The organism is Streptomyces olivoverticillatus (assembly GCF_014203555.1).
Classification (GTDB): Bacteria; Actinomycetota; Actinomycetes; order Streptomycetales; family Streptomycetaceae; genus Streptomyces; species Streptomyces olivoverticillatus.
This window is the reverse complement of record NZ_JACHJH010000002.1, coordinates 57,672-112,664: the sequence shown is the minus strand read 5'-3', so window position 1 is coordinate 112,664 and position 54,993 is coordinate 57,672. Positions and strand designations below refer to the sequence as shown.

General features: G+C 70.2%; 54 protein-coding genes, 2 tRNA genes and 2 pseudogenes (1 of these 58 cut by a window edge). 17 read left to right on the top strand and 41 right to left on the bottom strand.

Annotated features, from left to right (window positions below):
- Window positions 1–63 (top strand): annotated as a pseudogene (locus tag FHS39_RS05945) (HNH endonuclease); it begins 571 nt to the left of the window's first position.
- A 70-nt stretch (window positions 64–133) separates the two neighbouring features.
- Window positions 134–217, top strand: a tRNA-Leu gene (locus tag FHS39_RS05940).
- A 57-nt stretch (window positions 218–274) separates the two neighbouring features.
- On the opposite strand, the gene rdgB is transcribed toward FHS39_RS05940, so the two are convergent.
- The 3 genes from rdgB to FHS39_RS05925 all read right to left on the bottom strand — a co-directional run bounded on the left by rdgB (window position 275) and on the right by FHS39_RS05925 (window position 1,985).
- A complete protein-coding gene (rdgB, locus tag FHS39_RS05935; protein ID WP_184346983.1) occupies window positions 275–877 on the bottom strand; it encodes an RdgB/HAM1 family non-canonical purine NTP pyrophosphatase in 603 nt (200 codons plus the stop codon).
- Window positions 878–929: 52 nt separating this feature from the next.
- The gene (gene rph, locus FHS39_RS05930) at window positions 930–1,661 is read right to left on the bottom strand and encodes a ribonuclease PH (RefSeq protein ID WP_184346981.1); all 732 of its coding nucleotides are present in this window, start codon (window positions 1,659–1,661) and stop codon (window positions 930–932) included.
- Window positions 1,662–1,751: 90 nt separating this feature from the next.
- Window positions 1,752–1,985 (bottom strand): PTS sugar transporter subunit IIB, encoded by a 234-nt coding sequence (locus tag FHS39_RS05925; RefSeq protein ID WP_184346979.1) that lies wholly within the window; start codon window positions 1,983–1,985, stop codon window positions 1,752–1,754.
- 169 nt (window positions 1,986–2,154) lie between these two features.
- On the opposite strand from FHS39_RS05925, the gene FHS39_RS05920 reads away from it, so the two are divergent.
- Both FHS39_RS05920 and FHS39_RS05915 read left to right on the top strand, forming a co-directional pair.
- Entirely contained in the window at window positions 2,155–3,468 is a 1,314-nt protein-coding gene (locus FHS39_RS05920) for a PTS transporter subunit EIIC (protein WP_184346977.1), read from the top strand.
- Between the two features lie 368 nt (window positions 3,469–3,836).
- Window positions 3,837–5,036: a PTS transporter subunit EIIC gene (locus FHS39_RS05915; RefSeq protein WP_184348665.1), complete on the top strand. Its 1,200-nt coding sequence runs from the start codon at window positions 3,837–3,839 to the stop codon at window positions 5,034–5,036.
- A gap of 80 nt (window positions 5,037–5,116) precedes the next feature.
- Here the strand turns inward: FHS39_RS05915 and FHS39_RS05910 are convergent, their stop codons facing one another.
- The 8 genes from FHS39_RS05910 to clpS form a co-directional block, all read right to left on the bottom strand.
- Window positions 5,117–5,869 (bottom strand): MBL fold metallo-hydrolase, encoded by a 753-nt coding sequence (locus tag FHS39_RS05910; RefSeq protein WP_184346975.1) that lies wholly within the window; start codon window positions 5,867–5,869, stop codon window positions 5,117–5,119.
- A 377-nt stretch (window positions 5,870–6,246) separates the two neighbouring features.
- Window positions 6,247–6,339 carry a transposase gene (locus FHS39_RS25990; protein ID WP_107430956.1) on the bottom strand — a complete coding sequence of 31 codons (93 nt, stop codon included), beginning with the start codon at window positions 6,337–6,339 and terminating at the stop codon, window positions 6,247–6,249.
- Window positions 6,340–6,447: 108 nt separating this feature from the next.
- Window positions 6,448–7,398: a cysteine synthase gene (locus tag FHS39_RS05900; protein ID WP_184346973.1), complete on the bottom strand. Its 951-nt coding sequence runs from the start codon at window positions 7,396–7,398 to the stop codon at window positions 6,448–6,450.
- A gap of 14 nt (window positions 7,399–7,412) precedes the next feature.
- Entirely contained in the window at window positions 7,413–7,694 is a 282-nt protein-coding gene (locus FHS39_RS05895; RefSeq protein WP_184346971.1) for a MoaD/ThiS family protein, read from the bottom strand.
- 178 nt (window positions 7,695–7,872) lie between these two features.
- On the bottom strand, window positions 7,873–8,295 hold the full coding sequence (locus FHS39_RS05890; RefSeq protein ID WP_184346969.1) for a M67 family metallopeptidase: 423 nt from the start codon (window positions 8,293–8,295) through the stop codon (window positions 7,873–7,875).
- A 97-nt stretch (window positions 8,296–8,392) separates the two neighbouring features.
- Window positions 8,393–9,862, bottom strand: a complete 1,470-nt coding sequence (locus FHS39_RS05885; protein ID WP_184346966.1) for an amino acid permease — start codon at window positions 9,860–9,862, stop codon at window positions 8,393–8,395.
- Between the two features lie 296 nt (window positions 9,863–10,158).
- On the bottom strand, window positions 10,159–10,752 hold the full coding sequence (locus FHS39_RS05880) for a DUF2017 domain-containing protein (protein ID WP_184346963.1): 594 nt from the start codon (window positions 10,750–10,752) through the stop codon (window positions 10,159–10,161).
- Window positions 10,752–11,063 carry an ATP-dependent Clp protease adapter ClpS gene (gene clpS / locus FHS39_RS05875; protein WP_184346961.1) on the bottom strand — a complete coding sequence of 104 codons (312 nt, stop codon included), beginning with the start codon at window positions 11,061–11,063 and terminating at the stop codon, window positions 10,752–10,754. Before clpS ends, FHS39_RS05880 begins: the two co-directional genes overlap by 1 nt.
- Before the next feature lie 136 nt (window positions 11,064–11,199).
- Here clpS and FHS39_RS05870 point away from each other — a divergent pair, with 136 nt between their 5' ends.
- Window positions 11,200–12,528 (top strand): nicotinate phosphoribosyltransferase, encoded by a 1,329-nt coding sequence (locus FHS39_RS05870; RefSeq protein WP_184346959.1) that lies wholly within the window; start codon window positions 11,200–11,202, stop codon window positions 12,526–12,528.
- Window positions 12,529–12,633: 105 nt separating this feature from the next.
- Entirely contained in the window at window positions 12,634–13,227 is a 594-nt protein-coding gene (locus FHS39_RS05865; RefSeq protein WP_184346957.1) for an isochorismatase family protein, read from the top strand.
- A gap of 18 nt (window positions 13,228–13,245) precedes the next feature.
- On the opposite strand, the gene FHS39_RS05860 is transcribed toward FHS39_RS05865, so the two are convergent.
- Window positions 13,246–13,575 carry a hypothetical protein gene (locus FHS39_RS05860; protein ID WP_184346955.1) on the bottom strand — a complete coding sequence of 110 codons (330 nt, stop codon included), beginning with the start codon at window positions 13,573–13,575 and terminating at the stop codon, window positions 13,246–13,248.
- A 122-nt stretch (window positions 13,576–13,697) separates the two neighbouring features.
- Window positions 13,698–16,097 carry an immune inhibitor A domain-containing protein gene (locus FHS39_RS05855; RefSeq protein WP_184346953.1) on the bottom strand — a complete coding sequence of 800 codons (2,400 nt, stop codon included), beginning with the start codon at window positions 16,095–16,097 and terminating at the stop codon, window positions 13,698–13,700.
- A 325-nt stretch (window positions 16,098–16,422) separates the two neighbouring features.
- Here FHS39_RS05855 and FHS39_RS05850 point away from each other — a divergent pair, with 325 nt between their 5' ends.
- The gene (locus FHS39_RS05850; RefSeq protein ID WP_184346941.1) at window positions 16,423–16,686 is read left to right on the top strand and encodes a hypothetical protein; all 264 of its coding nucleotides are present in this window, start codon (window positions 16,423–16,425) and stop codon (window positions 16,684–16,686) included.
- On the opposite strand, the gene FHS39_RS05845 is transcribed toward FHS39_RS05850, so the two are convergent.
- Window positions 16,672–17,322, bottom strand: coding sequence for an RDD family protein (locus FHS39_RS05845; protein WP_184346939.1), 651 nt, complete (start codon window positions 17,320–17,322; stop codon window positions 16,672–16,674). The two genes, FHS39_RS05850 and FHS39_RS05845, sit on opposite strands and share 15 nt — an antisense overlap.
- Window positions 17,323–17,377: 55 nt before the next feature.
- Window positions 17,378–18,727 (bottom strand): RDD family protein, encoded by a 1,350-nt coding sequence (locus FHS39_RS05840; RefSeq protein WP_184346937.1) that lies wholly within the window; start codon window positions 18,725–18,727, stop codon window positions 17,378–17,380.
- A gap of 246 nt (window positions 18,728–18,973) precedes the next feature.
- Between FHS39_RS05840 and FHS39_RS05835 the strand changes: the two genes are divergently transcribed.
- Window positions 18,974–19,393 carry an SsgA family sporulation/cell division regulator gene (locus tag FHS39_RS05835; protein WP_184346935.1) on the top strand — a complete coding sequence of 140 codons (420 nt, stop codon included), beginning with the start codon at window positions 18,974–18,976 and terminating at the stop codon, window positions 19,391–19,393.
- A gap of 94 nt (window positions 19,394–19,487) precedes the next feature.
- Here FHS39_RS05835 and FHS39_RS05830 read toward each other — a convergent pair.
- A pseudogene (locus FHS39_RS05830) lies at window positions 19,488–20,849 on the bottom strand (FAD-binding oxidoreductase); the annotation flags it as partial.
- A 93-nt stretch (window positions 20,850–20,942) separates the two neighbouring features.
- On the bottom strand, window positions 20,943–22,085 hold the full coding sequence (gene hppD, locus FHS39_RS05825) for a 4-hydroxyphenylpyruvate dioxygenase (protein WP_184346930.1): 1,143 nt from the start codon (window positions 22,083–22,085) through the stop codon (window positions 20,943–20,945).
- Window positions 22,086–22,209: 124 nt separating this feature from the next.
- Here hppD and FHS39_RS05820 point away from each other — a divergent pair, with 124 nt between their 5' ends.
- Complete coding sequence (locus FHS39_RS05820; protein ID WP_184346927.1) at window positions 22,210–22,674, top strand: Lrp/AsnC ligand binding domain-containing protein; 465 nt, start codon at window positions 22,210–22,212, stop codon at window positions 22,672–22,674.
- A gap of 28 nt (window positions 22,675–22,702) precedes the next feature.
- Here the strand turns inward: FHS39_RS05820 and FHS39_RS05815 are convergent, their stop codons facing one another.
- From FHS39_RS05815 to FHS39_RS05805, 3 genes are all read right to left on the bottom strand, one after another.
- Complete coding sequence (locus FHS39_RS05815; RefSeq protein WP_184346925.1) at window positions 22,703–23,530, bottom strand: S16 family serine protease; 828 nt, start codon at window positions 23,528–23,530, stop codon at window positions 22,703–22,705.
- Between the two features lie 108 nt (window positions 23,531–23,638).
- Window positions 23,639–24,280 carry an IclR family transcriptional regulator gene (locus FHS39_RS05810; RefSeq protein ID WP_184346923.1) on the bottom strand — a complete coding sequence of 214 codons (642 nt, stop codon included), beginning with the start codon at window positions 24,278–24,280 and terminating at the stop codon, window positions 23,639–23,641.
- Between the two features lie 293 nt (window positions 24,281–24,573).
- Complete coding sequence (locus FHS39_RS05805) at window positions 24,574–26,361, bottom strand: DEAD/DEAH box helicase family protein (RefSeq protein WP_184346921.1); 1,788 nt, start codon at window positions 26,359–26,361, stop codon at window positions 24,574–24,576.
- A 260-nt stretch (window positions 26,362–26,621) separates the two neighbouring features.
- On the opposite strand from FHS39_RS05805, the gene FHS39_RS05800 reads away from it, so the two are divergent.
- Window positions 26,622–27,341: a hypothetical protein gene (locus FHS39_RS05800; RefSeq protein WP_184346919.1), complete on the top strand. Its 720-nt coding sequence runs from the start codon at window positions 26,622–26,624 to the stop codon at window positions 27,339–27,341.
- Window positions 27,342–27,461: 120 nt separating this feature from the next.
- On the opposite strand, the gene FHS39_RS05795 is transcribed toward FHS39_RS05800, so the two are convergent.
- The 3 genes from FHS39_RS05795 to FHS39_RS05785 form a co-directional block, all read right to left on the bottom strand.
- Entirely contained in the window at window positions 27,462–28,508 is a 1,047-nt protein-coding gene (locus FHS39_RS05795) for a YeiH family protein (protein ID WP_184346917.1), read from the bottom strand.
- A complete protein-coding gene (locus tag FHS39_RS05790; RefSeq protein ID WP_184346915.1) occupies window positions 28,508–29,062 on the bottom strand; it encodes a cysteine dioxygenase family protein in 555 nt (184 codons plus the stop codon). The genes FHS39_RS05795 and FHS39_RS05790 overlap by 1 nt, the downstream gene beginning before the upstream one ends.
- Window positions 29,063–29,162: 100 nt before the next feature.
- The gene (locus tag FHS39_RS05785; RefSeq protein WP_184346912.1) at window positions 29,163–30,068 is read right to left on the bottom strand and encodes a LysR substrate-binding domain-containing protein; all 906 of its coding nucleotides are present in this window, start codon (window positions 30,066–30,068) and stop codon (window positions 29,163–29,165) included.
- An 89-nt stretch (window positions 30,069–30,157) separates the two neighbouring features.
- Between FHS39_RS05785 and FHS39_RS05780 the strand changes: the two genes are divergently transcribed.
- Both FHS39_RS05780 and FHS39_RS05775 read left to right on the top strand, forming a co-directional pair.
- Entirely contained in the window at window positions 30,158–31,021 is an 864-nt protein-coding gene (locus FHS39_RS05780; RefSeq protein WP_184346910.1) for an alpha/beta fold hydrolase, read from the top strand.
- A 98-nt stretch (window positions 31,022–31,119) separates the two neighbouring features.
- Window positions 31,120–31,191 (top strand) — tRNA-Cys (locus tag FHS39_RS05775).
- A gap of 14 nt (window positions 31,192–31,205) precedes the next feature.
- Here FHS39_RS05775 and FHS39_RS05770 read toward each other — a convergent pair.
- Window positions 31,206–31,544, bottom strand: a complete 339-nt coding sequence (locus FHS39_RS05770; RefSeq protein ID WP_184346907.1) for a hypothetical protein — start codon at window positions 31,542–31,544, stop codon at window positions 31,206–31,208.
- Window positions 31,545–31,668: 124 nt separating this feature from the next.
- Here FHS39_RS05770 and FHS39_RS05765 point away from each other — a divergent pair, with 124 nt between their 5' ends.
- A complete protein-coding gene (locus FHS39_RS05765; RefSeq protein ID WP_184346905.1) occupies window positions 31,669–32,004 on the top strand; it encodes a hypothetical protein in 336 nt (111 codons plus the stop codon).
- On the opposite strand, the gene FHS39_RS25985 is transcribed toward FHS39_RS05765, so the two are convergent.
- A complete protein-coding gene (locus tag FHS39_RS25985; protein ID WP_221462457.1) occupies window positions 31,940–32,143 on the bottom strand; it encodes a DUF6255 family natural product biosynthesis protein in 204 nt (67 codons plus the stop codon). The two genes, FHS39_RS05765 and FHS39_RS25985, sit on opposite strands and share 65 nt — an antisense overlap.
- Window positions 32,130–32,618, bottom strand: a complete 489-nt coding sequence (locus FHS39_RS05760; RefSeq protein WP_184346903.1) for an ATP-binding protein — start codon at window positions 32,616–32,618, stop codon at window positions 32,130–32,132. The genes FHS39_RS25985 and FHS39_RS05760 overlap by 14 nt, the downstream gene beginning before the upstream one ends.
- Window positions 32,619–32,769: 151 nt before the next feature.
- Here FHS39_RS05760 and FHS39_RS05755 point away from each other — a divergent pair, with 151 nt between their 5' ends.
- Genes FHS39_RS05755 through FHS39_RS05745 form a run of 3 tightly spaced genes read left to right on the top strand, consistent with a single transcriptional unit; the run spans window position 32,770 to window position 34,204 of the window.
- Entirely contained in the window at window positions 32,770–33,690 is a 921-nt protein-coding gene (locus FHS39_RS05755; protein WP_343069386.1) for a helix-turn-helix domain-containing protein, read from the top strand.
- Between the two features lie 10 nt (window positions 33,691–33,700).
- A complete protein-coding gene (locus FHS39_RS05750) occupies window positions 33,701–33,895 on the top strand; it encodes a DUF397 domain-containing protein (RefSeq protein ID WP_184346901.1) in 195 nt (64 codons plus the stop codon).
- Between the two features lie 27 nt (window positions 33,896–33,922).
- The gene (locus FHS39_RS05745) at window positions 33,923–34,204 is read left to right on the top strand and encodes a ribosomal protein L7/L12 (protein ID WP_184346899.1); all 282 of its coding nucleotides are present in this window, start codon (window positions 33,923–33,925) and stop codon (window positions 34,202–34,204) included.
- A 73-nt stretch (window positions 34,205–34,277) separates the two neighbouring features.
- On the opposite strand, the gene FHS39_RS05740 is transcribed toward FHS39_RS05745, so the two are convergent.
- The 12 genes from FHS39_RS05740 to FHS39_RS05685 all read right to left on the bottom strand — a co-directional run bounded on the left by FHS39_RS05740 (window position 34,278) and on the right by FHS39_RS05685 (window position 48,483).
- On the bottom strand, window positions 34,278–34,730 hold the full coding sequence (locus FHS39_RS05740; RefSeq protein ID WP_184346896.1) for a MarR family winged helix-turn-helix transcriptional regulator: 453 nt from the start codon (window positions 34,728–34,730) through the stop codon (window positions 34,278–34,280).
- A 930-nt stretch (window positions 34,731–35,660) separates the two neighbouring features.
- Window positions 35,661–36,452, bottom strand: coding sequence for a hypothetical protein (locus FHS39_RS05735; RefSeq protein WP_184346894.1), 792 nt, complete (start codon window positions 36,450–36,452; stop codon window positions 35,661–35,663).
- A gap of 6 nt (window positions 36,453–36,458) precedes the next feature.
- Window positions 36,459–36,725 carry a hypothetical protein gene (locus FHS39_RS05730; RefSeq protein WP_184346892.1) on the bottom strand — a complete coding sequence of 89 codons (267 nt, stop codon included), beginning with the start codon at window positions 36,723–36,725 and terminating at the stop codon, window positions 36,459–36,461.
- Between the two features lie 274 nt (window positions 36,726–36,999).
- Entirely contained in the window at window positions 37,000–38,205 is a 1,206-nt protein-coding gene (mycP, locus tag FHS39_RS05725) for a type VII secretion-associated serine protease mycosin (protein ID WP_184346890.1), read from the bottom strand.
- 30 nt (window positions 38,206–38,235) lie between these two features.
- Window positions 38,236–39,846 (bottom strand): hypothetical protein, encoded by a 1,611-nt coding sequence (locus FHS39_RS05720; protein ID WP_184346888.1) that lies wholly within the window; start codon window positions 39,844–39,846, stop codon window positions 38,236–38,238.
- Window positions 39,846–40,256, bottom strand: coding sequence for a hypothetical protein (locus FHS39_RS05715; RefSeq protein WP_184346886.1), 411 nt, complete (start codon window positions 40,254–40,256; stop codon window positions 39,846–39,848). The genes FHS39_RS05720 and FHS39_RS05715 overlap by 1 nt, the downstream gene beginning before the upstream one ends.
- A 96-nt stretch (window positions 40,257–40,352) precedes the next feature.
- Complete coding sequence (locus tag FHS39_RS05710) at window positions 40,353–42,674, bottom strand: xanthine dehydrogenase family protein molybdopterin-binding subunit (protein ID WP_184346884.1); 2,322 nt, start codon at window positions 42,672–42,674, stop codon at window positions 40,353–40,355.
- Between the two features lie 41 nt (window positions 42,675–42,715).
- Window positions 42,716–44,521 (bottom strand): 2Fe-2S iron-sulfur cluster-binding protein, encoded by a 1,806-nt coding sequence (locus FHS39_RS05705; protein ID WP_343069385.1) that lies wholly within the window; start codon window positions 44,519–44,521, stop codon window positions 42,716–42,718.
- On the bottom strand, window positions 44,518–45,420 hold the full coding sequence (locus FHS39_RS05700; RefSeq protein ID WP_184346882.1) for an FAD binding domain-containing protein: 903 nt from the start codon (window positions 45,418–45,420) through the stop codon (window positions 44,518–44,520). Before FHS39_RS05700 ends, FHS39_RS05705 begins: the two co-directional genes overlap by 4 nt.
- Window positions 45,421–45,732: 312 nt before the next feature.
- Window positions 45,733–47,403 carry a beta-N-acetylhexosaminidase gene (locus FHS39_RS05695; protein ID WP_184346880.1) on the bottom strand — a complete coding sequence of 557 codons (1,671 nt, stop codon included), beginning with the start codon at window positions 47,401–47,403 and terminating at the stop codon, window positions 45,733–45,735.
- A 156-nt stretch (window positions 47,404–47,559) separates the two neighbouring features.
- Complete coding sequence (locus FHS39_RS05690) at window positions 47,560–47,859, bottom strand: DUF3039 domain-containing protein (protein WP_071961972.1); 300 nt, start codon at window positions 47,857–47,859, stop codon at window positions 47,560–47,562.
- A 30-nt stretch (window positions 47,860–47,889) separates the two neighbouring features.
- Window positions 47,890–48,483, bottom strand: coding sequence for a YqgE/AlgH family protein (locus FHS39_RS05685; protein WP_184346878.1), 594 nt, complete (start codon window positions 48,481–48,483; stop codon window positions 47,890–47,892).
- 262 nt (window positions 48,484–48,745) lie between these two features.
- Between FHS39_RS05685 and murA the strand changes: the two genes are divergently transcribed.
- Window positions 48,746–50,086 carry a UDP-N-acetylglucosamine 1-carboxyvinyltransferase gene (murA, locus tag FHS39_RS05680; RefSeq protein WP_184346876.1) on the top strand — a complete coding sequence of 447 codons (1,341 nt, stop codon included), beginning with the start codon at window positions 48,746–48,748 and terminating at the stop codon, window positions 50,084–50,086.
- Between the two features lie 168 nt (window positions 50,087–50,254).
- Here the strand turns inward: murA and FHS39_RS05675 are convergent, their stop codons facing one another.
- The 3 genes from FHS39_RS05675 to FHS39_RS05665 all read right to left on the bottom strand — a co-directional run bounded on the left by FHS39_RS05675 (window position 50,255) and on the right by FHS39_RS05665 (window position 54,986).
- Window positions 50,255–50,536 carry an HU family DNA-binding protein gene (locus tag FHS39_RS05675; RefSeq protein WP_004951951.1) on the bottom strand — a complete coding sequence of 94 codons (282 nt, stop codon included), beginning with the start codon at window positions 50,534–50,536 and terminating at the stop codon, window positions 50,255–50,257.
- Between the two features lie 275 nt (window positions 50,537–50,811).
- The gene (locus tag FHS39_RS05670) at window positions 50,812–52,245 is read right to left on the bottom strand and encodes an NAD-dependent malic enzyme (protein WP_184346873.1); all 1,434 of its coding nucleotides are present in this window, start codon (window positions 52,243–52,245) and stop codon (window positions 50,812–50,814) included.
- 431 nt (window positions 52,246–52,676) lie between these two features.
- Complete coding sequence (locus FHS39_RS05665; protein ID WP_184348659.1) at window positions 52,677–54,986, bottom strand: HelD family protein; 2,310 nt, start codon at window positions 54,984–54,986, stop codon at window positions 52,677–52,679.
- Window positions 54,987–54,993 lie beyond the last annotated feature (7 nt).

Genomic DNA, 54,993 nt, shown 5'->3' with positions numbered 1-54,993 from the left:
CTCTGCCCTAACTGCCATGCCGTTACGGATACCTGGTGCAGGGGCCGACGAGGCTGCCGGTAGGCCCGTCGTCAGGTATAGCCGGGCCCCGGTGCCGCGGAGGTCGGCAGACCGCTACGATGGCTGGCGGCTAGCGGTCGTTGCTGAATTGGTATAAGCGAGGGTTTTAGGTGCCCTTGGGAGCAATCCCATGTGGGTTCGAGTCCCACCGGCCGCACAGACCTGGAAATCGAAGGGGCGCCCTGTTGGACAACGGGGCGCCCTTTCGGCTTCCTCAGCCCAGAAGCTCCCGCACCACCGGCACCAACCCCCGGAACGCCTCGCCGCGGTGGCTGATCGCGTTCTTCTCCTCCGCCGTCAGCTGGGCGCAGGTGCGCGTCTCCCCCAGCGGCTGGAGGATCGGGTCGTAGCCGAAGCCCCCCGCGCCCGCCGGCTCGTGGCGGAGGGTGCCGCGCAGGCGGCCCTCGACGACGCGCTCCGTGCCGTCCGGCAGGGCCAGGGCCGCCGCGCAGGCGAAGTGGGCGCCGCGGTGTTCGTCGGCGATGTCGGCGAGCTGGGCCAGCAACAGGTCCAGGTTGGCCTTGTCGTCGCCGTGGCGGCCGGCCCAGCGTGCGGAGAAGATGCCGGGGGCGCCGTTCAGGACGTCGACGCAGAGGCCGGAGTCGTCGGCCACGGCCGGGTGGCCGGTGGCGCGGGCCAGGGCGTGCGCCTTGAGGAGGGCGTTCTCGGCGAAGGTGACGCCCGTTTCCTTCACGTCGGGGATCTCGGGATAGGCGTCGGCACCGACGAGTTCGACGTCGAGCCCCGCCGCGGCGAGGATCGCGCGCAGTTCGGTGACCTTGTTGGCGTTGCGGGTGGCGAGGATCAGGCGCTTCATGTTCCCGATTATCCCGGGGGCCACGCCCGTGGCCCCCGGGAGCGGGGTGGCGCTACAGCGTGCGGGCCAGGGCCTCGCGCTGGGCCGCGTCCAGCGAGGCGCAGCCGGCGACGGCGAGGTCGAGCAGGCTGTTGAGCTCGTCGCGGGCGAAGGGCTCGGCCTCCGCGGTGCCCTGGACCTCGACGAAGCGGCCGTCGCCGGTGCAGACGACGTTCATGTCGGTCTCGGCGCGGACGTCCTCCTCGTAGCAGAGGTCGAGGAGCGGGATGCCGCCGACGATGCCGACGCTGACGGCGCTGACGGTGCCGGTGAGCGGCTGGCGGCCGTGCTTGACGAGCTTCTTCTGCTGGGCCCAGGTGATGGCGTCGGCCAGGGCCACGTAGGCGCCGGTGATCGCCGCGGTGCGGGTGCCGCCGTCGGCCTGGAGGACGTCGCAGTCGAGGACGATGGTGTTCTCGCCGAGGGCCTTGAAGTCGATGACGGCGCGCAGGGAGCGGCCGATGAGGCGGGAGATTTCGTGGGTGCGGCCGCCGATCTTGCCGCGGACGGACTCGCGGTCGCCGCGGGTGTTGGTGGAGCGGGGCAGCATCGAGTATTCAGCGGTGACCCAGCCTTCGCCGCTGCCCTTGCGCCAGCGGGGTACGCCTTCGGTGACGCTGGCGGTGCAGAAGACCTTGGTGTCGCCGAAGGAGATGAGGACGGAGCCCTCTGCGTGCTTGCTCCAGCCGCGCTGGATGGTCACGGGGCGGAGCTGGTCGGGGGTGCGGCCGTCGATGCGAGACATGGTGATGAGCCTATAGGGGATGACGAAGGGCCCCGTTCCGGTTGCGTCGGCAATCCGGGAACGGGGCCCTCGTGCGAGCCGGGGCTCAGCTCACAGCATGTCTTCGATCTCGGCGGCGACCGGGTCGGCGTCGGTGCCGATGACGACCTGGATGGCAGTGCCCATCTTCACGACGCCGTGCGCACCGGCGGCCTTGAGGGCGGCGTCGTCGACGAGCGAGGGGTCCACGACCTCGGTGCGGAGGCGGGTGATGCAACCCTCGATCTCTTCGATGTTGTCGAGCCCGCCGAGCCCGGCGACGATCTTCTCAGCCTTGGTGGCCATCTGCACTCCTGATTGTCTCGGCCCTTCGGCGGTACCGCCGACCGGCTTTCCCACGGTAAACCACGTTCAGACCAACTATGCGGGCGTTTGTCCGCCACCTGACGAAGGATGGCGATCAAGCCTGCGGGCTCAAGTGGTCTACACCAGTATGCCAGCCGGGAGGACGCTGATGAGTTCGATCGCCGCGGCGGCCCCGCAGCGGAAGCGGTGGCGGCACTCCCTCTTCCAGGGCCTGCAGAAGATGGGCCGGAGCCTGCAGTTGCCGATCGCGGTGCTGCCCGCCGCGGGCATCCTCAACCGGCTGGGGCAGCCGGACGTCTTCGGCAAGGACGGTCTGGGCTGGACGGACGTCGCCAAGGTGATGGCGGGCGCGGGCGGCGCGCTGCTGGATTCCTCGCTGGGGCTGCCGTTGCTGTTCGCGGTGGGTGTGGCCATCGGGATGGCGAAGAAGTCGGACGGTTCGACGGCGCTGGCGGCGGTGGCCGGTTTCCTCGTCTATTACGCGGTGCTGCACCAGTTCCCGGACGTCTGTCCGAGCGGGGCGACGTTCACAGGGGTGGGTCTGCTGGGCGGGGTGTGCGCGGCCCCGGGCGGGGCGCCCGCGGCCGCCTCGTACCAGAACCCGGGGGTGTTCGGCGGGATCGTGATGGGGCTGCTGGCCGCGTGGTTCTGGCAGCGCTTCCACCGGGTGCGGCTGGTGGACTGGCTGGGCTTCTTCAACGGCCGGCGGCTGGTGCCGATCATCATGGCGTTCGTGGCGATCGTGTTCGCGTCGCTGTGCCTGTGGGTGTGGCCGCCGGTGGGCCGGGGCCTGACGAGCTTCAGCAAGTGGCTGGTGGACCTGGGCGCCACGGGTTCGGGCGTCTTCGGCGTGGCGAACCGCGCGCTACTGGTGGTGGGCCTGCACCAGTTCCTGAACGTCTTCGTGTGGTTCCAGTTCGGCGACTACACCAAGCCGGACGGCACGGTGGTGCACGGCGACATCAACCGATTCCTGGCGGGCGACCCGACCGCGGGCCAGTTCACCTCGGGCTTCTTCCCGATCATGATGTTCGCGCTGCCGGCCGCGGCGCTGGCGATCGCGCACTGCGCACGGCCGAACCACCGGAAGGTGGTGAGCGGCATGATGCTCTCGGTGGGGCTGACGTCCCTCGTCACGGGGATCACGGAGCCGATCGAGTACTCGTTCCTCTTCATCGCGCCGCTGCTGTACGTGATCCATGCGCTGCTGACGGGCCTGTCGATGTTCATCACGTGGCAGCTGGGCTGTCACGACGGGTTCAGCTTCTCGGCAGGTTTGATCGATTACGTCATCAACTGGGGGCTGGCCACGAAGCCGTGGCTGATCCTTCCGATCGGCTTCTGCTTCGCGGTCGTCTATTACGTCGTCTTCCGGGTGGCGATCACGGTGTTCGACATCGCGACGCCGGGGCGGGAGCCGGAGGAAGTGGCGGAGGCGATCGAGGAGGAGAACGTCAAGTAATTCAACGGGACGTAAGGGCCGCATGACGCAGCGCCGCTGCCTCACGCGGTCTTTACGTGTGTGGCTCATGCCACTCGGAAGCGTGGATTCCTTTATGCCCGACTCACGTGCTACAACAGGTCTAAACCAGTAGTGGTGTAGACCAAAAGCGGGCCGTCCCCCTTCCCCCGAGCGCCCGCCTCACCTGGAGGAATCCGATGAGTACGGCCGCGAAGGCGACGAAGAAGTCGCCCAAGCCGAAGAAGGCTGGCACGGCAGCCGGCAAGGCGGCTCCCGCGAAGAAGGCCGAGCCGGCGAAGACGGCGCCCGAACAGAAGGCGCAGCCCGAGCAGAAGGCTCAGCCGGAGAAGAAGCGCGGCGCCGGTGCCATGGCAGTGGCCCAGCGTATCGGCCGCAGCCTGATGCTGCCCGTCGCGGTGCTCCCCGCCGCCGCCCTGCTGGTCCGCCTGGGCAACCACGACATGCTCGGCCGGGACTCCTTCCCCACCGTCATCACGAAGATAGCCGGTTACATGTCGGCCGGCGGCAATGCGCTGCTGAGCAACATGGCGCTGCTCTTCGCCGTGGGCGTGGCGATCGGTTTCGCCAAGAAGTCGGACGGCTCCACGGCGCTCGCCGCCGTGGCCGGTTACCTGGTCTTCAAGGAGGTGCTCGGCACCTTCACCGACAGCAACCTGCCGAAGGTGGCCTCGGTCGTCGACGGCAAGATCGTCATGAACGCGGCGCCGGTCAACGCCGGAGTCCTCGGCGGCGTCGTGATGGGCATCGTCGTGGCGCTGCTCTACCAGCGCTACCACCGCAAGAAGCTGCCCGAGTGGCTGGGCTTCTTCGGCGGCCGCCGGCTCGTCCCGATCATCTCGGCCTTCGCCGGCCTGATCATCGGCATCCTCTTCGGTCTCATCTGGCCGGTCCTGGGCGCGGGTCTGCACAACTTCGGCGAGTGGCTCGTCGGCTCCGGCGCCGTGGGCGCGGGCATCTTCGGTGTCGCCAACCGTGCGCTGATCCCGGTCGGCATGCACCACCTGCTGAACTCCTTCCCGTGGCTGCAGGCCGGTGAGTACCACGGCAAGAACGGCGACATCGCGCGCTTCCTCGCCGGCGACCCGAACGCCGGCCAGTTCATGACCGGCTTCTTCCCGATCATGATGTTCGCGCTGCCCGCCGCCTGCCTGGCGATCGTGCACTGCGCCCGCCCGGAGAACCGCAAGGTCGTCGGCGGCATGATGCTCTCGCTCGCGCTCACCGCGTTCGTCACGGGCGTCACCGAGCCGATCGAGTTCACCTTCATGTTCGTCGCCCCGGTGCTGTACGCGATCCACGCGGTGCTCACCGGTGTGTCGCTGGCCCTGACCTGGGCGCTCGGCATGAAGGACGGCTTCGGCTTCTCCGCCGGTGCCATCGACTTCGTGCTCAACCTGGGCATCGCCACCAAGCCGTGGCTGCTGGTCCTGGTGGGTCTGTGCTTCGCGGCGGTGTACTACACCGTGTTCCGCTTCGCCATCCTGAAGTTCAACCTTCCGACCCCGGGCCGCGAGCCCGAGGAGGAGACCGAGTCGGTCAAGGCGTAACCCCGCAACGGACGAAGGCCCCCGGAACACACCGTTCCGGGGGCCTTCGCCGTTTCCGAGGCGCGTACCGGGGCGCGTACCTACACCTCGTACACCGCCCCCACATGCGCCAGTTCCGCCGGCCCGTCGTAGACCGAGCGCGCGTCGCGGAGGTTGGTCAGCGGGTCCGTCCACGGCGGGATGTGGGTGAGGATCAGGCGGCCGGCCCCTGCGCGGGCCGCGCATTCGCCCGCCTGGAGGCCATTGAGGTGCAGGTCCGGGATGTCTTCCTTGCCGTGCGTGAAGGACGCCTCGCACAGCAGCAGGTCCGTGCCCTTGGACAGCTCGTCGAGCGCCTCGCAGGGGCCCGTGTCGCCGGAGTAGACCAATGACGAGCCGTTGTGCTCGACCCGGAAGGCGTACGCCTCGACGGGGTGCCGCACCCGGGCCGACGTCACCCTGAAGGGGCCCAGCGTGACACTGCCCGCGTTCAGCGTGCGGAAGTCGAAGACCTCGCCCATGCAGGCGTCGTCGGGGGCGTCGCCGTACGCGGTGACCAGTCGCTTCTCGGTGCCCTCCGGCCCGAGGACGGGGATCGCGTCCGCCCTGCCGCCGTCGTGCCGGTAGTAGCGGGCCACGAAGTAGCCGCACATGTCGATGCAGTGGTCGGGGTGCAGATGGGACAGCAGTACGGCGTCGAGGTCGTACAGCCCGATGTGGCGCTGGAGCTCGCCCAGGGCACCGTTGCCCATGTCGAGGAGGAGCCGGTAGCCGTCGGCCTCCACCAGATAACTCGAACAGGCCGATTCCGTGGACGGGAACGAGCCCGAGCATCCGATGACGGTGAGCTTCATACGGGCCTGAACCTCCGTGGGCTGGTAACCGGGGGGCCATGCGGTGCAGTCGAGGGTAAGGCGAGAAACGAGTGGTGGCCCCTTCGCGGGGTTGCGTGTGGGCGGAATCACCAGGACGGACGCGGCCTTGACGCGGGCCGGGAGCGCGGAAGGCCCCGATCGCGCCTCGGCGAAGCGCGATCGGGGCCTTGAGCAGGGCTTGGCGGAGCGGCGCGGCCTACAGCGGCTTGTGGCGCTCGGCGCGGTCCAGCGTGTCCATGAAGCGCTGGAAACGCTCGGCCGACTCCTTGCTGCCGGCGGTCACCGTGAACACCTCCGGCGACATGAACGCCGACAACCGCTCACGCGTTTCAGGGGCGAGCGCATCCCACGCCGCTCTATCCAGCCGTGACTGCGCCGCAGCTTCCGCACTGCCAGTTTCCATTGTTGAGTTGCCTCGTGTCCGAAGATCCACATGCGGGACAGTTCATGTGCGTCTCCTACGTGATGATGTCAGCCGGGTGCCAACATCGGTAGTAGCAGTTCACCCGTGCACAGTTCTGTTTTTTACGGACCGGCGCAGACAGGTAGTGCGGGATCTACGCCCATAGCTGGCCGTGCAGCGTCTCGGCGGCCTCTTCGGTAGTGGCCGCGGTGTAGACGCCGGTGGACAAGTACTTCCAGCCGCCGTCGGCGACGATGAAGGCGATGTCGGCGCGTTCGCCGGCGCGTACGGCCTTGCGCGCCACCCCCAGTGCGGCGTGCAGCACGGCGCCGGTGGAGATGCCCGCGAAGATGCCCTCCTCGGCGAGGAGTTCGCGGGTGCGGCGGACCGCGTCCTCGGAGCCGACCGAGTAGCGCGTGGTGAGCACGGAGGCGTCGTACAGCTCGGGCACGAACCCCTCGTCGAGGTTGCGCAGGCCGTAGACGAGGTCGTCGTAGCGGGGCTCGGCGGCGACGATCTGCACGCCGGGCACCTGCTCGCGCAGGTAGCGGCCGACGCCCATCAGGGTGCCGGTGGTGCCGAGCCCGGCCACGAAGTGGGTGATCTCGGGGAGGTCCGCGAGGATTTCGGGGCCGGTGGTCGCGTAGTGGGCTCCGGCGTTGGCCGGGTTGCCGTACTGATAGAGCATCACCCAGTCCGGGTGCTGCCCGGCCAGCTCCTTGGCGACCCGTACGGCCGTGTTGGAGCCGCCCGCCGCGGGCGAGGGGATGATCTCGGCGCCCCACATGGCGAGCAGCTGCCGCCGCTCCTCGCTGGTGTTCTCCGGCATCACACACACCATGCGGTAGCCCTTGAGCTTGGCGGCCATGGCGAGGGAGATGCCGGTGTTGCCCGAGGTGGGCTCGAGGATGGTGCAGCCGGGGGTGAGCCGGCCGTCCCGCTCCGCCTGCTCGATCATGTACAGGGCGGGGCGGTCCTTGACGGAGCCGGTGGGGTTGCGGTCCTCCAGCTTGGCCCAGATCCGCACCGAGTCGGAGGGCGAGAGCCGCGGCAGGCGGACGAGCGGGGTGTTGCCCACCGCGGCCAGGGGGTTTTCGTAGCGCACGGGACCGGCGCCGCTCAGGCCGCTCCCCCGGCGACCGCCGGGAGGATGGTGACGCTGTCGCCGTCGCCGAGCTCGGTGGCGATACCGCCGAGGAAGCGGACGTCCTCGTCGTTGAGGTAGACGTTGACGAAGCGGCGCAGCTCGCCGGCCTCGTCGACGAGGCGCTCGCGGATGCCCGGGTGGCGCGTCTCGAGGTCCTTGAAGAGCTCGTCGATCGTGGCGCCGCCGCCCTCGACGGCCTTCTGACCGTCGGTGTAGGTGCGGAGGATGGTCGGGATGCGGACCTCGATGGCCATGTCTGGTGTGCTCCTGTCGGAGTGCGAAGTCGGTTCGCGCGGAACGCGGGGGCTCACGTCGTGAGAACCATGGGCGCATCGTACCGATTCCCCGTGCGCCCCTCGGAAGTTCGTCCCGGTATCCGGACCGGTCGGTCTCAGTGGCCGATATGCGGCGGATACCCGATGGAGGTGCCCGTCAGGAGGACGGGACGACGCGGACGTCCTCTTCGGTGATCTCGCCGTCGACGATCCGGAACGAGCGGAACTGGAAGGGGCCGCCGCCGTCGGTGTCGGCGGTGGAGACCAGGACGTAGTGCGCGCCGGGCTCGCCCGCGTAGGAGACGTCGGTGCGCGAGGGGTAGGCCTCGGTGGCGGTGTGGGAGTGGTAGATGACCACGGGCTCCTCGTCGCGGTCGTCCATCTCGCGGTAGAGCGCCAGCAGGTCCGTGGAGTCGAACTCGTAGAACGTGGGCGAGCGGGCCGCGTTGAGCATGGGGACGAACCGCTCCGGGCGGCCGCTGCCGGCCGGGCCCGCGATCACGCCGCACGCCTCGTCGGGGTGGTCGGCCCGGGCGTGCGCGACGATCCGGTCGTACAGGGCCTGTGTGATGGTCAGCATGCGCGCCAGGATAAGCACAGACCCGCACAACACAGAGGGCCCTCCCGTACCGAGGGGGCGGTACGGGAGGGCCCGGCTGTGATCAAGAGGGGCGAGGTCAGACGGCCTCGCTGACCTCCTCGGCGGCGAGCGAGTAGTCCTTGCGCTCGAACGCCTGCGGGTTGCGCTTCTTCAGGACGAGGTAGGAGACCCACATGATCGCGGCCCAGCCGGGCGCGCAGTACAGGGAGATCCGGGCGTCCTTGTCGATGCCCATGAGCACGATCACCATGAAGATGAAGCCGAGCGCGAAGAGGCTGGTCCAGGGCGCACCCGGGGCCTTGAGCTCGGACTGCGGCAGCTCGCCCCGGTCCGCCTTGCGGCGGTAGCGGAGCTGGCAGACCAGGATCATGATCCAGGCCCACATGCCGGAGATGGTGGCGAAGGAGACGACGTAGTTGAACGCCTGGCCCGGCCACTGGTAGTTGATCCACACACCGACGAGCATCAGCGCGGCGGAGGCGGTGGTGCCGCGAAGGGGCAGGCCCTTCTTGGACAGCTGGCCGAAGAACTTCGGGCCCTGGCCGTTGAGGGCCAGGTCACGCAGCATGCGGCCGGTGGAGTACATACCGGAGTTGCAGGAGGACAGCGCCGCGGTGAGCACCACGAAGTTGACGATTCCGGCACCGGCGGGCAGGCCGATCTTGGCGAAGGCCGCCACGAAGGGGCTGACGCCGGGCATGAACTCGGTCCACGGGACCACGGACAGGATGATGATGAGCGCGCCCACGTAGAAGACGGCGATGCGCCACGGCACGGTGTTGATGGCCTTGGGCAGGGTCTTCTTGGGGTCGGCGGCCTCGCCCGCCGTGACGCCGACGAGCTCGACGGCGAGGAAGGCGAACATCACGATCTGCAGGGTCATCAGCGTGCCGCCGATGCCCTTGGGGAAGAACCCGCCGTGCGACCACAGGAGATCGAAGGAAGCGGTGTCACCGGCCTTGGAGAAGCCGAGGGTGATCACGCCGATGCCGATGAGGATCATGCCGATGATGGCGGTGACCTTGACCATCGAGAACCAGAACTCGAGCTCGCCGAAGAGCTTCACCGAGATCAGGTTGACGAGGTAGAGGATGACCGTGAAGACCAGCGCCGAAGCCCATTGTGGGATCGACTTGTTCCAGTACTGCACGTATGTCGCTGCCGCGGTCACCTCGGTGATTCCGGTGACGACCCAGAAGAGCCAGTACGTCCATCCGGTCACATAGCCCCAGAAGGGGCCGAGGAACTCTCGGGCGTAGTCCGAGAAGGAGCCCGCCACCGGGCGGTACATGAGCAGCTCACCGAGCGCTCGCATGATGAAGAAGATGACCAGGCCCGCAATCGCGTAGGCCAGGATCAGGCTGGGGCCGGCCTTCGATATGGCCTTGCCCGCGCCGAGAAACAGACCGGTGCCGATGGCGCCACCAATGGCGATCATCTGAATCTGTCGGTTGCCCAGTCCCCGCTGGTAACCCTCGGAAGCTTCCTTGCCGCTTCCCTCTCCGTCCCGCACAGAGGTGCGGTCGGCGACCTGCTCAGAGGTCATGGTGGTGCGCCTTTCTCCATACCGATCCGGTTGCTCCGGATCGGGTTCCGATCCCCCCGGATGGAGTCCTGCAAGTGCCGACGGTCGGCCGGCTCAGCGCTCCCGCCGCGACATGGGTGGCGTCACGGAGGCAGGTCGGCAAGAAGTATCACGTGTAAACAGGAGATCAACGATGCGTTTGTGGCGCACGCCATAAAAAAATCTGGACATACGTGATGGCGGCCACTATTAGCCGCCACCAGAGTGATTCGATCGTTATGCCGAATTGAGCCTTGCCTGAGAGAAGAACCCCCAGGTCAGGCCATGAGTGCCGCGACGAGCGTCTCCTGCAGGCCGCCGAGCCAGAGATAGGCCATCACCATCGGCTTGCGCGGGTCCTCGTCGGGGAGCCGGAAGAGCTCGTCGCTGTCGTCCTCGTCGCCGATCTCCAGCCGGGTGCCGATCGTCAGCCGCAGGTCGTTCAGCGCGCCCAGCCAGCGGTGGCAGTCCTCCGGAGACAGCCGCAGCACGGCGCCGCGGTCGCCGGCGAGGGTGAGCGAGTCCAGCGAGCGGACGACGCCGAGGGCGTCCTCGCGCTTGCGCTGGCGCAGGTCGTTCTCGGTGTAGCGGCGGAATTCGGCCGCGTGCGCCCGCTCCTGCCGGTCCTGCTCGGCGCCGGGCGTGCCGTAGGCGTCGGGGAAGAGCCGGGCCAGCGCCGGATCGGCGGGCGGCTCGCTGGGGCCCTCGGCGAACAGCCGGGCCAGTGGGTCGGCGGCGTCCGGTCCCTGCTCGTCGCCCGGTCCGATCAGCTCCAGGAGCTGGACGGCCAGGCTGCGCAGGATGGAGACCTCGACCTCGTCCAGGGCGACGGCGGCCCCGCCGCCGGGCAGCGGCTCGAAGTGCCCCGCCATCAACGGTCCTGCGACAGCGTCGCCCAGAGCCCGTAGCCGTGCATCGCCTGCACGTCGCGCTCCATCTCCTCGCGGCTGCCGCTGGAGACGGTGGCGCGGCCCTTGTGGTGGACGTCGAGCATCAGCTTGTGCGCCTTGTCCTTGGGGTAGCCGAAGTACGCCTGGAAGACATACGTCACATAACTCATGAGGTTCACGGGGTCGTTATGCACCAGCGTTACCCATGGGACATCGGGTTCGGCCACCGCGAACGGCGACTCACCCGTCTCGGGTCGTTCGATCTCGACCGGTGCAACACTCACGTTTCCCATGCTGCCACTCGCGAAGGCGCCGCGCACAAAGGGGTCCCCGTTTTCGCCCCGGCGCGCCCGATGCATCCCGGACTGCCCCGGACCGCCCCGTACCAGAAATCGTCACTCTGACGAGTATTGGAGGTAGCATCCCAGCATGAACACTGCGGACCTGGGACTGCCGGTGGACGTGCCGTCGACCGCGCTCTTCACCGACCGGTACGAACTCACGATGCTGCAGGCCGCGCTGCGGGGCGGAACCGCCGACCGCCGCGCGGTCTTCGAGGTCTTCACCCGCCGTCTGCCCGAGGGCCGCCGCTACGGCGTCGTCGCGGGCACCGGGCGGGTCCTGGACGCGGTCGAGAACTTCCGCTTCGACAGCGGCGTGCTGGACTTCCTCGCCGACCGCGGCATCGTGGACGAGCCCACCCTGGCCTGGCTGGCCGACTACCGCTTCCGCGGCGACATCTGGGGCTACCCCGAGGGCGAGGTGTACTTCCCGGGCTCGCCCATCATGCGGGTGGAGGGCACCTTCGCCGAGGCGGTGCTGCTGGAGACGGTGATCCTCTCGATCCTCAACCACGACTCGGCGGTCGCCGCGGCGGCCTCGCGGATGTCGGTGGCGGCCGGCGAGCGGCCGCTGATCGAGATGGGCGCCCGGCGCACCCACGAGCTGGCGGCCGTGGCCGCGGCCCGCTCCGCCTTCGTGGGCGGCTTCTCCTCCACCTCCGACCTCGCGGCCGGGTTCCGCTACAACATTCCGACCGTCGGCACCAGTGCGCACGCCTTCACCCTGTTGCACGACAGCGAGCGGGACGCCTTCACCGCCCAGGTCGACTCGCTCGGTGGGAGCACGACGCTGCTCGTGGACACCTACGACGTCGCCGAGGCCGTCGGGCTCGCCGTCGAGGTCGCGGGGACGGACCTGGGCGCGGTCCGCATCGACTCGGGGGACCTGCTGCTGCTCGCCCACCGGGTGCGCCGCCAGCTGGACGAGCTGGGCGCCAAGGAGACGAAGATCGTGGTCACCAGCGACCTCGACGAGTACGCCATCGCCTCGCTGGCCGCCGCCCCCGTGGACGCTTACGGGGTGGGCACCCAGCTGGTGACCGGCAGCGGGCACCCCACGTGCTCGATGGTCTACAAGCTCGTGGCCAGGGCGGACGAGGCCGGCCCCGACGCCCCGCTGCGGCCGGTGGCCAAGAAGTCGATGGGCGGCAAGACCTCCATCGGCGGCCGCAAGTGGGCCGCGCGCCGCCTCGACGCCTCCGGGGTGGCCGAGGCGGAGGTCGTGGGCACCGGCGAGGTCCCGGCGGAGCTGGCGGACCGGCAGCTGCTGGTGGAGCTGGTGCGGGGCGGCGGGACCGTCGCCCGGGAGCCGCTGGCGGCGGCGCGGGAGCGGCACGCGGCGGCGCGGGCGCAGCTGCCGATGTCGGCGACCCAGCTGTCCCGGGGCGAGCCCGTGCTGCCCACCGAGTACCTCTGAGCCCTCCGTGTGCCCCTCCCCTTACGCAGGGGGAATCACTACCCTCGGTCACGTCGGGTTGATCCGCACTGGCGGCCGAAGGCCCTTCCGCAAAGGATCTGCACCATGAACCGTGCACTGATCATCGTCGACGTGCAGAACGACTTCTGCGAGGGCGGCAGCCTCGCGGTGGCGGGCGGCGCCGACGTGGCCGCAGCCATAACCGACCTGGTGGGCGATGCGCCCGCCGGGTACGCGCACGTCGTCGCGACGCGCGACCACCACATCGACCCCGGGGACCACTTCTCCGCCCACCCGGATTACGAGCACTCCTGGCCCCCGCACTGCGTGGCGGGGACCGAGGGCAGCGGCTTCCACCCGAACTTCGCGCCGGTCATCGCCTCGGGCGCGATCGACGCCGTCTTCGACAAGGGCGCCTACGCGGCCGCGTACAGCGGCTTCGAGGGCACCGACGAGAACGGCACGACGCTCGCGGACTGGCTGCGCGGGCGCGGGGTGACGGTCGTGGACGTGGTCGGCATCGCCACGGACCACTGTGTCCGGGCCACCGCGCTGGACGCGGCGCGGGCGGGCTTCGACACGCACGTCCTGCTGGACCTCACCGCGGGCGTGGCCCCGCACACCACGCAGCGGGCCCTGGAGGAGCTGCGGGACGCGGGAGTGGAGCTCAGCGGCAAACCGGTCGTCCAGGTCGGCTGAGGGCCGCCTGGGAGCCCGTTACGCGGCGCCTGCCGGGCTGCGGCGCAGCAGGCGGCCTATGGGGTGCCAGGACTCGGTGTCCTGGGGCGGCGCGGAGCGCCAGAGCAGGCCCTCGGGGTGGTAGAGGACGGCGCTGATCTCGTCCGGGGTGGGTGGCTCGGTGTTGCCGCGCAGGTAGACGGCGCGCAGGCCCAGGTTGCGCAGCCGGGTCAGGGCCCGCTGGCGGTTGGCGGCGCGCACCAGGACGCGTATGGGGGTGCCGGTGCGTATGCCGCCGGGCGGGGCGGCCAGGGACAGGGCCACGACCACGCTGCCGTCGGGGAGCCTCGCGAATCCACCGCCTGCCATCGGCCTCACGCCTCCCTTGCCCTGGGGTCCACCCCTGGCATTCTCGACGCGAACGGCCGCCGCCCGCCAGGGGGCGACGGCCGAGGCGCTGGTGACCTGCGGTGTTGTGGATTACCGGGGGGTCACTTGGTGGAGGGGCCCACCTGGACCGTCATCGTGGAGCCGCCGGGGGCCTGCCAGAGGATCCTGATCCGGGTGTTGGTGTCGTTGATCTTGACGCCGCCCGTGGGGTTGGACGCGTCGTAGTAGGTGTTCTTGTGGTCGTCGAAGACCGGGACGCCGAGCTTGCCCTTGACGTGGGCGGCCACGCCGTCGGAGTGGACGGTGTAGCCCTGCGCCGGGAACCAGCTGAAGGGCGAGTCGTAGGCCTGGAAGCGGTTGCGCATCAGGGTGCCGTCGGCCCACTTCTCGGGCTTGGGGTGGGCGTCGATCGGCAGGATGCGGCCGCTGCCCGGGTGCACGCCGACGTTGTTGTCGGGCTGCGAGGTGTCCCACTGCCAGATCAGCAGGCCGGTCTGGTAGGGGTAGTGCTCGACCCAGGTGGGCTTCGCCGTCTTCCAGCCGAAGTTGTACGGGCCGGCCTTCAGGGTCTGGTCGTACGAGACGTACTGACGGTTCTCGGCGATGTAGTACTGCGGGTACTCCTTGGTGAAGGAGGCGCCGATGCGCGAGAAGCCCTTGGACGTCCAGCCGTTGTCGTCACCCTCGGCGTTGTCGGTGAAGAGGGTCTGTCCGTCGGCGGTCAGCGAGATCGCGTCGGCGGTGAAGCCCTTGCCGGAGGTGCCGCCGTCGGTGGCGTAGCGGAAGCGCAGGTCGATCTTCTTGCCCGCGTAGGCGTCCAGCGAGTAGGCCAGCTTCTTGTACGCGCCCGAAGTGCCGGTCAGGGCGGGCTTGTCGCTGCCGTCGCGGGTGATCGGCTTGCCGTCGGCGGTGCCGTCGAGGGGCGTGTAGTTGGCGCCGCCGTCCGTGGAGACCTCGGCGTAGAGGAAGTCGTAGTTGGCCTCGATGTCCCACCAGCCGGAAAGGTCGAGGGAGGCCTTGGACTTGCCGGTGAGGTCGACCGTCCTGGAGAGGGTGTTCTTCAGGTCATCGCCCTGGCCGGACCACCACTGCTTGCTGCCCTCGGCCGGCTTGACCACATCGGTGGTGACCTTCTTGGCCGGCAGGTCGACGACGAGCGCCTGCTTGTCCTTGGTGTTGTACTCGGCGACGCCCAGCTTGTGGGTGGACCTCGTCGCGGCCTTGGCCTTGGCGTAGTTGAGCCAGCCGAGCTGGAGCTTGTCCCAGGCGCTCATGTCGCCGGGGAGGTCGCCGATGGTGTCCTTGCCGGTGCCGAGCCAGGAGCCGGAGGACATCAGGGACCAGAAGGCGACGGACGACTCACCGGTGCCGGTGGTGTCGTACTCGTCGGGCAGGCCCAGGTCGTGGCCGTACTCGTGGGCGAAGACGCCGAGGCCGCCGTTCTCGGGCTGCATGGTGTAGTCGCCGACCCAGATGCCGGTGTCGCCGATCTCGGTGCCGCCCGCCTTGTTGTTCGCGGGGCCGGTCTTGCCGGCGTCGGAGCCGTAGGCGTACCAGCGGTGGGCCCAGAGGGCGTCCTTGCCCTGGGCGCCGCCGCCCGCGGACTCGTCCTCGCCGGCGTGCACGATCTGGAAGTGGTCGATGTAACCGTCGGGCTCGTTGAAGTTGCCGTTGTGGTTGTAGTCGTTGCGGTCCCACTGGTCGTACTGGGCGAGCGTCGCCTTGATGTCGGCGTCGCTGCGGCCCGCGGCCTTCTGGTCCTTCACCCACTGGTTGACGGCGTCGCGCACCAGGTCCCAGGCGCTGGGGCAGTTGGTGGAGCCGCAGTAGTTGGAGCCGTAGCGGGCCTCGTTCCAGGGCACCCGTACCCAGTCGGTGACCTGGCCGTCGACCGAGTAGCGGCCCGAGGACTGCTTCTCGTAGTACTTGGCGAGGGACTCCTTCTTCTTGTCGTGCGAGAAGTAGAGGTCCTGGTAGTGCTGGCGGTCGAAGTCCTGCTGCCAGGCCGTGCTGTTGTCCTTGGCACGGTCCGGCTTGGCTATCTTGTTGTGCGCGGGGCCGGGCGTGCCGCCGTACTTCTTCACCGGCGGCTTGGGGCCGTCGGGCCCGTCCGGGTCGTACATGGTGGTGTCGTCGACCTTGTCGCCGAAGTCGACCAGGATCGTAAAGATCTTGTCGGTCTTCTGCCGGGCCATTTCGACGTACTTGCCCTTGCCGAGCTGGACGACCTGCGAGCCGTCCCGCTGCTCGGTCTTGGCGTTCCCCGACATCAGCTGCTGCAGCGCGGACTTGCGCTGTGCTTCCTGCTGCTTGCTGAACGGGCCCTTGAGGTCGTGCTCGACGCCGCGCTCGGCCTGTGCCGGGTCCTGACGCTGAACGACGGGCGAGCTGGTCGGGCTCGCCGCCTGCGCGATCCCCGTGGTCAGGGCGGCCGCGCCCAGGGCGGCGGCCACGGTGGCCACGGCGGCGGATCTGACGACCCTCCGTTGGCTGCTGTTCACTTGTGAGTGTCCTCCCCAGTAAGAACTGTGGAGGTATTTGACCGGAGAGACGCCGGAAAAGACAGATCTTGACTGTGCCCAGCCAAGCAAGTACGTTACGCAGCCTTTAACTTGCCGATATCGGACGTCACGGACAGGGTCAACGCCCGTGCCCGTCGCACATCCTGACCCCCGGACGACCCCGTGCGCTCCCTGTGCTCCCGGTACCGTGGGTTAGGTCACGCTTACCGCCAGTTCCCCTAGGGCAGAGAGCACCGTAGAGTCGGAGTGCGGTACGAACCAGCCGACTCCACGCCCCTGTCGATGCCTTGAGGACGGTCCCGCCATGCCGCGTCCGACCCCTGCACAGATCGCTTACGGCTCGGCCACCGTAGTCTTCTCGACCCTTGCGATGCTGCTGCTGTCGCAGACACGGTCGGGCGCGGGCGTCGCCGTCATTGCGCTGGCCGCACTCGCCCTCGGTCTGCTGGTCGCGCACAGCGCGCCCCTGCCGCGCAAGGCGGGGCGGCGCGCCGCCGCTCCGGCGGCCGGGCAGCGGACCCCCGCCCATGCCGGCTCGGCGGTCGGCGAGCACTCACTGCACGGTTGAGACGACCACCGTCTTCGCCGCCTTGTCGTGCAGGCACTGGTGGTAGGGATCGTCCCAGGTGCACCACAGGACGTTGACCAGCCAGAAGATGAAGCCGCAGCACGGCACGATCTCCGGCAGGTTGTAGACCGCGGCGCGCGTCCAGCCCGGCCTGCCCGCCGGGATCGCGCCGTTCTCCAGCATGGCGACGCGGATGTGCATCGCCATCTTGCCCACCGTCTGCCCGCGCGAGGTGAGCATCAGCCCCTCATAGACGAAGTAGACGACGGCGATGATGATCGACAGGCTGGTGGATTTGGCCTGGTCGTTCCAGGGGTTGCTGCCCCAGGTGGCACCGTAGAAGATCACGCTGATGGGGACGCCCACCAGCAGCCCGTCGATGATCCGCGCGAGCAGCCGCTTGCCCCGGTTCGCCAGCGGCGGCATGCCCGCGAGCGGGTCGGGGGCACCGCCGTACGGGCCGCCGCCGGGGGCGCCGCCGTAGGGCCCGCCGCCGGGGGCGCCGCCGTAGGGCCCGCCCTGGCCACCGGGGCCGCCGTACGGGCCGCCCGCCCCTGCCCCCGACCCCGGATAGGGCGGGGGCTCCGGCCCCTTCTTGAAGGGGTCGTTCTCCGGCGTCGGTTGATCGGTGCTCATGGCCCGAGTAGAACCCAGCGCTCCGCTTCCCGCATCCGGCCGTATGCCGTTCGAGTCAGCCCTTCGCCGACGCCACGAACGTACGGGCCGCCTTGTCGTGCCAGCACTGCCTCCAGGGCCGGTCGAACAGGCACCACATGGCGTTGAACACCCCCACCGCCAGCACCCCCAGCACCCCGTACACCAGCCAGCGGCGCAGCGCCGACCCGAACGGCGTCAGGTCGTGCGACTCGATGCCCAGCACCCGGATCCCGAAGAGCTTCTTGCCCAGCGTGCTCCCCCACTTGGCCGTGGGCAGCGCCTCGTAGAGCACGCCGCCGACGAGGAGGACGGCCAGCACGATGGCCAGATAGGCGCCGGTGGTGCCGTCGAGCAGCCAGACCGTGACGGTCTGGCCGGACTGCTTGGCCTGGTCGATCTTGGCGTCGATGTGCTCGACCGACTTGTTCCACAGCGGCACGGCGGCCGCCACCACGACCGCGCCGAGGACGGCCGTGTCCAGCAGCCGCGCGGCCAGCCGACGGCCGAGCGAGGCGGGGCGGCCCTCCGCCTGCGCCGCCCGCAGGAAGGGGTCGTCGACGGGCGGCTTCCAGGGCATCACGCCCTCGCCGCCCGGCTGCTGCTGGGCGAGCTGCTGCACCTGCTGGGCCCAGCCCACTTGGGCGGGCGCGAGCTGCTGCTGCTCGCGCCGGACGGGCAGGGCGGCGGCGCCCTCCTCGGCGGGGACTTCCCGGGTGCGCTGCTCGGGCCAGGCCTGCGGGGCGGGCGAGGCGGCCGCGGGCAGGTCGGGGCCGGACGCGCGCGCCGGGCTCTGGGCGCGCCCCTGCGCCTGGGCGGGGGGCATGGGCAGGGGGGCCGGCGGGCCGCCGGGGGCGGAACCGTGCGGCTTGGGGCGGAGGTTCAGGGTGCCCTGGTGCGCGCCCTCGGCGGTCTGTGCCTCGGCGCCGGCCGTGGCCGCGGGCACGGGGGTGTCCGGCAGCCGCGGGTCGCGGGCCGCCGGGACGGCCGGGGCCTGGCCGCCCCAGGAGACGCGCCGGTCCTTCTCGCCGCCGAAGCCCTCCTGCCGCCCTGCGTCCGCCTGCCAGGCGGCAGCCGGCTCGGCGGCCGGAGCGGGCTCCTCGTCCAGGAAGACGGGGCCGGTCTCCTCCGGGGACTGCACGGCCGCCGCGGGCCGCGCCTGCCGCTCGGGCGTCGGCGGGACGGGCGCGGCGAGCACGGGCAGCGCGGGGGCGGAGACCGAGGCGGGCGGCGCGGGCATCGGCTCGCCCTCGGCGGGCGCGGGACGGCTCGTGCCGGGCACCCAGGCCGTGCCGCTCCAGTAACGGATGTAGCCGGGGATCGACGGGTCGGGGTAATACCCGTTTTGAGGGGTATTGTCGGCGGATCCCGAGGTAGGTGCGCTCATGGTCTCCGGTGTCCCGTATCTGCTCGGCCGTACTGGGGTAGCCATCAGGTCTACCAGACCGCTCTCTCCTCTGTGGTCCTCCCCGCCCCCGGACCACTCACACGTGCGACTGCGACCCCGCCGAAATTTTCCGGAATCGGTGGCGTGAAGTCGCGTAATGATCCGTGCCCTGCGCCCTCTCCACCACTGCGAGCCCGCGCCGAGCGAGGGCCCGCGCCGAAAGAACAGATCAGAGAGGCGCATTTCATGCACACCGTGGTGGAACGAAAACTGCAGGCGAGCCTGGTGCTGTCGCCGGAACTCGTGGTGCCCGTCCCGGCCCGGCTGAGCTACCGCACGGCGGATCCGTACGCCGCCTGCATCACCTTCCACGTCGACTCGATATCGCCGGTGACCTGGACCTTCGCCCGGGAGTTGCTGGCGGCCGGGGTCTTCCGGGCGGCCGGGGAGGGCGATGTGCGCGTCTGGCCGGGCCGGACCGGCGGCCGGGCGGTGGTGTGCATGGCGCTGTCCTCACCACTGGGCGAGGCGCTGGTCACCCTCCCGGCCGCGGCGGTGTCGGGGTGGCTGGAGCTGACGATGCGGATGGTGCCGCCCGGCGCGGAGCGCGACCGGCTCGATCTGGACACGTCGCTGCGGGAGTTGCTGACGCCCGAGGCGCAGTAGCCCCTCAGGGCTCGCCCTCCGTGCGCGCGAGGAACCCGATGGAGTGACCGTCGGGGCCGCCGGGGGTGTGCTCCGCCGGGTCCGAAGCGGCCAGCACCTTGCCGGGGTTGAGCAGGCCGAGCGGGTCGAAGACGGCCTTGATGCCGCGCTGCATCTCCATCGCCACCGGCCCGGCCTCCTTGGCCAGCCACTCGCGTTTGAGCAGGCCCACCCCGTGCTCGCCGGTGATGGTGCCGCCCAGCTCCAGGCCGAGCGCCATGATCTCGTCGAACGAGACACGGGCGCGGCGCGCTTCGTCGGGGTCGGCGGGGTCGAAGCAGACGACTGGGTGGGTGTTGCCGTCTCCCGCGTGGGCGCAGACGCCGATGGTCAGGCCGTGCCGGCGGGCGATGGCGGCGGTGCCGTCGAGCATGGCGGCGAGCCGTGCGCGGGGCACGCACACGTCGTCGATCATGGTGGCGGGCCGCAGCCGTTCCAGCGCGGGCAGCGCCATCCGGCGGGCCTGCAGCAGCAGCTCGGACTCGGCGGCGTCCTCGGCGGGCACCACCTGGGTGGCTCCGGCCGCGGTGCACAGCTCGCCGACGGCGGCCAGGTCCGGGGCGGGGTCGGGGGTGTCGAAGGCGGCGAGGAGCAGCGCTTCGGTGGTCTCCGGCAGGCCCATCTTCGCCATGGCGTTGACGGCCCGTACAGTCGCTCCGTCCATGAGCTCCAGCAGCGAGGGCGCGTGCCCGCGCGCCATGATCTGGCGGACCGCCTCGCACGCCTGGGCCGTGGAGGGGAACTCGGCGGCCAGGGCGAGCTGAGCGGGCGGCGCGGGCTTGAGGGCGAGGACGGCTCGTACGACGACGCCGAGGCTGCCTTCGGAGCCGACGAAGAGGCGGGTGAGGTCGTAGCCCGCGACGCCCTTGGCGGTGCGGCGGCCGGTGGTCAGCAGCCGGCCGTCGGCGAGGACGACATCGAGGCCGAGGACGTATTCGGCGGTGACGCCGTACTTGACGCAGCACAGCCCGCCGGAGGCGGTGCCGATGTTGCCGCCGATGGTGCACTGTTCCCAGCTGGAGGGGTCGGGCGGGTAGTAGAGGCCCTGTTCGGCGACGGCGCGGGAGAGCACCGCGTTGACGACGCCCGGCTCGACGACGGCGATCCGCTCGACGGGGTCGATCTCCAGGATGCGGTCCATCTTGACGAGCGAGAGCACGATGCAGCCGTCGGTGGCGTTGGCGGCGCCGGACAGTCCGGTCCGGGCGCCCTGCGGCACGACGGGCACGCGCAGCGCGGTGGCGGTGCGCATCACGTGCTGCACCTGCTCGACGGTGCGCGGCAGCACGACCACGGCGGGCGCCCCTGCCACGCAGAAGCTCGCCATGTCGTTGGCGTAGGAGCGGGTGATGTCGGGGTCGGTCAGGACGGAGTCGGCGGGGAGCCCCGCGCACAGTTGCCCGATCAGATCGCTCATGGCCTCACCCTGCCACCGGGCGGGTCCAAAAACAGCCCGCCCGGCGTTTGAGGGCGACGATTTCCGGCCCGCCCCGGCTCGGGGCACCGCAACTCAGAGATTGCCCCGACGCTCCTGCTCCCTCTCGATCGCCTCGAAGAGGGCCTTGAAGTTGCCCTTGCCGAAGCCCATCGAGCCGTGCCGCTCGATCATCTCGAAGAAGACCGTGGGGCGGTCCTGGACCGGCTTGGTGAAGATCTGCAGCAGGTAGCCGTCCTCGTCGCGGTCGACGAGGATCTTCAGCTCGCGCAGCGTCTCGACGGGCACCCGGGTCTCGCCCGCCCACTCGCCGAGCGTGTCGTAGTACGAGTCGGGGGTGTCCAGGAACTGCACGCCGGCCGCGCGCATGGCCCGCACGGTGGCGACGATGTCGTTGGTGTTCAGCGCGACGTGCTGGACGCCCGGGCCGCCGTAGAACTCCAGGTACTCGTCGATCTGCGACTTCTTCTTGGCGATGGCCGGCTCGTTGAGCGGGAACTTCACCTTGCGGGTGCCGTCCGCGACGACCTTCGACATGAGGGCGGAGTACTCGGTGGCGATGTCGTCGCCCACGAACTCCTTCATGTTGGTGAAGGCCATGACGTTGTTGTAGAAGCCGACCCAGTCGTTCATCTTGCCGAGCTCGACGTTGCCGACGCAGTGGTCGATCGCCTGGAAGAGCCGGTCGCCGGGCTCGACGATCGGCTCGGCGGCGACGAAGCCCGGCAGGTAGGGGCCGGTGTAGCCGGAGCGCTCGACCAGGGTGTGGCGGGTCTTGCCGTACGTGGCGATGGCGGCGAGGACGACCGTGCCGTGCTCGTCCTTCAGCTCGTACGGCTCCTCCAGGCCGGTGGCGCCGTGCTCCAGCGCGTAGGCGTACGCGGCGCGGGCGTCCGGCACCTCGATGGCCAGGTCGACGACGCCGTCGCCGTGCTCGGCCACGTGCTCGGCGAGGAAGCGGCCGTGGTCGGTCGCGGCCTTGATGACGGTGGTGAAGACGAAGCGGGCGCTGCCCGACTCCAGGACGTAACTGGCGGTCTCGCGGCTGCCGTTCTCCGGTCCGCTGTAGGCGACGCGCTTCATGCCGAAGGCGGTGGAGTAGTAGTGGGCGGCCTGCTTGGCGTTGCCGACGGCGAAGACGACGGCGTCCATCCCCTTGACCGGGAAGGGGTCCGCCTGCCGTGTGGTGTCGGGGGTGTGATCCGTGGTCTGAGTCATGGCCGCAGCGTCTCTCCGATCCACAAGGTGCGCAATAGTTTGCGTCTTCGCTGGGCATTCTGCCCAGCAGTGCCCGGGACGCGCCGGGCGTTCTGTACACGATGCGCAGGAGAGGCGGGAAAGGGTGATCGATCGTTTGGACGGCAGGCTGATCGAGCTGCTGGCGGAGGAGCCGCGGATAGGGGTGCTGGAGGCCTCCCGGCGGCTGGGGGTGGCGCGCGGCACGGTGCAGGCGCGCCTGGACCGGCTGCAGTCCCAGGGGGTGATCCGCGGCTTCGGCCCGCAGGTGGATCCGGCGGCGCTGGGCTATCCGGTGACGGCCTTCGCCACGCTGGAGATCAAGCAGGGGCAGGGCACGGACGTGCGCGCGCACCTGGCGAGCGTGCCCGAGGTGCTGGAGCTGCACACCACGACCGGGCAGGGCGACATGCTCTGCCGACTGGTGGCCCGCTCCAACGCCGACCTCCAGCGGGTGATCGACAAGGTGGTGGGCTTCGACGGCATCGTGCGGGCGTCCACGGCGATCGTGATGGAGAACCCGGTGCCGCTGCGGATCATCCCGCTGGTGAAGCAGGCTTCGGAGGACTGAACGGCAGGGCGCGCCCCGGGGGCCCGGCTCAGGCGGCCGGGCAGCTGGGGACGTTGCCGCCCGAGGCGAGGGCCTTGAGCGCGTCGATCGCGCCCTTGAGCTCGGTGACGGGGATCAGCCGCAGGCCCCGCGGCAGCTCGGCACTGGCGTCCGAGCACTCGTCCTTGGGCACGAGGAAGACGGTGGCGCCGTCGCGCTTCGCGGCCTGTTCCTTGAGCGACACCCCGCCGACCGCGCCCACGGTGCCGTCCGGATCGATGGTGCCGGTGCCCGCGATCGTACGGCCACCGGTCAGGTCGCCGCCGCGGCCGTCGCCGTCCAGCTTGTCGACGATGCCCAGCGCGAAGAGCAGGCCGGCGCTGGGCCCGCCGATGTCGGCGAGGCGGAGGTCGACCTTGACGTCCTTGGGCGAGCGGCCCAGGTAGCGCAGCGCGGCCTGGGTGGCGGAGTCCTGCGACTTCTTCATCTCCGCCACGTTGTGCTGCTCCACCTCCTGATCGGTCTGCCCGGCCGGGTAGACGGCGTCGTGCGGCATGACGGCGCGGTCGGTGCGGAACCAGCCGTCGACGACGTCGGGGAGGGAGATCTCCACGGCCGGGCCGGTCGCCGTGATGGTCGTCATGCGCAGCTGCCCGCTGGTCTTGCGGCTGGGCGCGCCGGTGACGGTGATCACCTGGTGGTTCTTGTCCGAGCCGAGGACGTTGACCGTCGAGCCGGGCTCGGCGATGGCGAACGGCAGCGGTACGAGCGCGGCCACCGCGAGCAGGGCGACGACGGGCGCGGCGCAGACGGCGAGGGTCCGCACGCGCTTGTCCTTCGCGGACGGCTTGGCAGGGGTGGAGTCTGCAGCGGGCATGCTGTGAATCTAATTGACGCGGGAGGCGCCCGTGACACACGGCGCCTCCCGTTCTCGCCGACGGGCGCCGGACGGGCTGCGTCTCCCCTGCCTCTCCGGGCTGTACAGCTAGCGCAGGGCCTCCGCCACCTCCTTCGCCGCCTCCATGACGCGGGCGCCGATCCGCTGGGGGACGGAGTCGGTGAGCATGACCACACCGACGCTCCCCTCGATGCCCGACACCCCGAGCAGCGGCGCGGCCGCCCCGCTCGCCCCGGCTTCCAGCTCGCCGTGGGTGAGCGCGTATCCGGGGTTGTCGGCCTCGCCGCGGCGGGCGGCGAGGATCGCGCGCCCGGCGGCGCCGCGGTCCAGCGCGTGCCGGAATCCGGCGCGGTAGGCCACGTGGTAATCAGTCCAGGTCGGCTCGACGACGGCGACCGCGAGCGCCTCGGCGCCGTCGACGAGCGTGAGATGGGCCGTGGCCCCGATGTCCTCGGCCAGCGACCGCAGGGCGGGCAGGGCCGCTTCCCGCACAAGCGGATGCACCTGCCGCCCCAGCCGCAGCACTCCCAGGCCCACTCGGGCCCGGCCGCCGATGTCGCGGCGGACGAGTGCGTGCTGCTCCAGGGTGGCCAGTAGTCGGTAGACAACGGTGCGGTTGACGCCGAGCTTGGTGGACAGCTCGGTCACGGTCAGTCCGTGGTCGGTGTCGGCGAGCAGTTTGAGGACCCGCAGTCCCCGGTCGAGCGTCTGCGAAGTCTCCGCGGTCAAGACGCCCCTCCTCCGATGAATGGCGGCCTCTTCATGGGTGGGGTTGCGCCGCCGTTCCCGTCCGGCAGCGCGCGAGGAGAGGCCGCCGGCCGCTTGACGCATGGCACCGGCTGCGCTCCGCGGCGGCGCTGCCACGGGGCGTATGCGTGACCGGAACCGTAGCGCCGCCGGTCCGCTCAGCGGAAGAGTCTGCCCACAATCCGGGCAGGGCGCAGACGTTTTACGGGACTGCGAGGGTGGATTTGCCGAATCGGCGGGGCCCTAGGAGAGCGTGCGGGCCCCGCCGGTACGCGTCAGCGCATGCGGGTGGCCCACTCCCGGACCTTCTTGATGCGCTCGTTGAGCTGGCCGGCCGTGGCCTCGGCGCTGGGCGGGCCGCCGCACACCCGGCGCAGCTCGGTGTGGATGACGCCGTGCGGCTTGCCGCTCTGATGGACGTACGCACCGACCAGCGTGTTCAACTGCTTGCGCAGCTCCAGCAGCTCCTTGTGCGTGACCACCGGCCGCCGCTCGGCGGGCAGTTCGAGGAGGTCGGCATCGGTGTCCGGCCGCTTGCGGCTGTGCGCGATCTGCCGGGCCTGGCGCTTCTGCAGCAGCAGCTGCACCTGGTCGGGCTCCAGGAGGCCGGGGATGCCGAGGTAGTCCTGCTCCTCCTCGCTGCCCGCGTGGGCCTGCATGCCGAACTCGGCGCCGTCGTAGAGCACCCGGTCGAAGACGGCCTCGGACTCCAGGGCCTCGAAGGAGAGTTGGTCGTCGGTGCCGGTGTCCTCGTCCTGCTGCCGCTCGGCCTCGGCGAGGAGCTTGTCCTCCTCGGCGTACGGGTCCTCCTCGCCGTCCTTCTTCGGCTTGTCCAGGACGTGGTCGCGCTCGACCTCCATCTCGTTGGCGAAGGTCAGCAGCGTGGGGATGGTGGGCACGAAGACGGAGGCGGTCTCGCCGCGCCGCCGCGATCGCACGAAGCGGCCGACGGCCTGGGCGAAGAACAGCGGCGTGGAGATCGTCGTGGCGTAGACGCCGACCGCCAGCCGCGGTACGTCCACGCCCTCGGACACCATGCGGACGGCGACCATCCACCGGGAGTCGCCGTGCGAGAAGTCGTCGATGCGCTGGGAGGCGCCGTTGTCGTCGGAGAGGACGACGGTCGCGCCCTCGCCGGTGATCTCGCGGATGAGCTTGGCGTAGGCGCGCGCGGAGTCCTGGTCGGAGGCGATGACGAGCGCCCCGGCGTCGGGGATGGACTTGCGGACCTCCGACAGCCGCTTGTCGGCGGCGCGCAGCACGTTGGGCATCCAGTCGCCGCGCGGGTCCAGGGCGGTGCGCCAGGCCTGCGAGACGGCGTCCTTGGTCATGGGCTCGCCGAGCCGGGCCTCCAGCTCGTCGCCCGCCTTGGTGCGCCAGCGCATGTTGCCGCTGTAGGAGAGAAAGATGACCGGCCGCACGACGCCGTCGGCCAGGGCGTTGCCGTAGCCGTAGGTGTAGTCGGCGGACGAGCGGCGGATGCCGTCGTTGCCCTCCTCGTACGTGACGAAGGGGATGGGGTTGGTGTCGGAGCGGAAGGGCGTGCCGGTCAGGCACAGCCGGCGGGTGGCCGGCTCGAAGGCCTCCAGGCACGCCTCGCCCCAGGACCGGGAGTCTCCGGCGTGGTGGATCTCGTCGAGGATGACGAGCGTCTTGCGCTGCTCGCAGCGGTTGCGGTGCAGCATGGGCCGCACGCCCACGCCCGCGTAGGTCACGGCGACGCCGTGGTACTCGCGGCCCAGCGGGCCCGCGCTGTACTCCGGGTCGAGCTTGATGCCTATCCGGGCCGCGGCCTCGGCCCACTGCTTCTTCAGGTGCTCGGTGGGCGCCACCACGGTCACCTGCTGGACGACGTGGTGGTGCAGCAGCCAGGAGGCGAGGGTGAGCGCGAAGGTGGTCTTGCCGGCGCCCGGGGTGGCGACGGCGAGGAAGTCGCGCGGCTGCGTCTGGAGGTACTTCCCCATCGCGCCCTCCTGCCAGGCGCGCAGCTTGTTGGCGGTACCCCAGGGGGCCCGGCCGGGGAAGGCGGGCGAGAGATGGTGGTTGGCGGTGGTGGTAGTCACGGTCTCCGTCGGCGGGGTCGGCGGTCGGCAACCGCGTCAGCCTACCCGCGTCGGCGAGGGCCTCCGGCGGAGACGCGGGGGGCTCACCCGGGGGTGGGACCGAGGTCACATTCGGCAGATTCGGCCCGCCCGGCGTTCGAGGACGACGGCTTTGGTCCCTGCTTCGGTCCCCTCCGAGCGCTCTGCTGCAGGTCAGCCACGGCTCGGTCGTGATTCGGTCGCGGTTCGATCATGATCATGCAAACAGGCGATTTTTCGCCATGCCCATGCCTATACACTTCGGCCGAGGTCGACGCCGCGCCCTGCGCCGAGCGGACCCAACTCGCATAGCTCGCCTGGCGGTCGGCGCCGGGCCGCACCCTTGGGGGATCGTCATTTCCATTCGGCATGTCATCGCCGCTGCGCTGCTCGTCTCCGGCGCACTCACCCTGACCGCCTGCGGGCCCAGCGACGACGGCGGCAAGAGCGACGCCAAGGGTTCGGCCAGCGCGGCCCCGTCTCAGCCCGCCGGGGACAACGGCGACAAGGGTGACAAGAACGACAAGGGCGGGGACAAGGGCAAGGGCGGCGGCAAGAGCGACTGCCCGACGCTCGCCAAGGGCCACAAGTTCATCCAGGTCTACAGCGTCACGGGCGCGATGAACAATGTCACCGCCAAGGACGCCAAGATGGCCTGCAACTCGTCGATGCACGAGGGAGCCGCCTACCACTCCGAGGGCGACGACAAGACGTACCACTGGAAGCCCGGCTCCAAGGTGACCGTCATCGGCAAGAACGGCCCCGAGGACCGCGCAAAGCCCACCGGCGACCAGCTGTCCGGAATCGGCCACGTCAAGCTGTGCGCGGACCCGGAGCGCAAGGGCGGCAACATGGCCACCAAGCCGGACACCAAGGAATTCTGCTACGGCCAGAACTTCTACGACGTGGCCGTGGGCTCCGACGACACGATCACCGAGATGACCGAGCTCTACGGCTCGTGAACCAGAGCTCGTGAACCAGAGCTCGTGATCCACGGCTTGTGATCCACAGCTCGTGAACCACGGCTCGTGAACGCAGCGGGGCCCGGTGGATCACCGGGCCCCGTCCCCTCCCGGGCGCGGCTACGTGGTGAGCAGCACACCCGCGTACGAGACGCCCGCGACGACCACCCAGGAGCACAGCCCCAGCGCCGCCACGCGCCCGCCGGTGCGGACGAGCGAGGGCAGGTGCACCGCGCTGCCGAGCCCGAAGAGGGCGGCGGCGAGCAGCAGCTCCTGAGCGTGCTGCGCGACGTCGAGCGCGCCGCCCGGCAGCACACCGGTCGTGCGCACGGCCACCATGGCGAGGAAGCCGAGGACGAATAGCGGGATGATCGCGGGCCGCTTGCCCGTGGGCGCCGCCTGCCGCCGCTGCCGTACGGACAGGGCGACGGCCGCCACGAGCGGCGCCAGCAGCGCCACCCGCATCAGCTTGACGAGCACGGCGTCGGTGAGCGCGTCGGGGCCCGCGGTCTGCGCGGTGGCCACGACCTGCCCGACGTCGTGCACACTCGCCCCGACCCAGCGGCCGAACTGCGCGTCGGCCAGCCCGAGCGGGTGGTGCAGCAGCGGCAGCACGGCGATGGCGAGGGTGCCGCACAGCGTCACCAGCGCCACGGACGTCGCCACGTCCTCCTCGTCACTGCCCGACACCTCGCTGACGGCGCCGATCGCGGAGGCGCCGCAGATCGAATACCCGGTGGCGATGAGCAGCGGCTGATCGCCGCGCAGCCCGAGCCGACGCCCCAGCCACAGCGTGCCGAAGAAGGTGGCCGCGACCACCGCGAAGACCATCACGACGGTGGCCCAGCCGAGCCCGAGCACGTCGTCCAGGCTGAGCTTGAGCCCGAGCAGCACGACGCCGGTCCGCATCAGCCGCTTGCCCGCGAGCGTCAGCCCGGGCCGCCCGGCGCCGCGCACCCGGGTCCGTATCCACGGCAGGTGCGCGGCCGCGATGCCGAGCACCACGGCGGCGGTGAGCATGGGCACGGCGGGTACGAGCAGATGGACGGCCCAGGCGAGGGCGACGCCGGCGGCGGCCATGGCCAGGCCGGGGAGCTTGCCGGGACGCGGCGGGGCGGGGACGGTCTGCGGCGGTGTGACACCGGCCTTGGAATCGATGACGGCCATCAGAGTTCGTCGGCCGGGAGGTCGTAGACGCGGCGGACGCTGGAGCCGAGGCGGGAGATGTCGGCGCCGTAGATGTGCAGGGATATGGCGATGGACGAGCAGGCGTTGCGGACCCGGTGGATGTCGCCGGGCGGCGCGAAGCCGCAGACGTCGCCCTGGTGGTTGACCACGTCCTCGGTCGCGACGAGGCGCGCGGTGGTGCCGTCGGGGACGAGGCGGTAGCGCCGCTCGCTCTCGGTGCCCTGGTGGACGCCGGTCACGCACCACGAGACGTGGTCGTGGATGCAGGTCTGCTGGCCGGGCATCCATACGAGCGCGACGATCGAGAAGCTGCCGTCGGACTCGGCGTGCAGGATGTGCTGGCGGTAGCTTTCGGGGTCGCCCTCGCACTGCTCGTCGGTCAGCAGGTCGCGGGCGCCGAGGTGGACCGAGAGCCGCTCGCCGACGAGGTAGGCCGTCGTGTCGGGCGGCAGGCCGCGGCCCACGGCCTCCCGGACGTCGCGGACGAGTTCGTCGAGGCGTGCGGTCGTCGGGGCTGCGGTAGGTGTGGTCATAGGTGCAGCGTCGGGGCGACTGATCCATCACGTCCAACGACAGTCTTTTGCCGTGACGTAAACCTGGGCTTATGGATCGGGTGGCAGGCCCCGGCGCGGGTCAGCAGCCGACGCGCCGGGCGGCCGCCGCCTTGAGCTCGTCGAGCACGAGCGCGGTGGCCGGAATCCTGAGGTGCTCGCGCAGGACGTAGGCGGAAACCTGGCGGCGGGCGGCGGGGTCCAGGGCCCGTCCGGTGATCTTGTCGTGCCTGAGGAAGGACAGCACCAGCCCCGGCATCATCGCCACTCCCAGCCCCTCGGCGACGAGCGACTGCACGACGAGGATGTCGTCCGTTGTGAACGCTATGTCGGGTGCGAAGCCCTGCTCGGCGCATTCGTGGAGGAAGTTGGCGCGGCAGCGCAGACAGCCGGCGATCCAGCGCTCGTCGGCGAGATCGGCGAGCTTGACGGCCCGGCGGCGGGCGAGCGGGTGCCCCATGGGCAGCAGCACGGTCATCTGGTCTTCGAGGAGCCGGATTTCGACCAGCTCTTCGGGGACCTGTTCGCGCAGGCCCGGGTAGGTGAAGGCGAGGGTGATGTCGCACTCGCCGCGGACGAGCCGGCTGAGCGAGTCCGGGGGCTCGCCCTCCAGCAGTTCGACCCGTACACCGGGGTGGTCGGCGGCGAGCCGGGCCAGCGCCTCCGGGATCAAGGTGGCCCCGGCGCTGGGGAAGGCACACACCCGCACCCGCCCGGCGCGCAGCCGGGTCAGCGAGCTCATTTGCTGCTGCGCAGCCGTGAGGGTCTCCAGGATGATCTCGGCGTGCCGGGCGAGGGCCTCACCGGCCTCCGTCAGCCGCATCCGCCGGCCGACGCGGGTGAAGAGCGGTGAGCCCACCGCCCGTTCGAGGGCCTTCATCTGCTGGGTGATCGCGGGCTGGGTGTAGCCGAGCGCGCGGGCGGCAGCCGAATACGACCCCGCGGTGACGACCGCGTGGAAGGTCTTGATGTGCCGGGAGTCGAACACCCCGGAATCATAAGCGGAATTTGGGATTGGGGGGCAGGGAGGTGCGGCTTGCTTCTGGATCACGGGAGATATCCGGCAAAGTTTGACTTATGCCCCACTACACCTCATACGACGCAGCTGAACTGCACTACCGGGTGCTGGGGAAGGTCCCCGGCGAGGCGCCTCTCGTCTGCCTGGCGGGCGGCCCGGCCCGCGATGCCGCGTACCTCGGCGACCTGGGCGGCCTGGACGCGCACCACACGCTGATCGTCCCTGACGGCCGCGGCACGGGCGCGTCCCCGCCGCCGTCGGATCCGGCGGCGTACGCCTTCCCGGCACTGGCCCGCGACCTGGAGGCCCTCCGCGTCCACCTGGGCCTCGACCGCTTCCCCCTCCTGGCCCACGACGCCGCGTGCGCCACGGCCCAGGCGTACGCGGGTGCCCATCCGGAGCGCCTGTCCCATCTCGTCCTGGTGACGCCCGGCTCCCGCCTGCAGGGCGAACTCCCCTCCGACGCCGAGGAGATCTTCGAGTCGCGGGCGACGGAGGAGTGGTGGGTGGACGCGTACGTGGCCGTCCACACCCTGCCGGAGACCAGCGACCTCACCGAGGTCCGCTCACTGCTGCTGCGCGCGGCCCCGATGGCGTACGCCCGCTGGGACGCCGCACAGCGCGCCCACGCGGCCACCGAACCGGAACAACTGAACCCGGTACCGCGCGCGGGCTTCTGGCAGGGCGTGGACGAGGCGACCCGCATGGAGCTGCTGGAGCGCCTGCACGGGGTGGACTGCCCGGTCCTGGTCGTCACGGGCGACCGCGACGCGGTGACGGGCATGCGCGCGGGCGAGGCGGTGGCGGCGTCCTTCCGCTCCGCCCGGCTGCAGCCACTGCACGAGGTGGGCCACTACCCGTGGGTGGACGAGCCGGAGATGTTCCGGCCACTGGTGGAGGAGTTTCTGCGCGGGGGTACGTAAACGGGGTGTGTCGGTCACATGGCAGCGGCGCGGGCACCATTGAGGCTGCGGCAGGGCGCCTCTATGGTCGTAGACGTCCCGCTTTCCCAGGGGGACTTGGCCGTGTGCCCGAGTGGTTCAGGGACTCGCCTGCAAAGCGAGTTACGCGGGTTCGATTCCCGCCACGGCCTCTGAGGTAGGGGTGTTATTTGGTGATCGCCCCGACGACCGCCCATACGAGGACGAGCGCGACGATCGCCACGACGTACGCAAGCTTCGGCTTGTCCCCGGAGGCCAACAGACCCCAGGTGCCGGCGATGGCAGCGATGGGCGCGGTCATCAGCGGAAGGAAGCCGACGACCTGCTGCCCGGTGGCGGTACAGATAGTGCGGGCATCGCCCTCGAAGCATCCGTCGCTGGCCATGACGGACAGGGGCAGAAGAAAGAACGTGGCCCCGGCGAAGAGCCACAGCGCCACGACCCCCACGAAGACGGCGAACGCGGAGCCGGGGTTCGACTTGGCCGAGGCGGATTCGATTTCCATGCCGCAGACGCTAGGCGGGCGGTAGCGAGGGGCACATCCGTGCGGATACTCACCCCTGCGCCTACGGCCGGTTGAGTACCGGCACTCATGAACGCCGCAGCGGATGCGTCGCAGGATGCTCACCATGCAGACCATGCCCGCGCAGCCCTCGCGCAGAAACCGCTTCATGACGGCTCTGGCCATCACCCTCTGGGCGATCTCGGCCAAGACCACCGCCCTGTGCCTGGCGGTCGCGCTGATGATCGCCGCCTGGGGCGCCGCAGACGAGCACCCGAGGGAAGCGGCGCAGTTCCTCCTGCAGGTCGGCGGCGTCCTGGCCCTGGCGGGCGTCGTCCTGACGGCCATCTGGCACGCCCTCAGGCTCTTCCGCCTGAGCGCGGCAACGCGATATGCCATCACGGGGGCGCTGGCGTGTCCGGGGCCGGTGTGGCTGGCGTTGCGGGTCTACTTCGGGCACTGAGGGCAGCGGCAGCCCGGGGGGGTCGTACGGCCCCGTAGTCCGCGAACCGCAGCACGCCGCAGGCCCGGCACTGCGAGACGCCGCCGTCTTCCAACCAGCCCGCGGTGTGCGGGCAGCGCCGCTCTTCAGAGCTCGGCATAGTGCTTGCCTGCCTCGCGCGGCACGACGACCCACAGCCGGTTCCCGGCGAGCGGCTGCTCCGCATCGGTGACCCCGAGGATGCCGCCGCATTCGTCCACGACGGCCTCCAGGGCGGACAGCGCCTTCCGCCGGTACGCCCGGCAGGCGGTGGCGGCGCCTGCGGCGTGTGGGGGATGCTCGTCGAAGACGGTCACCCGCAGCACACCGAAGCGCCAGCGCACGGCGAGATTGACCTCGCGCCCGGGGGTGAACGTGACGGCGTTGCCGAGGAGTTCGGAGGCGGCGAACACCCCGAGCTCAGCCATGTCCCCGAGCCCGTGCTGCGCGAGAAGCCGCCCAACGACGGTCCGGGCCATGCCGAGGCAGTAGGCGCCGCCGGGGAGACCGAGGGAGTAGTTGAGATTGGCGCGGGAGGGGCCGGCCGAGGGGGCGGGCGAGGACGAACCGGATGAGCAGAGGGCGATGTTGGTCATGCGCAGTCACTCCAGACGCAGGGGCGTGTGGGGGTGGAGTTCTCGCACGTGGACAGCCCGAGCATGCCCACGGCGTGTGAGCCGAGCGATACCGACAGTAGCGCAGGGGGAAGCCCTGTGCTACTCACTTACCGGAAGCCGTGTGCTCCTCATGACGGCGCTGGATCTCGTCGCCGCCTGGCGGCAGACTGTTCGCCAGATTCAGGGAGAGGCCCACCGCATGCCGCCGAGAAGCAACCCGACTATCCGCCAACGCCGCCTGGGAGCCGCACTGCGTCAGCTGCGCGAAGCGGCCGGCTTGTCAGCCTCGGATGCAGCCGCCCTGCTCGGCGTCGACCGCACCCGCATTTCCAACACGGAAGCAGGCCGCTTCGGCATCAGCCCCACTCGCGTGCGCACACTCGCCGGCAACTACCAGTGCACTGACCACGATTTGATCAATGCACTCGCCGACATGGCCCGCGACCAGACCAAAGGCTGGTGGGAGGAGTACAGATCGTCACTCCCCGCCTTCTTCCTGGACATCGCCGAGCTTGAATGGCACGCCCGCCGGATCCGCAACGCATTGACCTCCCACGTCCCCGGACTCCTCCAGACCGAGGACCACGCCCGTGCAATCTTCGACCTGGTCATTCCCGGACTGCCCAACAATGAAGTCGATCTCCGCGTCGCATTCCGCCTGCAACGCCGACGGGTCTTCGACCGGGATGACGCACCCTCGTACGACGCAGTTGTCCACGAGAGCGCCCTGCGAATGCAGTTCGGCGGCCGCGACGTCGCCCGATCCCAGCTCAGGCACCTACTCGGCGCTAGCGAACACGATCGCATCAGCCTCAGAGTCATCCCGTTCTCTGCCGGCGGCTTCCCGGGAGCGGGGCAGACCATTCTCTACGCATGCGGACAAGTCCCACAGCTGGACACCGTCCAGCTCGACACCTCACACGGATCCGCGTTCATCGACTCCGCGACACAACTCGTCAACTACCGCAAGCTCTTCGACATGATGGAACCCTGCGTCCTCGACGAATCCAAGTCACGCGACTTCATCCACGCCATTGTTCAACAGCTGTGAAAGGCCCACCATGCCCGAGATCCGCTGGCAGGAACCACTCTGCGCCAACGGCGGCAACGCCTGCTTGCAAATAGGCCACACTACCGACGGCACCCCGATACTCCGCGAAACTAGCGCCCCCCACGAACTGGTCACCACCACACCACAAGGCCTCCGCAACTTCATCGAAGCCGCGAAGCGTGGCGAGCTTGATCACCTGCTGTAAGACCACGCTAGGAATCAGAAAAAGAGCATGGAAACACTGACTCTCGCCAGCCTCGTCATCCTCGCCGTGGGACTGGGCGCCGGAAGCGCCCAGAACTCTATCAAGCGAACCGAAAGACGAATCGCCCGAGTCGAGCGCAAGCTCGACCTGATCCTCGACCACCTGGGCCTCAGCGAGACCGAGCCGGAACTGGCGCAAGTCACCGAACACCTGCGGAACGGCAAGAAGATCCACGCGATCAAGGCCTACCGCGAGATCACCGGAGCGGACCTCAAGGAAGCCAAGGAAGCGGTCGACCGCATGGCGTAGCCCCAGTCACACCAAGCCGCCGCTCATACCAGAGCGGCGGCCTCGGCAGCACACCCCACAGAAGAGGCACACCCTAGTGGTGCCAAGCCTTACCGCCAACGTTGTGGATCATTCGCTGCAGCACCTTGAGGGTGCGGACGTACTCCTCGTCGTCGATGCCGTCGTGAACCACTCCCCGGATGCCCCTCTGACGCTCTGCGATCCGGCGCTGCAGGTCGCGGCCCTCGGTGGTCAGCCGGAGGCGCTCGTCGTCGAGTACGAGCAGCCCCTCCTCCAGGAGGCCGTCGATCTCGGGGCCGAGCGCGTCCCCGACACCCAGGTAACCCTTCAGCACCGCAGTCACTTGCTCCCGGGTCCGGCCGTTCTCGCCGCTCATCACCTGGTTGAGCACCCACCATTGGGGCTGCGTGACGCCGAACTGAGACAGCTCGGTGCGGATGTACGTGACCACCGCGTCGGAGGCGGCCCAGGACCAGTAGCCGATCGGCTGCGAAACGAGTCCGGCGTCGTCGTGCGAGTACTCCATGGCAGCGTCCTCACCTGTGGGTCGTTGCGGGATCCATCGCGAATCCCGGCCGGTGAGCACAAACGTAGAAACCCAACCATGCTTGAGGTCAAGCCAGGCTCCGAGCCCAGAGCTTGGCCTAAATGCAGCTGTTGCCCCTCACTGAACGTCAAACCGCACGCAGACCAGCCATGCCGTCGGGAGCCATCGCACTCAAGACGATTGCCCTCTCCGCCACGCCATCAGCATCCGCCGCTGGTCCAACGATCGGCGCCTCGCCCGGGTCGAGCACAAACTCGACCTGACCCTGAACCACTTGTGCATCGACGAGAGAACCCCGGAACTTGACCAGGTGACCGCACTCGTACGGGACGGCAAGAAGGTCCAGGCCATCAAGGCCAACCGTGAGGCCACGGGCGCGACCTGAAAGAAGCCAGGGACGCCGTTGACCATCACTCCACTCCATCAGCCTCAGCGCCGAGACCGACGTGGCCTGTCGGCATATTGGACGACGTAAGCGACTGCCAGAAACAGTCCGAGGGCACCAACGCCTAGTAGAGCCAGAGCAGTGAGAATTGCCCCACCGCGGGCCAATTCGCTAATCGCTCCAGCGAAACCAGCCACGGACGCAATTATTCCGAGAATCAGCGTTCGACTAGTAGCGAATATCGGCGACTGAGCCCAGCGCGCGCTCCATCGCTTACCAGGGTCACGGCTCGCCATTACTACTTCCACTTCACTGGACGACCACCAGGATCACCTGGGGCCCTGACATTGGTGTCCTTTGTTTTATCTCTGTCGAATTCACCGGGGGGCGTGTAATAATAGTCCACAGCAGTGGCCACAAGTGCGACTGGAACTCCGAACACCTTTCCGCCAAAACTTCCGATCCTGTTGACGGCCGAGGGTTTACGGTGACGCCCGCCACCACCGATATTCTTCTCAAGGCCCTTACTGACCAGGCCGCCAGAATAGGACGGGGTACCGCCCATGAAGTAGTCCCAAGCCTTGCCCCACCTCTCCATGGAGAGCCGAGTCCAAACTGTTGCACCATGAGCGGTAGCTCAGAAATTCCGCTGCAGGCTTGACCGTACCACTAGCGAATTTTTTGGGTCGACCGTATTCGACATCTTCGGACGTCAAATGGGTTTGCGCCAAAGTGTCCGGCGGGGCAGTCTTGTCCAGCTGGTCGTTGGTACCGAGGCTCGCCAATGCCCTGGCGTATCGACCATCGATCTCATTCGCCTCGTCAATTGCGCTGCCGATACGATCTGCAATTTCTCGGGCTTTGATCTCATTCGGGTCCGCCGAGTTCGACGGCAACAACACATTACCGGGCCGGGCTGGCTGTGGGAGCATCGGAACTGGGAGCGTCGACGATGCACTTCGCGGAAATCCAACCGAGCCGTCTTCTTTGACGGTAAACTTTAGATGCTCAGCATCCTCAAGTGCCTGCTTCAGCTTTCTCTGCGGAGCAGTCAGTTCTTCGGCGAGGCCGCTAAGTGCCCTTTGAACGAGGCCACACTCGGTGTGTATGTACTGATAGTTGCGGCTGAGGAGCATCATGCTGCTGACAGCGGTATTGGCTGCTTCGCCCTGTTGGGTGTCATGGACGCGGGCCACCATGTCGCTGTCCACACGGCGTCTGGCTTCGCTGGCGCGATTACTCATCGAACCCCACGCCTCCGCGGCCCTCTTGAACTTCCCGATGTCGAGCCTGCTCAGCTCGTCCAGGGTCACCACGGTCGACTACTTCCCCTGCTTGTCGAACGACTTCTTCGTACCGTGTTCGTGGGAGTCGAACTCGGATCCTGCCTTCTTCAATTCATCGTCCAGTCCCTTGCACTTGTCCCGTACAGCAGAGAAGCGGGACTCCCATCCGACGAGGATGTCACTCAGAGCAGTTGCACTGGCGAAGCCCGCGGTGCCACTTTTGAAGTCCCCGTGAGCCTTGGTGAAATTGGTGATACCTGCTTCGACACTCTGGTGGACCTCTCCGGCAGCGGCGGAGGCCATGGTTCACGGCGTGCTGGTCGCCTTGTGGGTGTCGCCGCCTCCGTTGCCGGACGCTGCCGAGGCGAGACGCATGCGGGTATCCGATTGGCCTGCGTTTGGGGCGGGTTCGCCGTCTGCGCCGTAGCGGTGCGGGTTGAACGCCCGGTCCCATCGTTCGGAAAGTTGCCCGTCCGGCATGGTGCGGCCTCCTTGGTTGCACGGCTGAAAGTACACATGGTGAGTCGCAAGGGTGCGCTGCGCACAACCTGTTGGACTGTGCAACGCGACACAGCGGTTATGGGTAGAGCGACTTACGGCGGCGTGTGATCACGAATGCCGCAGCTGCGGCTCCGCCAATCACGATGGCAGCTCCGCCGCCTCCTATGAGGATCCACTTTGAGCCGAGTCCGCCGCTGCCCTTGTCGCTGCCTTCTGCGGCTGCAGTCGGTTGCTTGGCGACCTTGTCTCCGGCGGACTTGCCGTCCGCCGCATTGTCCGGGCCCGGCAGCGGGTTCACGTCGGGCGGGCCGGGGTCGCCGGGGTTTTGGAGCGCGATGCGGGGGCGGACCACGCCGTAGCCGATGGCGTCGGTGCGTTTGGCGCCGCTTTGGGGGGCGCCTGCCGTGTTGATCAGGACACGGGCTACTTGGTTGCCCGTCCAGTCAGGGTGGACGGACCAGACGAGGGCTGCGGAGGCGGAGGCCAGGGCGGTGGCATCACTTGTGCCTTTGCTTCGGCAGGTTCCGCTGCCTCCTGGGCAGGCGGCAATCATGTCGACTCCGGGCGCGGCTAGGTCAACCTGTGGGCCATGCTGAGAGAAGGACGCCGCCTTGCCGTCCTGATCAGTCGCGGCTACACCGATGACCCCTGGTGAAGCGGCCGGGTACTCCAGCATGTTGCTCTTGTCCCCCGTGTTTCCGACACCGGCAAAGATCAGCTTTCCCTTGGTCAACGCATACTCGATGGCCCGGTCTTCTTCGGGGCTTTCTCCACCACCGGCCATCGAGATGTTGATGATCTTTGCTTCAGAGTCAGCCGCGTATCGGATCGCGCTCGCCATAGCCGCAGAGCCCTTGACGAAGTTGCCGGCCCCGGCCACACGGAGCGGAAGGATCTTTGCCCCTGGCGCGAGGCCATAAGATCCGGTCTCTTCACCCCTCTTGCCCGTCCCGGCAATGAACGCGGCCATACCTGTGCCGTGCCCTTCCGTATCGGTATGCGCACCACCAGGCTTGCCCGTGAAGTCCTTACCCTCCAAGACCTGGCCCTGGAGGTCGGGGAGAGTGTCGTCGACACCCGAATCGATCACGGCCACCGTGATACCCGCGCCTGTGCTGATCTTCCACATCTCGTCGGCGTGCATGGCATCTAGATGCCACTGCCGGGAACGGATCGTGTCCGCCTGGGCCGACGCCGACGACGTGGCGACGAGCAGCAGGCCGCTGACAGCGACCGCAGTGCCGACCCGTCTCCGGTTTTGAGCACGAGCCCTGTCACGCATGCGTTTCCCTCTTCGCCCTGTGTACTGAATTCAGTCGATGACCGGTGGTGAAACCCGTCGGCTGCCTTGCGTCCAGGTCTCTTCGTCCTCCATCAGGTAGTCCGGACGCTGACCGGCTCGCCTCCCCCTGGGCTGAGGCCCACCTGAGCCCAGGGCATGCGGCGTCAGACCTGCTTGGTTGCCGACGGCCGACGAACCGCTGCCTTCTCCGGGGCGACCCCCACGGACGAGGCCCGTGCCGCCCGGGGTGAAAGGCCGGTCGCCCTGCGCACCGGGACGCGAGGTCCCCTGACCGCCGATGACCCCACCGGGCTGAGTTGCCAGGCGCCGCCCGCTGGTGACACTTCGGCTACCGGCCGGGGCACCCGGTGCGGCGGCAAACCCTCCACCTGGTGACATCGGAGGACGCCCCTGTCCCTGTGTCTCGCCAGGTTCCGCTCCGAAAATCGACCCGCGTGGGGCACCTGCCGACGGCGTCCCGGTCTCTCTGGGCACCGGGCGCCCACCGGCAATGCCGTCTCGCGACGCATCGGGCAGATGAGGCAAGGGAAGCCCGCCGACGCTGCCCCTGCCTTGGCGCACCGGAGGCCGGGCTCCCGACGGCAGGCGGCTTCCGCCCGCCGGTACTCCTGAGGTTCCGGGTCCCACCCCGATGGTCGGCGGGATGACAACACCAGGCGGCTGCGAAGCAGGGGGCGACGGCAAGCTGGCGCCAGACGGGGGCACCGTCCCTGTCGACGGCACAGGCGGTGCAGTCGGGACGGCGACTCCGCCGTCAATTCCCGTCGCGACGGGAGGAACAGACGGGGCCACGCCCAGGGGCGAAATCGCAGGCGTCGCAGAGCCGACTCCGCCACCTGAGGGCGCGCCCCCTTGCGGCATCGTCACCGCAGACCCCTCGTTGCCCTGGCTCCCTCCCGCAGCACCTGGCATGGGCTCATACTGGCGGTCGTCAGTGGCTCTCCGTTCGGGCATGAACTTAACCGGGATCACCGGAAAGTTAGGCCTCTCCACCGCCCAAATCTGATGCTCCGAATGCCCATATGCCTGCACCAAGTTCCCGATCTGCTGGGCCGCCTGCATGTGGTCATCGTGCAGGCGCTGCTGCGCCGCGAACGCCTGGGCCTGGGTCGGGCCCGCGCCCTGCAAGCCGCCGTCGCCGTTGGCCGTCAACGGATCCGGCACCATGCCCAGCGGCTGCGGGTGGTGGCTCAGGTATGCGTTCAGTGTCGACTTCGCCGATGTCGAGTACTTCGGCATCGCCCGCTGCGCATGGTCCAGCATCGACGCCGCCTCGTGCATCCACTTTCCCGCCGCCTCGCTGCAGTCACCCAGCTTGAGCGTCGCGTTGGCCATGTCCGCGCCCCAGTTACGGAAGGCGTCGCCGCCCTCGCCCTCCCAGGGCACATGGGCGATGTACTTCTTCAAGTCCTCGCCGACATCCTTGATGTCCTTCGCCGCACCCTTCAGCTTTTCCGCGACCGTCGAGACCCGGGCCGGGTCCGCGTGCTCGACCATCGCTTCGAGTTCCTGGTGCGAATACCCCGTGAAGTCCGGCGCCACGGCCGAGAAGGAGACGGGGCGGCGCGGGTCGACGGGCGAGTGGTGCGGCTCAGGGCCCTTCATCAGGGGGCCTGTCATCACATGGCTCCCTTGTCGTCGCCTGGCCGGGCAGCGGGCTGTTGCGGCTCGGGAGCCTGGCCGTTGTGGCGCTGGAGCTCGGCCTGGACCTGCCACATGCGGTCGCGCTGCGCCAGATCCGTGTCGACGTAGGAATTGTGGGCACCGTGAATGGCCGTGCCCAGCGCCTCGATCTGGGCGGTCAGGAGGCGGGAGAGCTCCTCCAGGTCGGTCTGGATATCGTGATACGCGCCGAACAGCGACGTCACCGCATTGAAGTTCTTGCCCAAATGGTCGGAGACCAGGCGGTCTTCGCCGATGCTGTGCGGGGCCGCCCCCGAGTCGCCGAGGCCTGTGAGAATGTCGTCGACGCGGCGCTTGAAGCCCTTCAACGCCTCTAGATCGACCGCTTGGCGGTCGTTGCTCCCCATTCCCCGCCCCCATGCCTCGTCACCGCGATGCCTGCAACTCCCACGTAACTGCACGCTGGATGTTACTGGCAGGCAGTGACAGAGGCATGAGTACGCCTACTCAGGTGCCGCCGCCGTCTGCGGCCGAATCGGCAGGCGGTTCACCGGGCGGCCCGTGGCCGCCCTTACCGCCGCGGCCACCGCCGCCGGGGACGTGACGACCGGCACCGCGCTGATCGCCTTCGCGCCGAACGGAGCGACCACGTCGCGCTCCTCGACCAGTTTGACGATGTGGATGTCCGGGGCGTCGAGGGCCGTGGGCAGGGCGTAGGCGGTCAGGTTCGGGCGGCGGACCTGGCCCGCGTTGGTGCGGAGGTTCTCCGTGAGGGCCGCGCCCACGCCCTGGGTGATGCCCGCCTCGATGCGGGCGCGCGCCTGGGCCGGGTTCAGGATGCGGCCCACGTCCTGGGCGACGGCCATCTCCACCACGCGCACCGAGCCCAGCTCGACGTCGACGTCGACCACCGCCCGTACCGCGCAGAAGGCGATGCCCACGAAGGCGTCGCCCTGGCCGGAGTCGTCCAGCGGCTCCGTCGGGTGCGGGCGGCACTGGGCCGTGGCCCAGAGTTCCTTGCCGTCCAGGGCCTCCGCGACGGTCGTGCTCAGCACGCCGTCATACGACGTGATCTTGCCGTCGGCAATCGACAGCAGCTCCGTGGACATGCCGAACTGGTGGGCCAGTGGCTGCAGCAGCTGCGTGCGGACCATGCGTGCCGCGCGCTCGACCGCGCCGCCCGAGACCCATGTGTGCCGGCTGTGGGCCGCAGGTCCGCACGGGGGCTGGTCGGTGTCGACGGGGGCGATGTACACGTCCTCGATGCCCAGGACTTCCTGGACGATCTGGCGGGCCAGCGTCGAGAAGCCCTGGCCCGTCTCCACGGCCGCGCAGATGACCGTGGCGACCGAGCCGCTGACCTTGACCGTCGCCGTCGAGACCTCGTCCGCGCCCTCCGCGCCGAGCATGTGGACCATGCCGAGGCCGTAGCCGACGCCGCGCCGGACCGCGCCGGGCTCGCCCGCGCCGTCGGGGCCGCCCGGCAGCAGCCAGTCGTCCTCCGGGTCGTCCATGGGGAGCGCCGGGAGCGGGTAGTCGCGGACCGCGCGCAGGAGTTCGGCCACCGGGGCCGGGCAGGTGACCGTCTGGCCGGTGGGCAGCAGGTCGCCCGTCGCCATCACATTGCGCATGCGCAGCTCGGCCGGGTCCAGGCCCAGCTTGGCCGCGAGCTTGTCCATCTGGCCCTCGTACGCGGCGCACACCTGCATGGCGCCCTCGCCGCGCACATGGCCGGACGGGGGGTTGTTGGTGCGTACGGCCCAGCCCTCGACGAAGGCGTGCGGGACGACGTACGGGCCGCAGGCGAAGGCGACGGCGGCGGCCAGCGCCTCGGCGGAAGAGTCGGCGTAGGCGCCCGCATCCAGCAGGATCTGCGCCTCCACCTTCAGCAGCTTGCCCTCCGCGTCCGCGTGGTGGCGGTAGCGCAGCAGCGTCGGGTGGCGGTGGGCGTGGCTGAGGAAGGACTCCTCGCGGGTCGCCGCGAGCTTGACCGGGTGGCCGGTGCGCAGCGCCAGCAGGCCCAGCGCCAGCTGGGTGCCCGCGTCCTCGCGGTCGCCCATCGCGCCCGGTACGCCCGTGACCACGACCTTGACGTGCTCCGGCGTCAGGCCGAAGCATGCGGCGGCGAGGTCGCGGTCGGCGTGCGGGTCGGTGGAGGCGGTGTAGATCTCCACGCCGCCGTCGGGCCGCGGCACGGCGAGGCCCGCCTCGGCCCCGATGGGGGCCGGGTCCTGGCGGCCGATGCGGTACAGGCCCTCGACGATCACCTCGCCCGTCACGTCCGGGTCGCCGAAGCGGAGCGGGATGTGCCGGATCAGATTGCCGTCGGGGTGCAGCGGTTCGGCGGAGAACGCCTGCTCGGGGTCGGTGACCGGCTCCAGCACCTCGTACTCGACGGCGATGGCCGCGGCGGCCAGCCGGGCGGTGTCGGGGTGGTCGGCGGCGACGGCGGCGATCGGCTCGCCGTGGTGGCGCACCAGGTCGGAGGCGAAGACGGGCCGGTCGGCGATGCCGCGGCCGTGCGCGGCGTCGCCCGGCACGTCCGCGTGCGTCACGATGGCGCGCACACCCGGCATCCGGGCCGCGGCCGAGGTGTCGATCGACAGGATGCGGGCGTGCGGGTGCGGCGCGCGCAGCACCGCCGCCCACAGCAGGCCCTCGGCCCACAGGTCCGCCGCGTACGGGAAGGTGCCCTGCGCCTTGGCGGCCGCGTCGGCGGACGGGAGGGAGACCCCGATGCCGTGCGTGGGGGGCTCGACGGCGGCGGGCGGGGGGACGGAGGCCGTGGCGACGGAACCGGGGCCGCCGTCCCCCATGCCTGCCATACCCTCCATCCCGCCCATTCCGGCCATCCCGCCCATTCCCGTCATGCCATTGCCCTTCCGGTGCCGTTGCCGCCGCCATCGCTGTACGGGCCGTCGCTGTACGGGCCCGCCTGGTGCGGGATGCGTGTCGCCTCCGCGTCCGGGTGCTGCGCCTGGGCCTCTTCCTGGGCCGCGGCCGCCTCTGCGCGCTCGTCGACGACCTGGCGCACCGCGTCGAGCACGCCCCGGTAGCCCGAGCAGCGGCAGAGGTTGCCGCAGATGGCCTGGCGGGTCTCCAGCTCGGTGGGGGCGTGGTTGCCTTCGAGCAGGTCGTGCACGGTCATGGCCAGCCCGGGCACGCAGAACCCGCACTGCACGGCGCCGCAGTCGGCGAGCGCCCGCTGCACGTCGGACGGCTGCCCGGCGGCCGCCAGGCCCTCGACCGTACGGATCTCGGAACCGGCCGTGGTCGCGGCGGGCACCAGGCAGGACGCGACGAGCCGCCCGTCCACCTGGACCGAGCACGCGCCGCACTCGCCCTGCGAGCAGCCGTCCTTGGCGCCCGCGAGGCCGAGGCGCTCGCGCAGGACGTAGAGCAGCGACTCGCCGATCCAGGCGTCGGTGACGGGACGGTCGGTGCCGTTGACGCTCAGGACGTACGAGGCGCAGGGGTGCTCGTTGTGCGGGGCCGCCGGGGGTTCAGTGGCTTCGGCGGGCAGCTCGGCGACGTCGGCGAATTCGGCGGCCTCGGTGGCCTGCGCCGGTTCGGCGACGGGCGCTTCGACGGGCGGCACCTCGACCGGCGGCACGTCGGCGGCGGACATGTCGACAGCCGGCGCTTCGACGGGCACGTCTGCGGGCACGTCCACCGGCACGTCGACCGACGCCTTGGCAGGGGCTTCGGGTGCGGCTGCCGCTGCCGGCTCCGCTTCCACCGCGGGTTGCGTCGCGGGCTCCGCGGCGCCGCCTCCGGTCGTCCACGAGCCGGTCGGGATTTCGCCCGTACCGGTGATGCCGTCGGCGTCGCCGTGGGCGGCCCGGTGGGTGCCGTCGTCGTGGACGCTGCTCAGCGCGTACTCGCCGGACTCGTCCACGGTCTCGACCGGGGCCGCCGGAACGGACCACTGGTGCTCGCCGGTGGCAGCCAGCGCGGGCTCGGGTACGGGCACGGCCACGGGGGCCGCGGCCGCGAGCGGCTGCCGCCAGGCCTCCGCCATGATCTCCGCGTGCGACGGCTCGACGGGAGCGGCCGGTGCGGGGACGTTCTCGCGCAGGCGGTACTCGCCGGACTCCTCCACCGGGTCGTCCCCGGCGGCCGGAACCGACCACTGCCCCGTGGAACCGGCGCCCTCGTCGGACGCGAAAGGCATCGGCCACTGCGCCGTGGCGTGCGGGTCGGCGTCCCTGTCGACGGGTCCGGCAGCTCCGGCCATCGCGTCGGCGGAAGGATCGGGGTGCGCGTTCAACGGCGCCTGGCCGTCCATGTGCACGGCGCCACCCAAGTGCCCGTGCTCATGCCCGTGTATGTCCGCCCCGTGCCCGTGTACGTCCGCGGGCGCGGCTCCGCCGGCCGGTGCGGCGCCCACGTGCCCGTAGACGTCGTCCCGGACCCAGTCCGTCGGCGCCTGGCCGGGTGCGGGATGGGGCTGGGGCTCGGGGTGCTGCTGCCAGGAATTCGCCACCGGCGGTGCGTAGCCCGTGCCCGGAGCCGCCAGGGGGGCCCAGCCGCCGGGGGCCGGGTCGGCGAGGAGTTCGGGCGGGATCTGGAAGAAGGTCGTGCCTTCCGCGTCCATTTCCGCGCCGCGCGGGATCGGCTGCCAGCCGCCCTCGGCGGGCGCGTGCGGGTGTCGCTGCTGTTCGTCACTCACGCGAGTGCCCTCCCCAGAGCTCGGCGGGCCAGAGTCGCCACCGTACGACGCAGGTGCAACACGGCCGGCGGCAGGGTACCCGGCTCGGTGCCCTCGAGCGTCACGGCGGGCGCGGGGTCGGGGATGCAGGCAGCGCCGACGTAGTCGCCGAAGGCGGTGAGCGCTTCCGGGGCGAGCGTGCGCTCGCCGTCCCAGTCGATGAGCGAGGAGACCCAGTTCTCGGCGTCGAAGGGGCGCAGCGGCATCGGCGCGACGGCGCCCACCGCGCAGCGCACGCTGCGCCGGGCCGGGTCGAGGACGACGGCGACGGAGGCGACGGCGCGGCTGGGGCCGGTGCGTGCGGTGGCCTTGAGGAAGGTCTGCGGGGCGTGCAGGAGGGGCACGCGGACGTAGCCGATGAGCTCGCCCGGACGCAGCAGGTCGAGCCCGGCGAGCAGCCGTCCGACGGGGATTTCGCGGCGCGCACCGCCGGGGCCCGCGATGACCAGGGAGGCTTCGAGGGCGGCGAGGACGGGCAGCGCGTCGCCGGTCGGCTGGGCGGAGGCGATGTTGCCGCCGAGGGTGCCCGCGTTGCGGATCTGGGGCGGTCCGGCGGACCGGGCGGCGGTGGCGAGGGCGGGGATGAGGGCGGCGAAGTCAGGGCGTCCCATGCGGGCGTGGGTCAGACCCGCGCCGAGCAGCGCGGCGCCGTCCTGGTACTGCCAGCCGCGGATCTCGTTGATGCGGCCGAGGCCGACGAGGCCGGCGGGCCGCAGCAGTCCGGAGTTGACGGCGGCCATCAGATCGGTGCCGCCCGCCACGGGCACGGCCGTGGGCATGGCGGCGAGCGCCGCCACGGCCTCGTCGAGCGAGCCCGGCAGCGTCACCGTGTGCGCTGCCTGCGGTGCGTGCGTGGTCAACCCAGCTGCCCCTTCCCCAGAGGTCCCGACTGTTCCGCCAGGTCTCGCCGTACGGTACGTGCTGTTGGTCCGGACGTGGCAACTCTGGCACATCTTCCGGCTCTGTCGTCGCGAGGGTACGCGAACCGGCATGGAAGCCCCTGTCGGGAAGATGGTCCGGATTCGGGCGTTCTCTCCCCTGTGGGCGCTGTGCGTGCCGTGAGCATTGTGGGCGTATTGGCATGCTTCGGGGATCCTTGTACGACTTACGCAGTGTGTGAAGGACCACCGTGCCAGGGGCGTGCCGTACGGGCCGTCACCTTCCGGCGAGGCTCACACGATCGGGGGCGCGCCCTCGATCGGGCGTCCGAGCACGCCGGGGCGGCGCTGCCAGGGATGCGGGCCGCCGGGCGGGCGGTAGTCGACGCCGAGGGCGTCGAGCCGCGCGTAGTGGGCGGTCATCCGGCGTGCGAAGCCGGCGTGGTCACGGCCGTCGGGCGGGGGCAGCGTCGACCAGACGGTCTCGGCGAAGGCGGCGAGGCGGGGGAACGCCTGGTAGTCCACCCGCTGCTGGGTCTCCGTCACCTCGGTCCAGAGGTTGGCCTGGGCGCCGAGCACGCGCGCGGCCTCGGCCTCCGTCAGCTCCGGGGGCACGGGGTCGAAACGGTAGACATCCTCCAGAGTACGGACGTATCCGATGGGTACGGGCTCCTGTGCGCCCGCGGCCTGACGGTGGTCCAGATACACCTGCTGCTCGGGGCACATGACGACGCGGTGGCCCGCGCGTGCCGCGGCGATGCCGCCCGCGCGGCCGCGCCACGAGAAGACGGCGGCGCCCTTCAGGGCCGCAGGGTCGCCACCGTCGAGGATTTCGTCCCAGCCGGCCAGGGTCCGGCCGCGTTCGGCGAGCCACCGGCCGAAGTGCCGGACGAACCAGCCGCGCAGCGCGTCCACGTCGGCCAGCCCTTCGGCGGCCGCTCTGGCCCGGGCGGCGGGCGAGGCGCGCCACTGCGTCGCGGGGCACTCGTCACCGCCGAGGTGCACGAAGCGGGAGGGGAAGAGTTCGAGGACTTCGGCCAGCACGTTCTCGTAGAAGGCGAGGGTGTTGTCAGTGGGTGCGAGTACGTTTTCGGTGATGCCCCAGGTGTCCAGGACGGAGAGGGAGGCGGTGTCGATGGCGTCGGTGTTGCCCAGTTCCGGGTATGCGGCGATGGCGGCCTGCGAGTGGCCGGGGATGTCGATTTCGGGCACGACGGTGATGTGCCGTTCGGCCGCGTACGCGACGATCTCGCGCATATCGTCCTGCGTGTAGAAGCCGCCGTGCGGCCGCTCGTCCCACAGCGGTGACGCGCGGTGCCCCAGTTTGGTCCGCGCGCGCCAGGCGCCGGTCCCGGCGAGCTTCGGGTAGCGCCGGATCTGCAGGCGCCAGCCCTGGTCGTCCGTCAGGTGGAGGTGGAGCACGTTGAGCTTGTGCGCGGCGAGCAGATCGAGGTAGCGCAGCACGCCGTCCTTGGGCATGAAGTGCCGGGCGACGTCGAGGAGGAAGCCGCGCCAGGCGAAGCGGGGGGCGTCCTCGATGACGACGCGGGGCAGCGTCCACTCGCGGTCCGGGTGCACCGGCGCCCGCCGGAAGGCGTCGGGTCCCAGCAGCTGACGGAGGGTCTGGGCGCCCCGGAAGACGCCTGCCGCGCTGCCGCCGTCGATGCGCACCGCTTCATCGTCGGCTTCACCGTCGACGGCGATGCGGTGACCTTCCGGACCGAGCCTGCGCGCGATGTCCTCGTCGACTGCGAGCACGATGCGGGGGCCCGTTCCACTTCCCGGCGCCAGAGGAAGCCCTGTGGCGGCGCCGATCGTGGCGCGCAGCCAGCGGGCGGTGTCCTGGGTCCCGGGCCGGGCCTCGACCACGGTCTCGGGGCCGAGGACGTACGGCCCCTGCTGCGGCACCGGGCGCACGCTCGCGGGGGCGGGGATCAGCTGCTCGGCCGTACTCGGTTCGGGCATGCGCCCCATCCTTCACCGCACGGCATGGCCACGGAAGGGAAGGCGCAAGGGAGGCGCAGGGGAAATACCGGGGGAAAGACGAACGGCTCCCCGAGCGCGTGTGACCGCGCCCAGGGAGCCGTGAAAGCCGTGGAAGGCCTTGCGGAAGCCCGAGGACTACTTCTTGTCGCCGCCCTTGCCGCCCTTGCCACCCTTGTCGTCCCCGCCGGCGCCCATACCGTCGAAGATCTCCTTGCACATCGGGCAGACCGGGTACTTCTTGGGGTCGCGCCCGGGCACCCAGACCTTGCCGCAGAGGGCGACGACCGGGGAGCCGGAGAGCGCGCTCTCCATGATCTTGTCCTTCTGGACGTAATGGGCGTAGCGCTCATGGTCCCCGTCGCCGTGCGACACCTGCGGTGTCGGCTCTACGAGGGTGCCTGTACCTGCCCCGCGCTCGGGCTCGAGAGTGCTCATGGTCCCCAAGGGTACTGGGGAGGGAGCCGGTCAGTTCAGGCTCGGGTCGTCCGGATAGGTGGCGACCATCGCCAGTTCGTTGCGCTGGCGGCGCAGGACGGCTCGCCACAGCTGGAGCGGGTCGGGCGAGGACACGTCGCCGGGCTCGGACTCCACCACGTACCAGGCGCCCTCCACGAGCTCGTCCTCCAGCTGTCCGGGGCCCCACCCGGAGTATCCGGCGAAGATCCGCAGCGAGCCCAGCTCGGTGGCCAGCAGCTCCGGCGGGGCCTCCAGGTCGACCAGGCCGATCGCCCCGTGCACCCGGCGCCAGCCGAGCGGCCCGTCGCCGGCGAAGTCCGACGTGCCCTTCTCGTGCGCCTCCCCCGGCACCACGGCCACGCCCAGGGCGGAGTCCAGCGAGACCGGGCCGCCCTGGAAGACCACGCCCGGCTCTCCGGCCAGGGCCGCCCAGGCCTCCAGGATGTCGGCCACGCCGACGGGCGTCGGCCGGTTGAGGACCACTCCGAGGGAACCCTCCTCGTCGTGGTCGAGCAGCAGCACCACGGCGCGGTCGAAGTTCGGGTCCGCGAGCGCCGGTGTCGCGACAAGCAGCCGTCCTGTGAGGGAGGACACCTCGGTCATGGCCACATGATCCCGCATTTTGGGGCCTTCAGGGGAGTGGACTGCGCGTACGGGCCGGGGGCGGCGAGGGGGCGTACGAGAGCAGCGCCCGCGCAAATGACCGGGAGCGACCTGGCGATAACCGGTAGCGACCATTCCATAAACGCAGAGTGTTGTGACAAACCCATGACGTACGCAGAACCCCCTCGGGGCGCCAGAAGGGCTCTCCGGTCGCATTACCCTTTCTTCTTGCCCCCTGCCCAACTCCAGGAACGCGAGATCCATGACCGGCCCTGACGATGTCCTGCTTGTCCACGGCGGCACCCCGCTCGAGGGAGAGATCCGCGTCCGCGGCGCGAAGAACCTCGTGCCGAAGGCCATGGTCGCCGCGCTGCTCGGCAGCGGTCCCAGCCGCCTGCGCAACGTCCCCGACATCCGTGACGTGCGGGTCGTCCGCGGTCTGCTGCAGCTGCACGGCGTGACCGTGCGCCCCGGTGACGAGCCCGGCGAGCTGGTGCTCGACCCGACGCACGTGGAGAGCGCGAACGTCGCCGACATCGACGCACACGCCGGTTCCTCGCGCATCCCGATCCTCTTCTGCGGCCCGCTGCTGCACCGCCTCGGCCACGCCTTCATCCCGGGCCTGGGCGGCTGCGACATCGGCGGCCGGCCGATCGACTTCCACTTCGACGTGCTCCGCCAGTTCGGCGCGACCATCGAGAAGCGCGAGGGCGGCCAGTACCTGGAGGCCCCGCAGCGGCTGCGCGGCTGCAAGATCCGCCTGCCCTACCCGTCGGTCGGCTCGACCGAGCAGGTGCTGCTGACCGCCGTGCTGGCGGAGGGCGTCACCGAGCTGTCCAACGCGGCCGTGGAGCCGGAGATCGAGGACCTCATCTGCGTGCTGCAGAAGATGGGCGCGATCATCTCCATGGACACCGACCGGACGATCCGGATCACCGGTGTCGAGAAGCTGGGCGGCTACAACCACCGCGCCCTGCCGGACCGCCTGGAGGCGGCCTCCTGGGCGTCCGCGGCGCTGGCCACCAAGGGCAACATCTACGTGCGCGGCGCGCAGCAGCGCTCGATGATGACCTTCCTCAACACCTACCGCAAGGTCGGTGGCGCCTTCGAGATCGACGACGAGGGCATCCGCTTCTGGCACCCGGGCGGCTCGCTCAACGCCATCGCCCTGGAGACGGACGTCCACCCCGGCTTCCAGACCGACTGGCAGCAGCCGCTGGTCGTGGCCCTGACGCAGGCCTCGGGCCTGTCGATCGTGCACGAGACGGTGTACGAGTCGCGTCTCGGCTTCACCTCGGCGCTCAACCAGATGGGCGCCCACATCCAGCTCTACCGCGAGTGCCTGGGCGGCTCCGCCTGCCGCTTCGGTCAGCGCAACTTCCTGCACTCGGCGGTCGTCTCCGGCCCCACCAAGCTGCAGGGCGCCGACCTGGTCATCCCCGACCTCCGTGGCGGCTTCTCGTACCTGATCGCGGCCCTGGCCGCCGACGGCACGTCCCGCGTCCACGGCATCGACCTGATCAACCGCGGCTACGAGAACTTCATGCAGAAGCTGAAGGAGCTGGGCGCACACGTCGAGCTGCCCAACGCTCCGCAGGCCTGACCCTGCCTCAGGGCCGCGTAATCGCCCGTCTGAGCCCGTACGGACCTTCGAAGGTCCGTACGGGCTCTTTCGTGCTTACGGGCCGTCAGAGGGCCCGTGGAGCCCGCGGAAACGACGAAAGGGCGGCCACCCCGGACCGGGGTGGCCGCCCTTTACGCACTGAGAGGCTTACTTGCCCTTCGCGGCTTCCTTGAGCTTCGAGCCCGCGGAGACCTTCACGCTGTAACCGGCAGCGATCTGGATCGGCTCGCCCGTCTGCGGGTTGCGCGCGGTCCGAGCGGCACGGTGGGTGCGCTCGAAGGTCAGGAAGCCGGGGATGGTGACCTTCTCGTCGCCCTTGGCGACGACCTCACCGACGGTCTCGGCGAGCGCGGCCAGAACGGCGTCGGCGTCCTTGCGGGTCACCTCGGCGCGGTCGGCCAGAGCGGCCACCAGCTCACTGCGGTTCATGTTGTACTCCCGTGTTCTTCTTGCCAATGAGGCGTGAGATCGAAGCCGATGCTGCCAGGGCCCTCGGACAGTCCCCGGACCCGGGTCCGTTTGCCAGACCCTCCCGCCCGGTTACGCATCCTGCCCCCACCAGTGGCGGGAAAGCCAATCCGGCACCCTGGAGAGTCACACGGAAAGCGCCACAGCCTCGGATGCGGCCGCATTTCTACGGCTTGATTTCCGCCCAGCCACCTTATGGGGGTCCCAGGAGCGTCGCGCCACTCGACGCGCCGTCATCAGACCGTCGTGGTAGCCGTCACAGCCGCTCCGGCGGCCTTGGCGGCCTCCCGGACGGCTCCGGCGACCGCTCCGGCCACCTTGTCGTTGAAGACGCTGGGGATGATGTAGTTCGCGTTGAGCTCGTCGCCCGCGACCACGTCGGCGAGCGCCCCGGCGGCCGCCAGCATCATGTCCGTGTTCACCGTACGGGACTGGGCGTCCAGCAGGCCGCGGAAGACACCCGGGAACACCAGCACGTTGTTGATCTGGTTCGGGAAGTCGGAACGGCCGGTGGCGACCACGGCGGCGGTCTGACGGGCAACCGCCGGCTCCACCTCGGGGTCGGGGTTGGCCAGCGCGAAGACGATGGCCTTCTCGGCCATCGCGGCGACGTCGTTGCCGTCGAGGACGTTGGGGGCCGAGACGCCGATGAAGACATCGGCGCCGCGCACGGCCTCCTTCAGAGTGCCGGTCATGCCCTCGGGGTTGGTGTTGTCCGCGATCCAGCGCAGCGCGGACTCCGGGCCGGCCGAGACCAGGTCCTCACGGCCCGCGTGGACGACGCCGTGGATGTCGGCGACGACGGCGTGCTTGACGCCCGCGGCGATGAGCAGCTTCAGGATGGCCGTACCGGCCGCGCCCGCACCGGACATGACGACCCGTACGTCGCCGATGGCCTTCTCCACCACGCGCAGCGCGTTGGTCAGCGCGGCGAGCACGACGATGGCGGTGCCGTGCTGGTCGTCGTGGAAGACGGGGATGTCGAGCGCCTCGCGCAGCCGGGCCTCGATCTCGAAGCAGCGCGGCGCGGAGATGTCCTCGAGGTTGATGCCCGCGAAGCCGGGGGCGATGGCCTTGACGATCTCGACGATGGCGTCGGAGTCCTGGGTGTCCAGGCAGATCGGCCAGGCGTCGATGCCGGCGAAGCGCTTGAAGAGGGCCGCCTTGCCCTCCATGACCGGCAGCGCGGCCTTGGGGCCGATGTTGCCCAGGCCCAGCACCGCAGAGCCGTCGGTGACCACGGCGACCGAGTTGCGCTTGATGGTCAGACGGCGGGCGTCCTCGGGGTTCTCGGCGATCGCCATGCACACGCGGGCCACACCCGGGGTGTAGACCATCGAGAGGTCGTCACGGTTGCGGATGGGATGCTTGGACGCCATCTCGATCTTGCCGCCGAGGTGCATCAGGAACGTACGGTCGGAGACCTTGCCCAGGACCACGCCCTCGATACCGCGCAGCTTCTCGACGATCTCGTCGGCGTGCTCGGTGGAGGTCGTCGCCATGGTGACGTCGATGCGCAGCTTCTCGTGACCGGAAGCGGTGACATCGAGGCCGGTGACGGATCCGCCGGAGGACTCCACGGCCGTGGTGAGCTGGCTGACCGCGGTCCCGCCCGCGGGGACCTCAAGTCGGACCGTCATCGAGTACGAGACGCTAGGCGCCGTTGCCATGGCCGCTTTCCTCTGCTTTCCCTGTGTTTCGTTGATCGCGTGGTGTTTCGGTTGCCGCGTTCACAAGGACGCGACGGAAAACCGCGATGACCGATGGTCCCACCTACCGGCCGGTAGGCGGTAACCAGCCTCGCAAACACGGAAGGGATCTTCCGGGATGCGGGAGCCGGCCCGAACGGCGACGGGCGTCCCGGATGATCGGAAATGCGATCATCCGGGACGCCCGTCGGAACGTCTGGCGGCACCGACCCGCCATGCTCGCCTCGCGGCAAGTGGTCGCTCGAAGCGACTAAGGTTGGGCCCGGGGGCTTGGATCGAGCCGGTGCCGTAATCAGGCTAACAAACGCTCCTGGAAAGTAATTCCGGTAGGGCGCCATCCACCCGCAGAACGTCAGATCGGACGTCGGGAACCCGCCAAACGGCTCCTCGGGTCAGTCCCGCAGCAGGTCCGGCACCCCGAGCTCGTCCGGGTCGTCCCGCTCCCCCGAGAGCACCGTCAGCCGCTGGGTCGCACGCGTGAGCGCCACATACAGCACCCGCAGCCCGGCCGGGGACTCGTCGGCGATCTCGGCGGGCGAGACCACGACCGTGGCGTCGTACTCCAGGCCCTTGGCCTCCAGGCTGCCCAGCACGACCACCCGGCCGGACAGGCCCTCCAGCCAGCCGCGCGCCTCGGCCCGCCGCCCCATCGGCACGACCACGCCGATCGTGCCCTCCACGTCGGCCAGCAGGTGCTCCACCTCGCCCCGCACGGACGCGCCCAAGTCGGCGCCCGCGACGGCGAAGCGCGGCTCGACGCCCGTGGAGCGGACCGCCGCCGGGGACTCCATGCCGGGCATCGCCAGGGCCAGCACCTTCGACGCCAGCTCGGCGATCTCCGCGGGGTTGCGGTAGTTGACGGTCAGCCGGAAACGGCGGCGGGGGCGGGTGCCCAGCGCCTCGTCGCGGGCGGCGGCCGCCTCGTCCGGGTCGGACCAGGAGGACTGCGCCGGGTCGCCGACGATCGTCCAGGTGGCGTGGCGGCCGCGGCGGCCCACCATGCGCCACTGCATGGGCGTCAGGTCCTGCGCCTCGTCGACGATGACGTGCGCGTAGTCCCGGCGCTCCTCCGCCAGCCGCTCGGCGCGCTCGCGGCGCGACTCGGCACGGCTGGGCATCAGCTCCTCCAGCCCGGTCAGCTGGTCGAGCGGGTCCAGCTCGCGCGGCTTCCTGGGCCGGGCCGGGACGCCCAGGAGCGTCTCCAGCTCGTCCAGGAGCGCCACGTCGTGCACCGACAGCGGCCCGTTGCCCCGCTCGTCCAGCCGCGCCAGCGAACGGGCCAGCTGCCGCACCTCGCGCGGGTTGAGCACCCGGCGCGCCCAGCGCGACAGCCGCCGGTCGTCGGACATGCAGCCCAGCACGCGGCGGGGTGTGAGCTCGGGCCACCAGGCGTCGAGGAAGTCGATGAAGACGTCCTCGGTGGTGATGTCCTCGTCGAAGGCCGAGCGGGCCTCCGCCGCGAGTTCGGGGTCGGTGTAGCGCTTGGGGCCGCCGGACTTGGACCACAGGGCGTCGAGGATCAGGCGGCGGGCGCGGGGCCGCAGCAGGTTGACGGGCGCCGTGCCGCCCAGCGCGGCGTTGCGGATGCGGCGCAGCTCGTCGGCGTCCAACTCGACGCGGGCGCCGAAGGCCACGACCCGCAGCCGCTCGGGCGGGCCCGCGGGGCCGCCGGGCCGCGGCGCGTCCAGTGCCCCGCGCACGGCCTTGCGCAGCACCTTGAGCATGCGCGAGGAGCCCTTGATGCGGGCGACGGCCGGTTCGTCGTAGGTGTCGGCGGAGGCGCCGGCGGCGTCCTCGGCGAGCGAGCCGACCGCCCGGATCGCCACCTGGCCCTCTTCGCCGAGGGAGGGCAGCACGCCCTCGGTGTAGGCGACGAGCAGCGGGGTGGGCGAGACGATGAGGATGCCGCCCGCGTAGCGCCTGCGGTCCTGGTAGAGGAGGTAGGCGGCGCGGTGCAGCGCGACGGCGGTCTTGCCGGTGCCGGGGCCGCCCTCGACCTCGGTGACGGAGGCGGCGGGGGCGCGGATGACCAGATCCTGCTCGGCCTGGATGGAGGAGACGATGTCGCGCATGGTGTGGCTGCGGGCCTGCCCCAGCGCGGCCATCAGGGCGCCGTCGCCGACCACCGGCAGGGCCGTGCCGTCCAGCGTGGCCGTCAGCTCCGGGCGCAGCAGGTCGTCCTCGACGCCGAGCACCTTGCGGCCCTTGGAGCGGATGACGCGGCGGCGCACGACGCGGCCGGGCGCCACGGGAGTCGCCCGGTAGAAGGGCGCGGCGGCGGGGGCGCGCCAGTCGATGACGAGCGGGGTGTAGTCGGCGTCCAGGACGCCGATGCGGCCGATGTGCAGGGTCTCGGCGATGTCGGCGCGGTCCTCGCGCACGGCGTCGTCGGCGGGCTCCACGGAGGTGTAGGCGCCGTCCGGGCCCTTCTTGCCGTCCTTGCCGAGCAGCAGGTCGATGCGGCCGAAGAGGAAGTCCTCGAACTCGTTGTTGAGGCGGTTGAGGTGCACCCCGGCCCGGAACACCTGGGCGTCCCGCTCGGCGAGCGCGCCCGGCGTGCCCACCTGGCCGCGCTTGGCGGCGTCGTCCATGAGGAACTCGGCCTCGTGGATCTTCTCCTCAAGACGCCGGTACACCCGGTCCAGATGGTGCTGTTCGGCACCGATCTCGCGGTCCCGGACCCCTTCGGACTCCATCGCCATCCCACTC

Coding starts and splice junctions, on each gene's coding strand:
- FHS39_RS05740 (WP_184346896.1), bottom strand. CDS start 34,730: ATGGAGTACTCGCACGACGACGCCGGACTCGTTTCGCAGCCGATCGGC.
- FHS39_RS05790 (WP_184346915.1), bottom strand. CDS start 29,062: ATGACCACACCTACCGCAGCCCCGACGACCGCACGCCTCGACGAACTC.
- FHS39_RS05910 (WP_184346975.1), bottom strand. CDS start 5,869: ATGAAGCTCACCGTCATCGGATGCTCGGGCTCGTTCCCGTCCACGGAA.
- FHS39_RS05715 (WP_184346886.1), bottom strand. CDS start 40,256: ATGGGGAGCAACGACCGCCAAGCGGTCGATCTAGAGGCGTTGAAGGGC.
- FHS39_RS05880 (WP_184346963.1), bottom strand. CDS start 10,752: ATGGCGGGGCACTTCGAGCCGCTGCCCGGCGGCGGGGCCGCCGTCGCC.
- FHS39_RS05710 (WP_184346884.1), bottom strand. CDS start 42,674: ATGGCAGGCATGGGGGACGGCGGCCCCGGTTCCGTCGCCACGGCCTCC.
- FHS39_RS05840 (WP_184346937.1), bottom strand. CDS start 18,727: ATGAGCGCACCTACCTCGGGATCCGCCGACAATACCCCTCAAAACGGG.
- FHS39_RS05870 (WP_184346959.1), top strand. CDS start 11,200: ATGAACACTGCGGACCTGGGACTGCCGGTGGACGTGCCGTCGACCGCG.
- FHS39_RS05695 (WP_184346880.1), bottom strand. CDS start 47,403: ATGCCCGAACCGAGTACGGCCGAGCAGCTGATCCCCGCCCCCGCGAGC.
- FHS39_RS05750 (WP_184346901.1), top strand. CDS start 33,701: ATGCCCGAGATCCGCTGGCAGGAACCACTCTGCGCCAACGGCGGCAAC.
- FHS39_RS05675 (WP_004951951.1), bottom strand. CDS start 50,536: ATGAACCGCAGTGAGCTGGTGGCCGCTCTGGCCGACCGCGCCGAGGTG.
- FHS39_RS05690 (WP_071961972.1), bottom strand. CDS start 47,859: ATGAGCACTCTCGAGCCCGAGCGCGGGGCAGGTACAGGCACCCTCGTA.
- FHS39_RS05860 (WP_184346955.1), bottom strand. CDS start 13,575: ATGGCAGGCGGTGGATTCGCGAGGCTCCCCGACGGCAGCGTGGTCGTG.
- FHS39_RS05795 (WP_184346917.1), bottom strand. CDS start 28,508: ATGGCCGTCATCGATTCCAAGGCCGGTGTCACACCGCCGCAGACCGTC.
- FHS39_RS25985 (WP_221462457.1), bottom strand. CDS start 32,143: ATGCCGAGCTCTGAAGAGCGGCGCTGCCCGCACACCGCGGGCTGGTTG.
- FHS39_RS05815 (WP_184346925.1), bottom strand. CDS start 23,530: ATGCCCGCTGCAGACTCCACCCCTGCCAAGCCGTCCGCGAAGGACAAG.
- FHS39_RS05765 (WP_184346905.1), top strand. CDS start 31,669: ATGCAGACCATGCCCGCGCAGCCCTCGCGCAGAAACCGCTTCATGACG.
- FHS39_RS05665 (WP_184348659.1), bottom strand. CDS start 54,986: ATGGCGATGGAGTCCGAAGGGGTCCGGGACCGCGAGATCGGTGCCGAA.
- FHS39_RS05760 (WP_184346903.1), bottom strand. CDS start 32,618: ATGACCAACATCGCCCTCTGCTCATCCGGTTCGTCCTCGCCCGCCCCC.
- FHS39_RS05755 (WP_343069386.1), top strand. CDS start 32,770: ATGACGGCGCTGGATCTCGTCGCCGCCTGGCGGCAGACTGTTCGCCAG.
- FHS39_RS25990 (WP_107430956.1), bottom strand. CDS start 6,339: ATGAACTGTCCCGCATGTGGATCTTCGGACACGAGGCAACTCAACAAT.
- FHS39_RS05845 (WP_184346939.1), bottom strand. CDS start 17,322: ATGAGCACCGATCAACCGACGCCGGAGAACGACCCCTTCAAGAAGGGG.
- FHS39_RS05890 (WP_184346969.1), bottom strand. CDS start 8,295: ATGCTGACCATCACACAGGCCCTGTACGACCGGATCGTCGCGCACGCC.
- FHS39_RS05670 (WP_184346873.1), bottom strand. CDS start 52,245: ATGGCAACGGCGCCTAGCGTCTCGTACTCGATGACGGTCCGACTTGAG.
- hppD (WP_184346930.1), bottom strand. CDS start 22,085: ATGACTCAGACCACGGATCACACCCCCGACACCACACGGCAGGCGGAC.
- FHS39_RS05720 (WP_184346888.1), bottom strand. CDS start 39,846: ATGACAGGCCCCCTGATGAAGGGCCCTGAGCCGCACCACTCGCCCGTC.
- FHS39_RS05895 (WP_184346971.1), bottom strand. CDS start 7,694: ATGGCCATCGAGGTCCGCATCCCGACCATCCTCCGCACCTACACCGAC.
- FHS39_RS05850 (WP_184346941.1), top strand. CDS start 16,423: ATGCCGCGTCCGACCCCTGCACAGATCGCTTACGGCTCGGCCACCGTA.
- FHS39_RS05920 (WP_184346977.1), top strand. CDS start 2,155: ATGAGTTCGATCGCCGCGGCGGCCCCGCAGCGGAAGCGGTGGCGGCAC.
- FHS39_RS05730 (WP_184346892.1), bottom strand. CDS start 36,725: ATGGCCTCCGCCGCTGCCGGAGAGGTCCACCAGAGTGTCGAAGCAGGT.
- FHS39_RS05885 (WP_184346966.1), bottom strand. CDS start 9,862: ATGACCTCTGAGCAGGTCGCCGACCGCACCTCTGTGCGGGACGGAGAG.
- FHS39_RS05835 (WP_184346935.1), top strand. CDS start 18,974: ATGCACACCGTGGTGGAACGAAAACTGCAGGCGAGCCTGGTGCTGTCG.
- mycP (WP_184346890.1), bottom strand. CDS start 38,205: ATGCGTGACAGGGCTCGTGCTCAAAACCGGAGACGGGTCGGCACTGCG.
- FHS39_RS05745 (WP_184346899.1), top strand. CDS start 33,923: ATGGAAACACTGACTCTCGCCAGCCTCGTCATCCTCGCCGTGGGACTG.
- FHS39_RS05780 (WP_184346910.1), top strand. CDS start 30,158: ATGCCCCACTACACCTCATACGACGCAGCTGAACTGCACTACCGGGTG.
- clpS (WP_184346961.1), bottom strand. CDS start 11,063: ATGGGAAACGTGAGTGTTGCACCGGTCGAGATCGAACGACCCGAGACG.
- rph (WP_184346981.1), bottom strand. CDS start 1,661: ATGTCTCGCATCGACGGCCGCACCCCCGACCAGCTCCGCCCCGTGACC.
- murA (WP_184346876.1), top strand. CDS start 48,746: ATGACCGGCCCTGACGATGTCCTGCTTGTCCACGGCGGCACCCCGCTC.
- FHS39_RS05685 (WP_184346878.1), bottom strand. CDS start 48,483: ATGACCGAGGTGTCCTCCCTCACAGGACGGCTGCTTGTCGCGACACCG.
- FHS39_RS05925 (WP_184346979.1), bottom strand. CDS start 1,985: ATGGCCACCAAGGCTGAGAAGATCGTCGCCGGGCTCGGCGGGCTCGAC.
- FHS39_RS05800 (WP_184346919.1), top strand. CDS start 26,622: ATGCCCATGCCTATACACTTCGGCCGAGGTCGACGCCGCGCCCTGCGC.
- FHS39_RS05770 (WP_184346907.1), bottom strand. CDS start 31,544: ATGGAAATCGAATCCGCCTCGGCCAAGTCGAACCCCGGCTCCGCGTTC.
- rdgB (WP_184346983.1), bottom strand. CDS start 877: ATGAAGCGCCTGATCCTCGCCACCCGCAACGCCAACAAGGTCACCGAA.
- FHS39_RS05915 (WP_184348665.1), top strand. CDS start 3,837: ATGGCAGTGGCCCAGCGTATCGGCCGCAGCCTGATGCTGCCCGTCGCG.
- FHS39_RS05865 (WP_184346957.1), top strand. CDS start 12,634: ATGAACCGTGCACTGATCATCGTCGACGTGCAGAACGACTTCTGCGAG.